At 27.2% G+C, this 57671-nt stretch carries 46 protein-coding genes (2 of these 46 cut by a window edge); 42 read left to right on the top strand and 4 right to left on the bottom strand.

Features of this window, described 5'->3' with window-relative positions; translation table 11 throughout:
• The 16 genes from ACTHUW_RS00535 to ACTHUW_RS00460 form a co-directional block, all read left to right on the top strand.
• A protein-coding gene (locus ACTHUW_RS00535) for a hypothetical protein (RefSeq protein ID WP_442212274.1) crosses the window boundary here: on the top strand, positions 1-335 show its 3' portion. 157 nt of this gene lie to the left of the window's left edge; 335 of the gene's 492 nt are visible here — the last part of the coding sequence; its start codon lies off the left edge, out of view; it ends in the stop codon at positions 333-335.
• Between the two features lie 11 nt (positions 336-346).
• Complete coding sequence (locus ACTHUW_RS00530) at positions 347-1060, top strand: ABC transporter ATP-binding protein (protein ID WP_442212271.1); 714 nt, start codon at positions 347-349, stop codon at positions 1058-1060.
• 487 nt (positions 1061-1547) lie between these two features.
• A complete protein-coding gene (locus tag ACTHUW_RS00525; protein WP_442212269.1) occupies positions 1548-2522 on the top strand; it encodes a hypothetical protein in 975 nt (324 codons plus the stop codon).
• Positions 2523-3064: 542 nt separating this feature from the next.
• Positions 3065-3742: a Yip1 family protein gene (locus tag ACTHUW_RS00520; RefSeq protein WP_442212267.1), complete on the top strand. Its 678-nt coding sequence runs from the start codon at positions 3065-3067 to the stop codon at positions 3740-3742.
• A gap of 19 nt (positions 3743-3761) precedes the next feature.
• Positions 3762-4439 carry an ABC transporter ATP-binding protein gene (locus tag ACTHUW_RS00515; protein ID WP_442212301.1) on the top strand — a complete coding sequence of 226 codons (678 nt, stop codon included), beginning with the start codon at positions 3762-3764 and terminating at the stop codon, positions 4437-4439.
• A 4-nt stretch (positions 4440-4443) separates the two neighbouring features.
• Positions 4444-5325, top strand: a complete 882-nt coding sequence (locus tag ACTHUW_RS00510) for a COG1361 S-layer family protein (RefSeq protein WP_442212265.1) — start codon at positions 4444-4446, stop codon at positions 5323-5325.
• A 2-nt stretch (positions 5326-5327) separates the two neighbouring features.
• Positions 5328-6569, top strand: a complete 1242-nt coding sequence (locus tag ACTHUW_RS00505) for an ABC transporter permease (RefSeq protein WP_442212263.1) — start codon at positions 5328-5330, stop codon at positions 6567-6569.
• Between the two features lie 205 nt (positions 6570-6774).
• Entirely contained in the window at positions 6775-7893 is a 1119-nt protein-coding gene (locus tag ACTHUW_RS00500) for an RNA-guided endonuclease InsQ/TnpB family protein (protein ID WP_442212261.1), read from the top strand.
• 312 nt (positions 7894-8205) lie between these two features.
• Positions 8206-9027 carry an aminotransferase class IV gene (locus ACTHUW_RS00495; RefSeq protein ID WP_442212259.1) on the top strand — a complete coding sequence of 274 codons (822 nt, stop codon included), beginning with the start codon at positions 8206-8208 and terminating at the stop codon, positions 9025-9027.
• A gap of 11 nt (positions 9028-9038) precedes the next feature.
• Positions 9039-9776, top strand: a complete 738-nt coding sequence (locus ACTHUW_RS00490) for a TrmH family RNA methyltransferase (RefSeq protein WP_442212257.1) — start codon at positions 9039-9041, stop codon at positions 9774-9776.
• A gap of 149 nt (positions 9777-9925) precedes the next feature.
• Positions 9926-10093 carry a hypothetical protein gene (locus tag ACTHUW_RS00485; protein WP_442197131.1) on the top strand — a complete coding sequence of 56 codons (168 nt, stop codon included), beginning with the start codon at positions 9926-9928 and terminating at the stop codon, positions 10091-10093.
• A 149-nt stretch (positions 10094-10242) separates the two neighbouring features.
• On the top strand, positions 10243-11760 hold the full coding sequence (locus tag ACTHUW_RS00480) for a hypothetical protein (RefSeq protein ID WP_442212255.1): 1518 nt from the start codon (positions 10243-10245) through the stop codon (positions 11758-11760).
• A 109-nt stretch (positions 11761-11869) separates the two neighbouring features.
• On the top strand, positions 11870-13687 hold the full coding sequence (locus tag ACTHUW_RS00475) for a peptidoglycan D,D-transpeptidase FtsI family protein (RefSeq protein WP_442212253.1): 1818 nt from the start codon (positions 11870-11872) through the stop codon (positions 13685-13687).
• Between the two features lie 98 nt (positions 13688-13785).
• Positions 13786-18033 carry an acyl-CoA dehydratase activase-related protein gene (locus tag ACTHUW_RS00470; RefSeq protein ID WP_442212251.1) on the top strand — a complete coding sequence of 1416 codons (4248 nt, stop codon included), beginning with the start codon at positions 13786-13788 and terminating at the stop codon, positions 18031-18033.
• Between the two features lie 250 nt (positions 18034-18283).
• The gene (locus tag ACTHUW_RS00465) at positions 18284-18730 is read left to right on the top strand and encodes a GNAT family N-acetyltransferase (protein ID WP_442197135.1); all 447 of its coding nucleotides are present in this window, start codon (positions 18284-18286) and stop codon (positions 18728-18730) included.
• 18 nt (positions 18731-18748) lie between these two features.
• The gene (locus tag ACTHUW_RS00460; RefSeq protein WP_442197136.1) at positions 18749-19606 is read left to right on the top strand and encodes a DegV family protein; all 858 of its coding nucleotides are present in this window, start codon (positions 18749-18751) and stop codon (positions 19604-19606) included.
• Positions 19607-19634: 28 nt separating this feature from the next.
• Here the strand turns inward: ACTHUW_RS00460 and ACTHUW_RS00455 are convergent, their stop codons facing one another.
• Complete coding sequence (locus ACTHUW_RS00455; RefSeq protein WP_442197137.1) at positions 19635-20159, bottom strand: peptidylprolyl isomerase; 525 nt, start codon at positions 20157-20159, stop codon at positions 19635-19637.
• A gap of 154 nt (positions 20160-20313) precedes the next feature.
• Here ACTHUW_RS00455 and ACTHUW_RS00450 point away from each other — a divergent pair, with 154 nt between their 5' ends.
• The 3 genes from ACTHUW_RS00450 to ACTHUW_RS00440 all read left to right on the top strand — a co-directional run bounded on the left by ACTHUW_RS00450 (position 20314) and on the right by ACTHUW_RS00440 (position 22595).
• Positions 20314-20934: a histidine phosphatase family protein gene (locus ACTHUW_RS00450; RefSeq protein ID WP_442197138.1), complete on the top strand. Its 621-nt coding sequence runs from the start codon at positions 20314-20316 to the stop codon at positions 20932-20934.
• 322 nt (positions 20935-21256) lie between these two features.
• Complete coding sequence (locus ACTHUW_RS00445; RefSeq protein WP_442197139.1) at positions 21257-21826, top strand: LemA family protein; 570 nt, start codon at positions 21257-21259, stop codon at positions 21824-21826.
• Positions 21827-21836: 10 nt separating this feature from the next.
• Positions 21837-22595 carry a TPM domain-containing protein gene (locus tag ACTHUW_RS00440; protein WP_442197140.1) on the top strand — a complete coding sequence of 253 codons (759 nt, stop codon included), beginning with the start codon at positions 21837-21839 and terminating at the stop codon, positions 22593-22595.
• 36 nt (positions 22596-22631) lie between these two features.
• Here the strand turns inward: ACTHUW_RS00440 and ACTHUW_RS00435 are convergent, their stop codons facing one another.
• Positions 22632-24701 (bottom strand): ATP-dependent helicase, encoded by a 2070-nt coding sequence (locus ACTHUW_RS00435; protein WP_442198957.1) that lies wholly within the window; start codon positions 24699-24701, stop codon positions 22632-22634.
• Between the two features lie 167 nt (positions 24702-24868).
• Between ACTHUW_RS00435 and ACTHUW_RS00430 the strand changes: the two genes are divergently transcribed.
• The 9 genes from ACTHUW_RS00430 to ACTHUW_RS00390 all read left to right on the top strand — a co-directional run bounded on the left by ACTHUW_RS00430 (position 24869) and on the right by ACTHUW_RS00390 (position 38887).
• Positions 24869-25384, top strand: coding sequence for a hypothetical protein (locus tag ACTHUW_RS00430; RefSeq protein WP_442197142.1), 516 nt, complete (start codon positions 24869-24871; stop codon positions 25382-25384).
• 107 nt (positions 25385-25491) lie between these two features.
• Positions 25492-25848 (top strand): hypothetical protein, encoded by a 357-nt coding sequence (locus tag ACTHUW_RS00425; protein WP_442197143.1) that lies wholly within the window; start codon positions 25492-25494, stop codon positions 25846-25848.
• Positions 25849-25908: 60 nt separating this feature from the next.
• Positions 25909-28782, top strand: coding sequence for a PD-(D/E)XK nuclease family protein (locus tag ACTHUW_RS00420; RefSeq protein ID WP_442212249.1), 2874 nt, complete (start codon positions 25909-25911; stop codon positions 28780-28782).
• On the top strand, positions 28739-32020 hold the full coding sequence (locus tag ACTHUW_RS00415) for a UvrD-helicase domain-containing protein (protein WP_442212247.1): 3282 nt from the start codon (positions 28739-28741) through the stop codon (positions 32018-32020). The genes ACTHUW_RS00420 and ACTHUW_RS00415 overlap by 44 nt, the downstream gene beginning before the upstream one ends.
• A gap of 93 nt (positions 32021-32113) precedes the next feature.
• Positions 32114-33694, top strand: coding sequence for a Na+/H+ antiporter NhaC family protein (locus tag ACTHUW_RS00410; protein ID WP_442197146.1), 1581 nt, complete (start codon positions 32114-32116; stop codon positions 33692-33694).
• A 130-nt stretch (positions 33695-33824) separates the two neighbouring features.
• Complete coding sequence (locus ACTHUW_RS00405; RefSeq protein ID WP_442212245.1) at positions 33825-35489, top strand: ABC transporter ATP-binding protein; 1665 nt, start codon at positions 33825-33827, stop codon at positions 35487-35489.
• Between the two features lie 60 nt (positions 35490-35549).
• The gene (locus ACTHUW_RS00400; RefSeq protein WP_442197148.1) at positions 35550-36197 is read left to right on the top strand and encodes a hypothetical protein; all 648 of its coding nucleotides are present in this window, start codon (positions 35550-35552) and stop codon (positions 36195-36197) included.
• Between the two features lie 10 nt (positions 36198-36207).
• Positions 36208-38433: a glycoside hydrolase family 31 protein gene (locus ACTHUW_RS00395; protein ID WP_442212243.1), complete on the top strand. Its 2226-nt coding sequence runs from the start codon at positions 36208-36210 to the stop codon at positions 38431-38433.
• A 70-nt stretch (positions 38434-38503) separates the two neighbouring features.
• The gene (locus ACTHUW_RS00390; protein WP_442197150.1) at positions 38504-38887 is read left to right on the top strand and encodes a hypothetical protein; all 384 of its coding nucleotides are present in this window, start codon (positions 38504-38506) and stop codon (positions 38885-38887) included.
• A gap of 22 nt (positions 38888-38909) precedes the next feature.
• Here the strand turns inward: ACTHUW_RS00390 and ACTHUW_RS00385 are convergent, their stop codons facing one another.
• The gene (locus tag ACTHUW_RS00385) at positions 38910-39467 is read right to left on the bottom strand and encodes a hemerythrin domain-containing protein (protein ID WP_442197151.1); all 558 of its coding nucleotides are present in this window, start codon (positions 39465-39467) and stop codon (positions 38910-38912) included.
• A 386-nt stretch (positions 39468-39853) separates the two neighbouring features.
• On the opposite strand from ACTHUW_RS00385, the gene ACTHUW_RS00380 reads away from it, so the two are divergent.
• The 3 genes from ACTHUW_RS00380 to ACTHUW_RS00370 are packed head-to-tail and all read left to right on the top strand — an operon-like array spanning position 39854 to position 41710.
• Positions 39854-40216, top strand: coding sequence for a GntR family transcriptional regulator (locus ACTHUW_RS00380; protein ID WP_442197152.1), 363 nt, complete (start codon positions 39854-39856; stop codon positions 40214-40216).
• A gap of 1 nt (position 40217) precedes the next feature.
• Positions 40218-40913: an ABC transporter ATP-binding protein gene (locus ACTHUW_RS00375; RefSeq protein ID WP_442197153.1), complete on the top strand. Its 696-nt coding sequence runs from the start codon at positions 40218-40220 to the stop codon at positions 40911-40913.
• The gene (locus tag ACTHUW_RS00370; RefSeq protein ID WP_442212241.1) at positions 40913-41710 is read left to right on the top strand and encodes a hypothetical protein; all 798 of its coding nucleotides are present in this window, start codon (positions 40913-40915) and stop codon (positions 41708-41710) included. The genes ACTHUW_RS00375 and ACTHUW_RS00370 overlap by 1 nt, the downstream gene beginning before the upstream one ends.
• Positions 41711-41744: 34 nt before the next feature.
• Here ACTHUW_RS00370 and ACTHUW_RS00365 read toward each other — a convergent pair whose 3' ends face one another.
• Positions 41745-42827: an NAD(P)H-dependent flavin oxidoreductase gene (locus ACTHUW_RS00365; protein ID WP_442197155.1), complete on the bottom strand. Its 1083-nt coding sequence runs from the start codon at positions 42825-42827 to the stop codon at positions 41745-41747.
• 400 nt (positions 42828-43227) lie between these two features.
• Here ACTHUW_RS00365 and ebgA point away from each other — a divergent pair, with 400 nt between their 5' ends.
• The 11 genes from ebgA to ACTHUW_RS00310 form a co-directional block, all read left to right on the top strand.
• Complete coding sequence (gene ebgA / locus ACTHUW_RS00360) at positions 43228-46314, top strand: beta-galactosidase subunit alpha (RefSeq protein ID WP_442212239.1); 3087 nt, start codon at positions 43228-43230, stop codon at positions 46312-46314.
• A gap of 168 nt (positions 46315-46482) precedes the next feature.
• On the top strand, positions 46483-47553 hold the full coding sequence (mglB, locus tag ACTHUW_RS00355) for a galactose/glucose ABC transporter substrate-binding protein MglB (protein WP_442197157.1): 1071 nt from the start codon (positions 46483-46485) through the stop codon (positions 47551-47553).
• Positions 47554-47646: 93 nt separating this feature from the next.
• The gene (gene mglA / locus ACTHUW_RS00350) at positions 47647-49161 is read left to right on the top strand and encodes a galactose/methyl galactoside ABC transporter ATP-binding protein MglA (protein WP_442212237.1); all 1515 of its coding nucleotides are present in this window, start codon (positions 47647-47649) and stop codon (positions 49159-49161) included.
• 14 nt (positions 49162-49175) lie between these two features.
• Positions 49176-50219, top strand: coding sequence for a galactose/methyl galactoside ABC transporter permease MglC (gene mglC / locus ACTHUW_RS00345; protein WP_442197160.1), 1044 nt, complete (start codon positions 49176-49178; stop codon positions 50217-50219).
• A 13-nt stretch (positions 50220-50232) separates the two neighbouring features.
• A complete protein-coding gene (locus tag ACTHUW_RS00340; protein WP_442212235.1) occupies positions 50233-51396 on the top strand; it encodes a galactokinase in 1164 nt (387 codons plus the stop codon).
• A 61-nt stretch (positions 51397-51457) separates the two neighbouring features.
• Positions 51458-52486: an aldose epimerase family protein gene (locus tag ACTHUW_RS00335; protein WP_442212233.1), complete on the top strand. Its 1029-nt coding sequence runs from the start codon at positions 51458-51460 to the stop codon at positions 52484-52486.
• Between the two features lie 5 nt (positions 52487-52491).
• Positions 52492-54435, top strand: a complete 1944-nt coding sequence (locus ACTHUW_RS00330; RefSeq protein ID WP_442212231.1) for a beta-galactosidase — start codon at positions 52492-52494, stop codon at positions 54433-54435.
• 22 nt (positions 54436-54457) lie between these two features.
• Positions 54458-55459 carry a LacI family DNA-binding transcriptional regulator gene (locus ACTHUW_RS00325; protein ID WP_442198390.1) on the top strand — a complete coding sequence of 334 codons (1002 nt, stop codon included), beginning with the start codon at positions 54458-54460 and terminating at the stop codon, positions 55457-55459.
• A 98-nt stretch (positions 55460-55557) separates the two neighbouring features.
• The gene (locus ACTHUW_RS00320; protein WP_442198389.1) at positions 55558-56568 is read left to right on the top strand and encodes a nucleoid-associated protein; all 1011 of its coding nucleotides are present in this window, start codon (positions 55558-55560) and stop codon (positions 56566-56568) included.
• Positions 56569-56734: 166 nt separating this feature from the next.
• Entirely contained in the window at positions 56735-57421 is a 687-nt protein-coding gene (locus ACTHUW_RS00315) for a response regulator transcription factor (protein ID WP_442210612.1), read from the top strand.
• Positions 57396-57671 carry the beginning of a histidine kinase dimerization/phospho-acceptor domain-containing protein gene (locus tag ACTHUW_RS00310; protein WP_442210614.1) on the top strand. The gene runs 1806 nt beyond the window's last position, so 276 of the gene's 2082 nt are visible here — the first part of the coding sequence; the start codon lies at positions 57396-57398; its stop codon lies off the right edge, out of view. The genes ACTHUW_RS00315 and ACTHUW_RS00310 overlap by 26 nt, the downstream gene beginning before the upstream one ends.

Genomic DNA, 57671 nt, shown 5'->3' with positions numbered 1-57671 from the left:
TATATTTTATTTTAGTTTTTCTTTTCAGTCTATTTGTTTATTTTGCAAATGCGGTATTAAAAGATGTAACACCATTCTCTATATTTATATCAAAAACAATCAAAATATTATCTTGGCTTCCTTTATTTTCAATCACGAATTTTGTTGTAGAAATATTGTCATTACCAAATACCATGATAGGGACTTTGATTACTATTATCATCAAGCTTCCTGCGTATTTGATACTTTTAAATAGTATTAAAAAAAATATTTGTATTGAAAAAAAATACTCAGTAAACTCTTCTATTATATTATTATTATTATCTTTAGGGTTTATGATAATTTTTAAATTATGAGAGGTTAAGTTATGATAAAAATTGTAAATTTGAAAAAAAAATATAATAATAAAATTTTTATAAAAAATCTCAACACTAAGATATTATCGGGTGAAATTACGCTATTATGTGGAAGAAATGGTGCTGGGAAATCCACCTTAATGAAAAGTATATCTGGATTAATTAATTATTCGGGGAGGATTCATATAGATAGACATAATAACAGATCTATTATTGCAAAAAAAAAATTAGGTTATATTCCAGAGACGCCTGAAATATATGAAGATCTTACATTGTGGGATCATATTGAATTTACTGCACGTATTTATAAAGTAGATGATTGGAAATACAAAGCTAAAAAATTGTGTGAAGAGTTTAATTTATTAGAACACAAGGATAAGTTGGGTGATGAATTGTCAAAGGGTATGCTTCAAAAAACAAGCATAATTATGACTTTAATATATAATCCTGATGTTTTACTGATTGATGAACCTTTTGTAGGATTGGATCCCCAGTCCATAGACCAATTAAAGAAATACATGTTGAAGTATAAAAAACATCATAAAACATTAATGGTTTCAACACACATATTAGATTCAATGAATTTAATATGGGACAGAGCTATTATATTAGATAAAGGTCAAATTTTAGATGATATACATTACAAAGAGTTAAATGGTAAACAATTGTCTAAATATTTCTTGGAGCTTACCAGTGGCAATAAAGGAATTGATAAAGATGAATGATTTAAAGTTTCTATTATTTCGCTCATTACGTAGAAAAGTGTCTAAAATAAGTTCGATGATATTTCTTGTTATGTTGGTGGCAAGTTATATATTTATTTACAATAAAATATTAAGCTTAAATATTTATGCTATTAATATATACAGGGTATATATCATTGGTCCTGTTATATTTTTTGTATATTGGATTCAGTTTTGCTGGCACTCCCCTGTTTTATATAGTAAACAAGATAAATTTTATATAAAGCTTTTGCCCATAACAAGTAATGAAGTGATTCAATATGGATATTTTAATAAGTTTATTAAAGTCAGTCTACCTTCTCTTGTTATAATTATATATATATTTATAATTGTTATAAGGCTTTCGACTAACCCTTTATTTGAGATCATGGTTCTAATTCAATATATTGTCATAATTATTTTCACAGCCATGTTATTATCATCTTTGCTTTGGCATCTTAATATTAAACAAATAAATAGAAGGATTATAATGTCCTTTTTGGCGATAATATTTATTTCATTGATGTTTTGGTCATTTTTGAAAACAGGTATAATAGAACCGTTCGCATTATTGTATAAATACCTTAATAATCTAAAGAAATTTATGATACCCTTAATAGCGTTAATTTCCTTTGTGTATGGATATGCAGTATATCGGTTAATAATCTATAAAGCTTTACAATGTAATGATATATTAGAGTATAATACTTCGTCAATTAAGAAAAGAAGTTGGTATGTTAAAAAAGATATTTCAAATTCTATACTAGCTGACAGCTTAAGTGGGGGAGTTGTTTTACTACTGAGACAATGGAAGGCAGAAAAAATTCAAAAAAAATTTATTCTATTAGATTTCCCATTAATTTTCGGTGTGTTACTCACGGTGATTTTTGGTGTTGGATTATCACAAACTATAAACAACATTGGTGAACCTCTACCAACAAAATATATCATTTTAATTACTTCTTCCATTAGCTCTTTTGTTATTACTACAATGAGCACATCAAGAATATGGTTAAAGCAAATACAATATAATAGTTTTAGTTTATATCCATTTACTACTTATACTAAATATTTTTGGATTAGTTTGTTGCCTTTTGTTAAGTTTAGTTTATATAATGTAGTTTCACTAATCATAGTAAGTAATATAGTAAAACCTTCAATTGTTGAGTTACTTAGCTCAATTACATATTCTGAGTCAATAATAATTTTTTCTCTGCATATATTTTGTTTTGGAAGTTTTATAATAAGAAAAACCAAGAAAATTAGACAATCTATGTTAATGAGTGCAATCCTAACATTTGCAAATATAGCATTAGTAATAGCCTCATTTTTTATCATACTTATTTTAAGCAAGAAAATGGCTATTGAATTTGCTGCAATTTTTACTGCATTGATTATTTTAATAATATCATTATTGATATTAACTTTATTAAAATTAAATGATTATCGTATTAATGCAAGATGATTAGTGACTTATCATAGACTTGAGGTTAATATAATCTACCAAAAAATTCAAAAAAAGAACGCATAAATAATTTAAAAAGGATATAGTAATATCCATACTCTTAACATTTCATCTTATAAAAAATTGAAAATTAATTTTTGTATAATTTAAAATAAAATTAAATATTTTTATAAAAGGTGCTCATAAACAAAAAAATGGGTATTTTTTATATCTAAAATGTCATTCATACCGATAAAACTACCATTCATCCATTTGCTATTGTAAATTGTGTATCAATATAATATCATAGAGGCATATAGGAAAAATAAGGATGTGCTAAATTTGAATTTGAAAAATGATGATATTATGAGTATTCTAATAAAAGTATTAGGTATATTTGCAGTTTTTCTTTTTGGTATATTTATATTCTATTTATAAAAGTCAAAAATATATTAGATTACAATTATATCAAATTATAGTAGATTAAAGGAGTAATGTAATAATTGTAGAACTAATATATTTAGTAATAAATTAATTTTAATAATAAAAGGGAGTGTGTTGGCATGAATGAAGAAAATGAAAGAGATTTAATTATGGAGGATGAGAAAGTTAGTTTAGGACAAAAAATTAAATGGTACATAACAAAACCTAGTAGATTTTTTGAGGAATTTAAGAAAAATCCTAAAATTTTAATTCATTTTATAATAATTACTATTTTATCAGCAGTTACTGCTGTAATTGCAGGTACAAAAACAGATGAAATAACAAATCAAGCTTTAGAAGGATTAAGTGGGGAACAGTTGGAAGCGACTCAGAATATTGTTGGAATTTTTTCTTCACCTGCTTTTCTTATACTTGGTACAATTTTAATGCTTACACTTACATATTTAATTTCGGCTTTTTTTAGATATATATTTACAAAATTATTTAAGGGGCAAGGCAAATTCAAAGAAATGTTTGCTATAGTTATAGTATCATCTTATCCAGTAGTAATAGCAGGTGTAATCCAAAGTTTGTTTTCAAATCCATCTGCAGATGCTACTACTATGGATAGTATATTATCTGTAGTTAACATCTGGTCTATTTGGCAATTAGTACTTTTAATCGTAGGTATAAAAGTATTATTTAACATTTCTATGAAAAAAAGTGCATTAATAAATATAGGTATATTCCTTGTTACTACATTATTTGTAGTAGGCTCTGCAATTATAAACAATAATTTAAGTAATATGGTTCAGTAAAGGTGATTTGGTGGAAAATATAATAGAACTTAAAAATGTATCTCAGCATTATAAGATGGGAAAAAGCATAGTAAAGGCACTTGATGATGTAGATTTAGATATAATTTCAGGAGAGCTTACGGCTTTAATCGGTCCTTCTGGATCTGGTAAATCTACTTTGCTAAATGTTACAGGAGGACTTGTAAAACCTACAAAAGGTGATGTTAGAATTAAAGATAGTGATATTACAAATTACACTGAAAATGATATGTGCTTATTTCGTAGAGATAATGTTGGCTTTATATTTCAATCATTTAATTTAAATCCTACATTATCAGCTCTTGAAAATGTCATGATGCCTCTTATATATGCTAGAGTAGCACAAAATAAAAGAAAAGATATGGCGACTAATGCTTTAAAATTAGTAGGATTAGATGATAGAAAAGATCATAGACCTGGTGAGTTATCAGGAGGGCAACAGCAAAGGGTGAGTATTGCAAGGGCCCTTGTAAATAATCCTGAAATAGTCCTTTGTGATGAACCTACAGGAAACTTAGATTCAGAAACAGGTAGAGAAATATTATCCCTTATAACTAAGATGAATAAAGAGAGTAAAGTGACCTTTATAATAGTAACTCATGATATTAATGTAGCAAATATTTGTGACAGGATAATAACACTTAAAGATGGTAAGATATTGAAAGATGAGAGGAAGTGATTTAATGAAAAGGAAAGTAGTATTTATAGGACTTATTTTTATAATTATGTTTTTAGTATCAACTAATACATATGCAGTTCCTAAAAGTCCTGAACTAGTAATTTCAGAATACAAAATAGAACCTGAAATGATTAGTCCAGGAGGAAATTTCAAAATAAAATTAACATTAAATAATTATGGAGAATACCATGCAAGAAAAATAAAGTTGACATTAAAAGATAAAATATCAGAAGAAAAAATACCAACAGGAGAATTACAGGCAGAAGAAGCAGAAGTGAAATTAGATGATTTTTCACCTTTAAATCAAAGTAATATAAAATATGTTTCATTAATAAAGGCTGATAAAAAAGAAGAAGTAGTATATGACTTGTATGCTTCACCTAATATGAAAGCAGGTAATTATAATTTAGTGGTTTCCTTAGATTATACTGATTATAATGGAAATACTTATTCAGAAGATCAAATAATAGGTATATTGTTATCTGAAAAAGAAAATATAAAATTATTAGGTAAAGATAATTATGGAGATTTAGCTATAGGAGAACCTGTAGAGTCAACTATAAATATAGTGAATAATTCAAAAGCTGAAGTTAAAGGAGTAACTGTGTCTGTAGAAGGAGAAGGAGAAAACAACTATACAGAATATCTAGGCAATTTTAATAGTGGTGATTTTGATAGCTATACTTTTGATGCTATATTTGATGAAGATGGAGAAAAAGATATAAATGTAAAAGTAAGCTATATTGATAGTATGAATAAAAATACTGAGATAGAAAAGAAGCTAAAATATAATGTGAAATCAGGGGAAAATGTTGATAGTTCTAATGATAAAAAACAAGAAGGTAATGTATTTATTAGATTTATCAAAGGATTATTTGGATTTTAGTTATGAATAATATGATAGATAAAGATATAATAAAATTTGCTTGGATGAGTTTATGGAGAAGAAAACTTAGAACTATATTAACCCTTATAGGTATTATGATAGGTACAGCAGGCATAATAACCATGGTTTCATTAGGAGTAGGACTTGAAGAAAGCGTTACAGGTGAATTTGAAGGTGGAAATATGACAAGTATTGAAGTTTATCCTGGAGCGAGTATGGGTCCTACTGAGGGGGATAGTATAAAGATATTAAAAAAAGAAAATGTAAATGAATTAAAGCAGTTAGATGGAGTAAAAGCAGTTACTCCTATATATCAAACCTATGGTGAATTAAATATAGGTAGAGAAAGTATAGGAGCTACTTTTACAGGTATTGATACAAAAGAAATTGATGAATTAGGATATGAATTAAAAGAAGGGCGTTTCCCAAGGAATAGCTCTATTATATTGGGATCAAGCCTTGCAGAACAGATTTCTAAAGAAAGTGAAAAAGATTTATTAAGAAGTTCTTCTTCTATCAGTTTTTCAGATGGATTTTCAGAATCAGAAGAAGATAATACTTTAAAAAAATATCGTACTAGAATTACAGGAATATTAAAATCTACTGGAGGAGCAGAAGATTATTCAGCAGTAATGGATATAGATGAATTAGTAGCTATGGTAGAAGAAAAGCAAAAAACTAGAGACATAATTGAAAAAGAGGGATATTCTAACATCAGAGTAGTAGCTCAAGATATGGACGAGATAGATAGACTATCAAAGGAGATTACTGATAAAGGATACATGGCTTATTCAACAAAGGATATGATAGAACAAGTAGGTAGTGTATTTAAATTTTTACAACTATTTCTAGGGGGAATTGGAAGTATAGCACTCATTGTAGCAGCTGTAGGTATAACTAATACAATGATAATGAGTACTTACGAGAGAACAAAAGAAATAGGTGTAAACAAAGTAATAGGAGCATCCATAAAAGATATACGAAAACAATTTTTATATGAAGCTACATTTATAGGATTATTAGGAGGAACTGCAGGGCTGATTTTAAGCTATATATTATCATTTATAATCAATAATGTAGCTAAGATGTTTATGAACGGACTAGAAGCTAATATAACATCAATCCCAATATGGCTAGCATTATTTGCTATTGTATTTTCTACAATAGTAGGAGTACTATCAGGATTATACCCAGCAAACAAGGCAGCTAAGATAAGTGTATTAGAGGCACTTAGGCAAGAATAGAAGCATACAAAAAAGAAGTGGTTTAAACCACTTCTTTAATATATAATATTTACATTTTCATTTAATGGCTATGAATTAGACTTGGATACTTGTGACTTTAGTTATGAGATGAAAAGTCTACATTTTTTAATTAATTAGTACGTATGTTCCCTAAGGTATGATATAATATAGATAATGAAATATAGATGAAAAATGAGGTAAAGATATGCAAGTAACTGTAACTGCTAAAATTAAGATAAGTCCTGATTCTAATCAGATTAATTTAATAATGGATACTGTTTTTGCATATAGTAGAGCTTGTAATTTTGTGTCTGAAATAGTTTTTGAAACTAAAAATTTAGTTCAAACAAGCTTACATAAAATAGTATATAAAACTTTAAAAGAAAAGTATTCTATGAGATCTCAAATGGCTCAATATGTTATGAAAACAGCAATAGCTAAATATAAAAGTACAAGGAGTAATAAGCATAAATACAATCTAATTAATTTTAAAAAACCGGAGTATGATCTTGTTTGGAATAGGGATTATTCCCTAGTTAAAGGTGTGTTTTCTGTAAATACTTTAGAAGGAAGAATTAAAGTTCCTTTTGAAATCAATCAAATGGAGAAATATTTTGATGGTACATGGAAATTTGGTACTGCAAAACTTGTAAATAAATATGGTAAATTCTTTTTACACATTCCTATGACTAAAGAATTTGATGATGTTAAAGAAGAAAACATTGATGAAATAGTAGGTATTGATTTTGGTATTAACTTTATAGCTACTTCTTATGACTTAAAGGGTAAAACCACATTTTTTAAAGGTAGACATATAAAAGATAAAAGAGCTCATTATAAAAGAGTAAGAAAATCTTTACAACAAAAAGGTACTCCTTCAGCAAGGAGAAGACTTAAGGCTATAGGTAATCGAGAAAACCGTTGGATAACTGATGTAAATCATCAAGTATCAAAGGCACTCGTTACTGAATACAGCAAAAACACCCTTTTTGTTATAGAAGATTTAACTGGCATAAGAAATGCTACAGAAAAGGTAAATAAAAAGAATAAATATGTATATGTATCATGGTCATTCTATCAGCTTAGAAAAATGATTGAATATAAATCAGAGCTTAATAAATCTATGACTATAGCCGTAAGTCCAAAATACACATCACAAGAATGCCCTAAGTGTAATCACATAAATAAAAGTAATAGAGATAAGAAAAACCATAAATTCTTATGTAAAAAATGTGGTTATAAATCTAATGATGATAGAATAGGAGCAATGAATCTTCAGAGAAAAGGAATAGAGTACATCTTTGAAGTGACAAAATCAGTATAACTGATATTGTCTGGGTAGCAGTCAATCTGCCCTAATGTAACCTCACGCTTTTAAAGTGAAAAAAGATGGGAGCCTAAAGGCATTAAAACCACTGGAGAGTTACAAGCTTGTGACTTTAGTCATAAGTAGTTGACTTAGTAAAACCTCTTATAAAATATACTTATTTTTTAGATACTGGATATTGTATACAATATCTTTTGATTTAATTATAACATATAAACTATAATTGTAAATATAAAAATTAAATTTATTTTATAATGGTTCTATATTTGGTATACTAAGCTTATAAGCTAAAAGAAGGGTGGTTTTTAAATGAATATAAATACATTTAGTGAGTTTTTTGTTTATAATAATGAAATATGTAGTGATAAAGATTTAAAGTTAAGCTCAGGTGAAAAAGTCTATGAAGTTATAAGAGTTATAGATGGAGCCCCATTGTTTTTAGAAGAACATATACAAAGACTTGAAAAATCTATTGAATTATTAGGTTATAAATCTCAAATAACTGATGAAGAAATAAATAAAAATATTTATAAACTTATAGAAAAAAATAAAGTAGAAAATATGAATATAAAAATAATATTTAATTATTATAAGGATGGTTTTGAATCTGTATTTTATTTTATAAGAAGTTCTTATCCTAAAGAATATGTATATGATCAAGGGGTAAAGGTCATAACACTTAAAGCTGAGCGTGATAATCCTAATATTAAAAAGGTAAATAATGATTTTAAAAATATGGTGAAATATAAATTAGAAGAAAAAAATGCATTTGAAGCTTTACTTATAGATGAAGATGAATATATTACAGAGGGAAGTCGCTCAAATATGTTTTTTGTTAAAGGAAGAGAAATCTATACTGCTCCAAAAGGAGATGTACTTTTAGGTGTTACAAGGGCAAATATATTAAAGGCATGTGAAGACTTGAATGTAATTGTAATTGAAAAGAACTTAAAAAAGGAAGAGTTAAAAGAAATAGATGGGCTTTTTATGAGTGGAACTTCAATAGGAGTACTGCCTATAGGAATAGTGGATGAAGAAGAATATAATTCAGCTAAAAATACTATTATAAAAGATATTAGAAGAGAATATGAAAAAAGAGTATTAGAAGATATTAATAACAATAAAGGATAAGAGGTGATTATATGAATAAAGAATATATATTAGAAGGAAAATTATCAATAGAAGCAGCTATTAAGGCTAAAAGTAGAAGAATTAGCAAGATATATATAGATAAAGATAAAGATAGTAGAAGGGTTAGAGAGTTTGAAAAATGGTTAGGTAGAAAAGGTATAAAGACAAAAAAAGTAGATGAAAGTCTTATAGATGATATGACAAAGGGAAAGACTCATGGTGGAATTATTGCTATAGCAGGAGAAAAAAACTTTGTCTCTCTTGAGAAACTTATAAAAGGAAAAGAAAATCCATTTATTGTTATGTTAGATGGCATAGAAGATCCATATAATTTTGGATATGCAGTAAGAAGTCTTTATTTAGCAGGGGTAGATGGAGTAGTAGTAAATCCAAGAAATTGGATGGAAGCTACTAGTATTGTAGCTAAAGCATCAGCTGGGACTACAGAGCTTATGGATATGGCTGTAGCAGAGGATATATCCTCTGCAGCAGAGTTTTTCAAAGGTAAGGGCCTTGAGATAGCAGCTACATCAAATAAAAACTCTGTATCTTTATATGATGTAGATTTTAAGAAAGCTATATTTTTACTTATTGGAGGAGAAAAAAGAGGAATTACTCGTTCTTTTTTAGATAAAGTTGATACAATAATTAGTATACCATATGGAAGAAGTGAAAAAATTTCACTGGCAGCAACTTCTGCCACCTCTGTATTAGCATTTGAGATGATGAGACAAAGAAAATATCTGTAATAGATAGCTTTTTTTATATATTTATATTATAATAAGAACAAGTAAACTCCGATGGCAAAACTCTTAAATATAAATGAGTTTATGTTCCCGGATAGCAAAAATAGATATGACCGGAATATCTATTTTCAGTGTAAAATGGAGGAAAGAATATGGGTATATTAAAGAAATTTATTCAAAGTGAACCTAAATGCTATATTTGTGGGAAAAATCCATCGGATAAAGAAATGATTTATGACATAAAGATTAAACAATGTTATCATCTAGAATGTCTTAAAGCTCAGTCAAGTAAAAAAATAGAAGATGCTATCCATAATTAAAAGTTATAAATAAAAAACCAATTTCATTGTTGAAATGAAATTGGTTTTTTATTTAATTTAAATGTAATCTATATAAAAAAGTAGTATGGGTATAAATAAATATGTATTAAAAAAGAATAAATTAAATATTATAAATAGGGGGTGAATAGATGAAAGACAAAAAAATGCTTCTTATATTTTCTTTTATAACCATAGTTCTCATATTCTCACTTACTTTAGATATTAAAGATATAGAAAAACTAAGTGGTCTTTTTAGTTCAGAAAAAGAAATGAATGAAGTTGAAAGTCAAAGTAAAAAAGAAGAAAAGCAAAGTGTTCAAGGGGATGAAAATATACATATAAAAAAGAATGGAAATAGTATATATTTAAAAGCAAATTTGGATACCATAAATCCCATTACTTCTTTATCTTGGCTTGATAAGAACACTCTAAGGTTTAATTATACTTTTGAAGATGAGAATATAGAAAATATAATCTATGACTATAGTACAAAGGAAGAAAAAATAGAAGCTAAATTCAATATCAAGGGTATTATATGGGAATGGGCTAAAGCAAATAAAGATGGTATAATATATTCTAATGACGGTTTTAATGGACTTTTCTATATGGATAATAAAGAAAAAGAAACAAAGATTTCTAAAAAGCAAGAATGGTATAGTATTTCTCCAGATGGTAAAAAAGTAATAGTAAATGGAGTACCAAATGACAAAGGAGATAGGAACGAAAGATTTATTTATGATTTAGAAAAAAACAAATATGAACTTGCAAATTATATTCCTGATATTGATTATGTATATTCATATATCGCAGCTACTTGGAGTCCAGATTCTACTCATATTGTATCTCAAGAACCAGGTAATAATAGTAGAATTAATATCATAGATGCAAATAAAGGAATAGAGAAAAAAATAAATATAGATAATAGTATTTTGACTTTACCTACTTGGTCAGAAGATGGTAAAAAGCTTACTTTTTTAATTCAATCAAATGAATATAAAGATTATGTAATAAATGATTTAGAAATCCAATATTTTTTATCTGATAAAATAGGCATATATGATGTAAAAACAAAAAAAATCAAAATAATAGATTTAAAAGATAAATTAACTACATCAAGAGTGCATTGGTCTAGAGATAATGAGAAAATTATAGTAGAAACTACAAAGGCTGAAAATGCTCAAAAATTATTAGAGGATGATTGGACACAGATTAAAGCAAAAATAGAATATATTAATATTAAAACTAAAAAAAGAAAGGAAGTTTTAGACTCAGGAATAGATATGACTGATGACTATCCTGTACATCAAATCACACCTATCAAATTATTTTCTAATAATATATTATTGTTTATGGATTCAAATAAGGATATAAGAAGTATAAATATCACAGAAATAGATAAAAAAGATATAATAACCAAAGAGATAGGTTATTTATATAGTTATAGTGAATATAAAGATAATATTTATATGATATCAGATGAAGGAATATATATATCAGATGATAATTTAAAGATAAAAGAACTAATTAACTTTCAAGAAGAATATGGAGAGAACACATTAAATGTAGATGCTAAGATTTCCCCTGATTATAAAAAAATAGTACTATATGTTCAATATGATATTGATTCAAATGATAAGACCTTTATAGAAATAAAAAAAATAAAATAAATAGTCAAAACTTATATAAAATGACCAGTTTAACTGGTCTATTATTTATTGTAAAAGATGAAAAAATTATAATGCTGTGGTAAAATATATATAAGGATGGGGGAAAATCATGAACAAAAAAAAGTATAATAAAATTGTTAAAAATAGAATTATGAAATCTTCATTGTTATTATCAATTTTAATATTTGGATTTATTGTAAGAGTTGGATATTTGCAAATTGTTAGAGGTGAAAGCCTTAGCACAAAGGCTGTTCATCAATGGACTAGGGATGTAGTTTTAAAACCAGATAGGGGAGATATATACGATAGAAATGGAAAAAAACTCTCTACAGATCTTTCTTTATATACTGTATCTGTTTTGCCAGGAAAAATATCAGAAAAAAATCATGAAAAATATATAAAAAAGATATCAAACATATTAGATATAGAAAAAGAAAAAATAGAAAAAGCACTTAAATCAGATAATGATTGGAGTGAGATAGAGAGATATGTAGATATAAAAAAGGCAGAAAAATTAAAAGATGAAGCCTTGATAGGTGTAAGTATTGATGAAGTAAGTAAAAGATACTATCCTTTTGACAACTTTTTATCTCAAGTAATAGGTAATACAAATAGAGATGGAATTGGACAATATGGTATTGAAAGTCATTTTAATGAAACTTTGATGGGTAATCCTGGTAGATGGATTAAAACTGTAGATGGGAATATGATGGAATTACCTTATAATTATCAAAAAAAACATGAAGCTGAAAATGGAGAAAATATTGTACTTACTATAGATGAAAGAATTCAATATTTTGCAGAAACTGGAGCAGAGCAGGCTCTAAAAGAAAATATGGCAAAAAGAGTTTCTGTATTAGTTATGGATCCAAAAACAGGAGAAATGCTTGCTATGGCTTCCAAACCTGATTATAATCCTAATAGCAGAATGAGTATAAACCATGATCTAAATTCTCCTTGGATAGATATAGGCAAAGATATAAAAGAAGCATTTAATGAAAAATCATGGGAAGAAAAGCAAGATACATTATATGATATGTGGAAAAATCCACTTGTATCTGAAATATATGAACCAGGCTCTACATTCAAATTACTTATTGCAGCAGCAAGTTTAGAAGAAGGACTTGCAAATACCACTGAAAAGTTTTTTTGTGATGGTAAGGTTACACAAGTTCCAGGCAATATAACTTGTATGAAGGCTCATGGAGAACAAACTTTAGCAGAAGGCCTCAAAAATTCATGCAATGAGGTAGCGGTAGAATTAGGACTTAGACTTGGAAAAGAAAAAATAGTAGAATATGCTAGAGCTTTTGGTATGGGTGACTTAACAGGCATAGAACTACCGTCTGAAATAGGGGGAATTGTCAAATCTAAAAAAACAATGAAGGATGTAGATGTAGCTACAATGTCATTTGGACAAGGAGTAGCAGTTACTCCTATTCAACTTATAACTTCCATATCTGCTATAGCAAATGAAGGGAAGATGATGAGTCCTAATATTGTTAAATCTATAGTTGATGATAAAGGGGATATTATAAAAGAAACAAAAAAAACTTATAAAAGACAAATAATATCTAAAAAAACAGCAGATACAATGCTTGAAATTATGGAGAAGGTAGTATCAGAAGGTTCTGGCAAAAATGCATATATAGAAGGATATAGAGTAGGAGGAAAAACTGGTACAAGCCAAAAGGCTATAGATGGTAAATATGTAAATGGAAAATATGTTGCTTCTTTTGTAGGTGTTGCGCCCATAAATAATCCAAGATTAGTTGTTTTAACTGTAATAGATGAACCTAATAAAGCTAGTCATTTTGGAGGAGTAATAGCAGCACCAGTATCTAAGAATATAATAGAAGAAACACTTACTTATTTAGCTATACCAAAAGTCCAAGTAGATGAAGAAGAAATAGAAGTTAAAAATTAAATATATTTTTGGTATATGCAAATAAGCATTAATGACAAACTTTAATAATATTATTAAAGTAGAATAAAATATGTTATTTGTGTATGGAGGGAAAGATTATGTACGATATATTAAATGTTGGATTAGATATAGGCTCTACTACTATAAAAATAATAGTATTAGATTTTAAATTTAATATACTATATAAAAATTATATAAGACATTTTTCAGATATAAAAAAATCAGTAATATCAATATTTGCCGATGCAAAGGAAGTACTAAATAAAAAACAAATAACTGTCCTAGTAACTGGCTCTGGTGGACTTTCTATATCCAAAAACTTAAATACAGAGTTTATACAAGAAGTAGTAGCATGTACTAGTTCCATAGAAAAGTATATTCCAACAACTGATGTAGCTATAGAACTAGGAGGTGAAGATGCAAAAATAACCTATCTAGGAGGAGGATTAGAACAAAGGATGAATGGTACTTGTGCAGGAGGCACAGGTTCATTTATAGACCAGATGGCTTCACTCCTAGAAACAGATGCAGCAGGACTTAATGAACTTGCAAAGAATTATCAGACAATTTACCCTATTGCATCACGATGTGGGGTTTTTGCAAAAACCGATATACAACCTTTGCTAAATGAAGGTGCGAGAAAAGAAGATATAGCAGCTTCAGTTCTCCAAGCAATAGTAAATCAAACTATAAGTGGACTTTCCCAAGGAAAGGCCATAAGGGGAAGTGTAGCATTTTTAGGAGGACCACTTTATTTTATGTCTGAGCTTAGAAAGAGATTTATAGAAACATTAAAACTTCGTGAAGAAGAAGTTATATTTCCTCCTGATTCACAATACTTTGTAGCCATGGGAGCAGCACTTTCTTCAAGAGAGCAAGAACCAGTACCTTTTGAATGTTTATATGAAAAAGTACCTGGCATATACAAAATGAACAAAGGTGAAGTACAAAATATAAAGCCATTATTTAAAGATGAAGATGATTATAATAAATTTAAGTTACGTCATGAAAAAAACAAGGTAGAAAGAGGAGATTTAGAAAAGTATAAAGGGAATGCATATCTTGGAATAGATGCAGGCTCTACAACTACAAAAGTAGCATTAATAGATGATGAAGGTAGGCTTTTATATTCTTATTATGGTGGTAATACAGGTAATCCCCTTAATTCGAGTATAAAAGCTCTAAAAGATTTATATGTAAAATTAAATGAAGAAACTAAGATTGTAAATTCAACAGTTACAGGGTATGGAGAACATCTTATAAAATCAGCACTTAATATAGATATAGGAGAAATAGAAACAGTAGCCCATTATAAAGCGGCAGAATTTTTTCTTCCTGGTGTAGATTTTATATTAGATATTGGTGGCCAAGACATGAAAAGTTTGAAGATAAAAAATGGAGTTATTGATTCTATTATGTTAAATGAAGCTTGTTCTTCGGGTTGTGGCTCATTTATAGAAACTTTTGCTAAATCATTAAATATGGATATAAAAGATTTTGCAAAAGAAGCATTGTCTTCTAAAAAACCTGTAGATTTAGGCAGTAGATGTACCGTCTTCATGAATTCAAGAGTAAAACAATCTCAAAAAGAAGGTGCAGAAATAGCTGATATATCAGCTGGAATTTCAATATCTGTTATAAAAAATGCCTTATATAAGGTTATAAGGCTTAGATCTCCAGAAGATTTAGGAGAAAAAATAGTTGTTCAGGGTGGAACTTTCTACAATGAATCTGTACTACGTGCATTAGAAATCATATCTGAAAGAGAAGTAGTAAGACCCGACATTGCTGGTATAATGGGAGCATTTGGAGGAGCACTTATTGCAAAAGAAAGGTATAAAAAAGAATATAAATCTACTTTAATAGATAGAGAAAAAATAGCTAACTTTACCATAGAAACTTCCATAGATAGATGTGAACTTTGTGGAAATAATTGTTTGCTTACCATAAATCATTTTTCTGATAATGGAAAATATATTTCTGGAAATAGATGTGAAAGAGGAGCTGGGCTTGAAGAGATAAATAATCATATACCAAATTTATATGAATATAAATATAAAAGATTATTTGATTATAAACCACTTTCAAAGGATAAAGCTATAAGAGGTGAAATAGGCTTGCTTAGAGCCCTTAATATGTATGAAGATTATCCTTTTTGGTTTACATTTTTTACTAAATTAGGTTATAGGGTTAGATTATCTAGAAAATCTTCTAAAAAAATCTATGAAATGGGAATGGATAGTATCCCATCTGAATCTGTATGTTATCCTGCTAAATTAGCTCATGGTCACATAATAGATTTAATAGAAAAAGGCATAGAAAAGATCTTTTATCCTTGTATTCCTTTTAATATAAAGGAAGATAAAAACTCAGATAATCACTATAATTGCCCGATTGTAATTTCTTATCCAGAAACATTAAAAGCAAATATAGAAGAAATAGATAGTAAAAACATTAAATTTTATAATCCTTTCCTACCCTTAGATAATAAAGAAAAGTTAATTAAAAGATTAATAGTAGAATTAAAGGATGAAAATTTATCTAAGAATGAAATTAAAAAGGCTGTAGAAGATTCATACAATGAATTAAATAATTTTAAAGAAGATATAAAAACACAAGGTAAAAAGACTTTAGAATATATTGATAAAAACAATTTAAAGGGAATAGTTTTAACAGGTAGACCTTATCATATAGATCCAGAAATACATCATGGAGTACCTGATATGATAAATACCTTTGGTTTTGCAGTAATTCCAGAGGATGCAATAGATGATCTTTTGCAAACTGAAAGACCAATTAGAGTAGTAGATCAATGGGTTTATCATTCCAGAATGTATAGGGCAGCTTCATTTGTAGCTAGAAGTAAGAATTTAGAGCTTGTACAATTAAATTCATTTGGTTGTGGATTAGATGCAGTAACTACTGATCAAGTAAATGAAATATTAGAGCAATATGGAAAAGTTTATACATCTTTAAAAATTGATGAAATAAATAATTTAGGAGCTGTAAAAATTAGAATCAGATCACTCATAGCAGCCATAGAAGAAAGAGATAAAAGAAACTTTCTTCCAAAAAGATTATATGAGCATGAAGATAAGAAATTATTTACAAAAGAAATGAAAAAAACTCATACCATATTAGCCCCACAAATGTCTCCAATTCATTTTGAGCTATTACAAGAAGCAGTTAGAAGTGTGGGTTATAATTTAGAAATATTACCATCTGTAGATTATAAAGCTATAGATGAGGGGCTTAGATATGTAAATAATGATGCATGTTATCCTTCAATTATTACTGTAGGTCAAATTATGAATGCTTTAAAATCTGGCAAATATGATTTAGATAAAACTTCAGTTATAATATCTCAAACTGGTGGGGGATGTAGGGCTACTAATTATATAGCCTTTATAAGAAAAGCTTTAAAAGATGCTAAATTAAGTCATATACCTGTTATTTCACTTAATGCATCTGGTTTGGAAGAGCAACCTGGTTTCGATGTAAGTTTAAAGATGGGAATTAAAATGGTAAAATCTTTTGTATATGGAGATTTACTCATGAGAGTATTATATAAAGTAAGGCCATATGAAAAGAAAAAAGGTTCAGCTGATCGATTATATGATTATTGGATGGATAAATGTAAAAAAAGCTTAAAAAATGAAGATAAAAAAGATTTCAAAGAAAATATTTATAATATAGTAAATGACTTTGATAATTTTGAAATTGATGAGGATATTATAAAGCCAAAAGTAGGAGTAGTAGGAGAAATATTAGTTAAATTCCATCCAACTGCAAACAATAATATAGTTGAATTATTGGAAGAAGAAGGAGCAGAAGCTGTAGTACCAGATTTATTAGATTTCTTTTTATATTCTTCTTATAACAATAACTTTAAGTATGAAAATTTATCTGGTAGTCTTAAAAGTAAATTTTTAGGAAATATGTCTATAAAAGCTATAGAATTTTTACGAAAAGATATGAAAAAGGCTCTAAATGAAAGCAAGAGATTTACATCCCCTAAAAAAATATCTGAACTTGCAGAATCTGCTAAGAAGCATCTATCACTTGGCAATCAAACAGGAGAAGGATGGTTTTTAACGGCTGAAATGGTAGAACTTATAGAAGAGGGTGTAGAAAATATAGTTTGCTTACAACCCTTTGCATGCCTTCCTAATCATATAACAGGAAAGGGTATGATAAAGAAATTAAGAAAGTCTTATCCAAAATCTAATATAGCAGCAATAGATTATGATCCTGGTGCATCTGAAGTAAATCAATTAAATCGTATAAAGTTAATGCTTTCAGTAGCTTTTAAAAATTTACCAGTACTTGTAACAAATGAACAATAAAAAATAAGGCCCATATGGGCCTTATTAATTAGTACTAAATAAATACTGAAGCTATTAATATAGCTAATAGAATAATACCAGCACCTATTAATAAATATAATGTTTTTTTTCTGATGAAGAAAATTTTACTCATTAAATCACCTCTTATTTATCTATATGATGGAAAGAATTATAAGCTTATAGTATAATTTATTTAATAGTATACATATATATTACTAATAATAAATATTATTTTTCTAGGAGTGATTAAATGGAATGGTTTATAAAATCTTTTGATGAATTATCAAAAGATGAATTATATGATATATTAAAAAAACGTATAGATGTATTTGTGGTGGAACAAGATTGTCCATATGAAGAAATTGATGATAGAGACAAGCAGTCTTATCATATATTTTTAAAAGAAGATGAAAAAATATTAGCATATTCAAGAATATTAGAAGCTGGCATATCTTTTGAAGAGGCTTCAATAGGAAGAGTCTTAGTTGATAAAAATGTAAGGGGCAATGGTCTTGCTTGTGATATGATGAACAGAGCTATTAATTTTATAACTAATAATTTAAGATATAATATAATTAGAATTTCAGCACAAGAATATTTAATTGGCTTTTATGAAAATTTAGGATTTAAAAAGGTATCAAATGTTTATTTAGAAGATGATATACCGCATGTTGAAATGGTTTATCAAGAAGTATAAAATTTGGGAGATGATTGTATGAATATAAAGATAATAGCTGATAGTGGATGTGACTTGCCACAAGAAGTAATAGAGGAGCTAGATATTGATGTATTGCCTTTATCTGTAATAATCAATGATGAAGAATATGCTGATGGAATTGATATCAAACCTAAAAAATTATATGAGCTTATGAAAAATGGCAAGGCTCCTAAGACAGCCCAAGTTTCGCCTGGGATATTTAAAGAAATATTCACAAAATATGTAAAAGAAGAAAGAGAAATAATATATATAGGATTTTCATCAGAATTATCAGGAACTTTTAATACAGGATATCTGATGAAGGAAGAAGTAAGGGAAGAATATCCTGATTGTAAGATAGAAGCATATGATACATTAGCAGCATCCTTAGGATGTGGACTAATAGTTCATAGGGCTGGAGTTCTTGCTAAGAATGGTGCGTCAATGGAAGAAATTTTAGAAGAAGTTGACTTTTTTTCTAAAAATATGGAACATATATTTACTGTAGATGATTTAGAATACCTACATAGAGGAGGAAGAGTAAGTAAAACTCAAGCTTTTGTAGGAGGACTTTTAAGTATCAAACCAATTCTTGATGTAGAAGAAGGTAAATTAATTCCTATAGAAAAAATAAGGGGTGCTAATAAAGTTATAAAGAGAATGATTGATATAATGGATAAAAGAGGAAGTGACTTAAAGAATCAAACAGTTGCAATAAGTCATGGGGATGACTTAGAAAGAGCTATGCAATTAAAAGAAATGATGGAAGAAAATTTTGGAATTAAAAAATTCATAATAAATATGGTAGGTTGTTCAATAGGATCTCATTCAGGGCCAGGTACACTTGCAATATTTTTCTTAAATAAAACAAAATAAATGAGATGCGAAAATTTTCGCATCTCATTTATTTTATCTTTTGAGCTTCCTCAAATTCATATCCATTTAAATCTACAGTCATTTTTTTGATAGTGGGTTCATCTTTAGGTCTATCATTAGATCCTGTTGGTAATTCGGCTATCTTATCTATAACATCTATTCCATCTATAACCTTACCAAATGATGCATATTGACCATCTAAATGTGGAGAATCTTTATGCATTAAGAAAAATTGACTACCAGCTGAATCAGGATGAGCTGATCTTGCCATAGAAATAACTCCTCTGTCGTGTTTAAAATCATTTTTTATTCCATTTCCACTAAACTCTCCCTTTATGCTGTATCCAGGTCCACCTGTACCACTTCCTTGTGGGCATCCTCCTTGAATCATAAAGCCTTTTATAACTCTATGAAAAATAAGACCATCATAAAAGTTTTGTTTTACCAATGAAATAAAATTATCTACAGTGTTTTTAGCTATATCAGGGTATAGCTCTAGTTTTATTTCATCGCCATTTTTCATTTCAATATTTACTATTGGGTTTTTAGACATATTTTCATCTCCTAAAATTTATATTAATTATATTATACACTAATGTATCATATATATCCTATTACATATGAATTAATCAGAATAAAATATTAGTTTTTTAATATATAATAGGGTAATATAGTTATATGAATAAAAACATAGAGGTGGTAATTAAATGACAATCTTATATTTAACAAGGCATGGACAAACTGAGTGGAATCTTCAGGCACGTTTTCAAGGCCACATGGGCTCTCCTTTAACTGAAAGGGGAATAAATAATGCTAAAAATTTAAGTGATAAATTAAAGGAAGTAGAATTTTCTAAGATATACTCTAGTCCACAAAAAAGAGCATATGATACAGCAGAAATTATAAAGCGTGATAGAGACATAGAGATAATAACAGATGATAGGCTAAAAGAGATGAATTTTGGAGAATGGGAAGGTGTTAAAGCAGAAAAAATAAAGAAGAATCATTCCCAAATGTTTGATAATTTGTGGAATAATCCTCTTGACTATTCTATGGAAAGTGGAGAATCATATCAAGACGTATATGATAGGGTAATTCCTATAATAGAGGAAATTAAAAATAAATATGATGATAATGACAAGGTACTTCTAGTAGCTCATGGAATAGTTTTAGCCATCATAATGATGTATATACAAGGAAGAAGTATAGATAATCTTTGGAAAGAAAAAGTGTTAGCTAATACTAGTCTCACTATAGTTGAGGCAAAAAATGATGAATTTGATATAAAATTATATGGAGATACAAGTCATTTTGAAGTAGAAAAATAAAATAAAAAAGTTTTAAAAAGTACTTGATAATCATTATCAAGTGTGGTATTATATTTATAGAGATGATAATGACTCTCAATTAAAAGTAATTTTATACAGTATTGAATAAGACATTACCCCCATTATCAATACTATATGCAAAAATAAATTCATAATTTACACAATTCCATAGTAATAACTAAAAGTATATCTTGCCGATTATACTTAAACCCCTAGATACGGAATCTAGGGGACTTTTTTTATAAAAATTTGTGTAAAACAGCTTATTTAGAGTATAATATATATATTACAAGAATATATATTAGTGAAGGGAGATATTTTAATGAAAAGAACGACTATAATAATTTTAATTGTAGTACTTGCTATAATATTATTACCTATTATGTTTTTAGCAGGCAGCTATAATGATTTAGCATCATTAGATGAAGAGGTAAATGGTTCATGGGCTCAAGTAGAAAATCAATTGAAACGTAGAGCAGATCTTATACCTAATTTAGTGAGCACAGTACAAGGATTTGCAGATCAAGAAAAAGATGTATTAATTGGTGTTACAGAGGCAAGAAGTAAGGTAATGAAAGCAGATTCTCCACAAGAGGCTGCAAGTGCAAATAGTGAACTTACAACAGCACTTCAAGGACTTAATGTAGTAGTAGAAAGATATCCTGAACTTAAATCAAATGAAAATTTCATTCAACTTCAAGATGAATTAGCAGGAACTGAAAATAGAATAGCAGTTTCTAGAAAAGATTACAATGACTCAGCAAAAGTATTAAATACAAAAATCAGAAGGTTTCCAACAAATATAGTAGCTGGTATATTTGGCATAGATAAAAGAGAATATTTTGAGGTATCAGAGGCAGATCAAGAATTACCTGATGTTGAATTTGAATAGGTGTTAAAATATGATTAAAAAAAAGATATTTAGTTTATTACTTGTAATATTTATATTATTTAGCTTTAATATATCCTTAGCATCAAATTTTGATCTTCCAGAAGCAAGCTATGAATTTTATGTATATGATGAAGCCAATATAATAAATGCTAATGTAGAGGAACATATAATAAATACAAATAAAGATTTATATGCAAATTATGGTGCTCAAGTAGTTGTAGCAACTATAAACTCGCTTGAGGAGCGTTCAATAGAAGAATTTGCAGTTGAACTCTATAGAGAATGGGGCATTGGAAGTTCAGAAGGAGATAATGGTGTACTTTTACTTGTAGCTCCAAATGAAAAGAGACTTAGGATAGAAGTAGGGTATGGTTTAGAAGGAGCTTTACCTGATGGAAAAGTAGGACGAATTCGTGATGATTATCTGGAACCAAATTTCAAAGATGAAAACTATAGCGAAGGTTTACTTTTAGCATTTAATAATATAATTACTGAAATAGAAAATGAGTATAATGGAATAGAATCTAAAGATGAATTTCAAGAAGAAGCAAGTGACGAAAGAGAAGGGTTTACTAGCATTCAGAAAATATTTATTGGATTACTTATAGTAATATTGTTATTCATAGACTTTAGATTTTTTGGTGGCTTCTTAACCTATATGCTAATAAGAAGTATAGGCAGAGGTAGAGGAGGATCAGGCCGAGGAGGTGGCGGTTCATCTGGAGGAGGAGGTTCTTCCGGTGGAGGAGGCGCATCTGGAGGCTGGTAAATATAAAGACGGACTAAAGTAACTTTAGTCCGTCTTTTATACTACCTCTAATAAATTATTTTCCATACTAAGGCTTAATGATACTTTCTTTTTACCAAAAGATTCAAACTTAATTGTGAGTATATCCCTATCTACATCTAATATTGTGCCTCTACCAAAAGATTTATGGATTATTTTATCACCACTATTTATTCCCATTGAGTCATTGGAAAGTATTTTTTCTAGTTCTTCTATAAATCTAGATTTATAAACTTCTTCTCCATCACGTGATTTATAAGTTATTAGTTTAAGATCTTTTTTTGCACGAGTCATACCTACATAGAACAATCTTCTTTCTTCTTCTAGTGGGTTTTTATTACCCATTTCATATTCATCTATGCTAGTGCTTGTTGGGAATTCATTATCTATTAAATCTACCATAAATACCTTTTCAAACTCTAAACCTTTTGCAGAATGAAAGGTTGATAATCTTAATTTTTCTTCACTATATTCTCTATTATCATACAATGATTTTTTTATATAATCTAATCTATCTAGTAAAAGAGCAGGGTTTATTAGACCTTCAGATATAAGTTTTAATGTGGATATTATTATCTTTATACTTTCATAGGACTGTCCATATCTTTTAGAATTTTTTCTTAAAAATTCATCATATTCTAGATCATATAATATTATATCAAGAGCTATATTTGATTTTAGTTTTTTTAGAGATTGAAATTTATCCCTTATTCTTTTGATATTGCTTTTTTGATAAGATTTTAAATCATCAAACTCAAGCAATCTATTAAATACTGATTTATTACTATCTTTACCCTTGATAAAGTTTATTTGTTTTTTAGATATATATCCATTTATTTTATAATAGATTTTTTCAAAATTATTTATATCAGTATCATCATAAGATAACTTTATAAAGGAAGATATGTCTCTAACTATCCAATGATTGAAAAAATTTAATTTTGTATCCCTTATAAAAAATCCTATATTATTTTTTAAGAGTCCATCAACTATAGCAATGGTAGATATATTATTTCTAAAAAGAATGGCAGAATTACTATAATTATTCTTTAATTTTTCAAATAAATATTCATATTGTTTTTTTTCATCTTTGAATTTTACAATAGTAACAGGTAAATCATCAGGATTTTCTGTATATAGATTTTTAGTATATCTAATAGTATTATTTGTAATAAATTTATTTGAAGTATCTACAATATTATTACTAGACCTATAATTTTGCTCCATAAAGAATTTTTTTGCATTAGTATATATTTTTTCAAAATCCAACAAATATTCAGGATAGGCTCCTCTAAAGCCATATATACTTTGATCATCATCAGCTACAATAAAAATATTATTGCGAGGTTCTGATAAAAGTCTTATTATTTTATGTTGAGCTCTTGAAGTATCTTGACCTTCATCTATTTGAATATATTGGTACCTATCTTTTAAATTACTAAGTATGAGAGGATTGTTTTCAAGTATATATATAGTTAAAGATAACATATCATCAAAATCTATATAATTATTTTGTTTTTTGAAACTTTCATATTTAGCATATATCTTTTTGAAATTATTTATATTTAATTTTTTATATTTGCAAAATTCTTCTTCCTTTAATAGCATATTTTTCACAAAACCTACAGCGTTTAAAAGCTCGTCTAATTTTTCTTCGGAAGGAAGAGAATTATTTAACTCCATATATAATTTTTTTAGCAGTACAATTTTATTTACTGGAGAATTTTTTCCTTCAATTAGAATATATTTTTTATTGTTTATTTTAGAATAATATTTTATAACACTATAAGAAAAACTATGAATAGTAGAAAAACGCACATTTCTAGCTAGTTCATTGCCAAATACCTTTGAAAATCTAATTTTCATATCTAAGGCAGAAGCCTTACTAAAAGTTACAGATAAAATACTTTGTGGATTTATATTATAATTTAATATTAAATTGGCAGTTCTAGATATTAATACAGTAGTCTTTCCTGCACCTGGAACAGCAAGCACTAGGGCAGGGCCATTTTTATGTTCTACTGCTTGTTTTTGTCTGGAATTAAGCTTTATACCAAAGTTATTTGATAATTTATCAAAGAAACTCAAATAATTACACTCCTTTAGTCTATAATATAAAATTATATCATAAAACAATTCACTCTAACACTTTAATATAAGTAACTCGACATAGATCACATAAATGTGTTATAATATCATATACTATTAGTACCAGGTACTAAGAACTAGCATTAATAATTTTTAGGAGTGATATTATGTATGATAATAATGTAGTTTTTTTTAATGAAGATTTTAGTAAAGCTAAAAAAGAGGCTAAAAAATATATTTTAGAATTATCAAAAAGAGGTAAAAAAATAGTATTGTTAGATTCATTTTGGAGCAAAGAAAAATATTCTAGATTTATAGCTTCTCCATATCGAGAAAACATAGAAAAGAGATATCATATAAAATTATCAGTGGAAGATTTTTTAAGTGAAGATAATTTAATAGAATATATGAATGAAAGAAAAGTAAATATAATAAAAGTAAAATCTATAATAGGTTTTATGAGTGCATCAGAACTATTTCCTGTTATAGTCTCAAAACTTGATACCATTAATACAAAAGAGAGTATACATGTTTTGTTAAATGACTATATATTAGAAAATATAGAATTAAAAGAGATAATAAATGTGCTAAATTCATTAGATAAATCTAAGATAAAATTTATCATATTATCATCAAAGCAAGAAATGATCAAAGAACTAGATGCTAATGTCTCAATAATTTAAATTAATTCTTAAAATTTTGTAAATACTGATATTTCGATAAAATAAGCCTTCTTTTCATGTTATAATCTTCTTGAGATTTATTTTGGGGATTTAAAGGAGGTATTTAAATGAAATATATAAAAGAAAAAATAGCAAGAGAATACTATGAAGGACTGTTGTCTTTGAAGGATTCTAATAATGATATAAATAAAAAATTATATGAAAAAACATGTAATATAGATAAAAATAAATTTATTAAAGATTATCCTATTTCTACATTAAATATAGTAAGTTATAGAACATTTTGGGAGTTGTTATTACAATTAAATATAGTTACAAGTCCTTTCAATTCAGAATCAAATAACTCTAATGAATTTGAATATCAATTAAAAAAAGTAATAGAATCTTTAACATATGACAAATTTACAAATTATAATGTAAATGATGTATTGTATATATTTGAAAAATATAAAATTTCAGCTTAATCCTCTATATGAGGATTTTTTTGTTATATAATAAAAGTATAAAATTATTGAGGTGATAAAATGAATGATAAAATTGTTTATTTTGGTGATATAAATAATAAATATAAAGATGAATTAATAAAAATATCAAAAACATATATAGAAGACAATGAATGCGAAAAACTATATTATATACTTCCATCAAGGAATTTACTAATTAAATATAGAAAAGAGTTGTTAAAAGATTCTAAAGGAGCCTTTAATTTAAATGTAATAACTTTTGATGATATAGTAGATAAATTAATCAATAAATCCAATTATATTGAAATTGGAGATATAGAAAAACAAATCATATTATCAAATCTACTTAAAAAACTAGATGATAAGGATATGATAAAATTCTATAAAAGTAATATAAAAAGTGATAATTTCATAGATAATCTGATTTATATAATAGGAGAAATGAAAAGAAACTTTGTTAATTATAAAGATATAAAAATAAAAAAAGATGATCATAAAAAATTTAAAGAAATATTTTACATATATAAAGAATATCAAATATTTTTAGAGGAAAATAATTTATTAGATAAAGAAGAGATTTTTTTAAAGGCATTAGTTAATTTCAATGAAAATAAAGATATATTTAAAGATTTACAAACAGTAATAATTGATGAATTTTTTGATTTTAGAGATCAAGAATTTGAACTAATAAAACAATTATCAAAGATGAATACAGACATCTATATAAATATTCCATATAAAACAGATAGTGAATATACTACTATAAGAAAAACATTAGAAGATTTAAAAAATATAGGTTTTACTATAAAAGACAAAGAAAATAAGGGAAAAACTTTTTATGATGAATTATCAAGCAAATTATTTTCTGAAAAAAAACCAAATATCTCTAATATGGGAACTTTAAATATAAATAAAGCAAATAGGATAGAAGATGAAATTGCAAAGATAACAGATCAAATAAATAAATCTATAAGGAATGGAATAAGCCCTAGTAAAATAGCAATTGTTTCAAATGATTTGGATATATATGAAGATTTAATCCTAAAGAAACTAGATGCTTATAATATATTATATAATTTAGAAAAAAAAGAAAAAATGATAGATATACCAATATCTAAAGATCTATTAAAATTAATTAACTTAATGATAAATCTTAGCAAAGATAATCTAATTAAAGTAATGGATTCGCCTTATTTAAATATTAAAGAAGAATTTGAGGATAAGGTTAATTTGTTAAAAGAAGAAAGATTTGATATAGATTATATTAAAAAAATACTTGTAGATATTGATTTACAAGGTAATATTTACAAACTATATTTAGAGCATAAAAGCAAAGAAATATATTATAGGGATATAAGATTTATAAATAAACTATATGAAATCTTAGAAAATATAGAAAGAAGTTTTCATGTATTTTTCAAAGATGAATTTGATATAAATTCATTCTATAGGATATTAAAAAAAGTATTTGAAAAAGAAGATATAGTTATAAGGGAGAAAAGAAAAGATGGTATAAATATAATAAACCCTTCTTTAACTAGGGGTCTAAGTTTTGAAGAAATATATATAGTGGGTTTAAGTGAAGGTAAATATCCTAAAACATATAAAAATGATTGGTTTTTCAATAAAAGAAATGAAGAACTTTTAAAAGACAAGGGGATTATATATCCAACTAAAAAAGAAATATATGACAAAGAAAAACTATTATTTGCTATTTCAATATCTAGAGCAAATTCAAAGTTAAGCTTATCTTATAGTAATCAAAATATATCAGATCTTTCCTTTAAATCAATTTTTATAGACGAATTAATGAATAAGTTAGATTTAAATGAAAATAATATGAAAAATATAGCTAATAATTATGATTTAACAAAAGATATACTGGATATATTTGATAAAAAAGAAATTTTTCAAAATTTACTATTTAAGCATTCTAAAAAAGAAAATATTATAGAAGCTATAAATATGTATAATTTTATAGATGAAAATAGTATATATGATATAAAAAGAAAAGTAGATGTAGAAAGTAAAAGAAACTCATCTAAATTTACTGAATTTGATGGCAATATCAATAGTGATATCAATTTCATTGATAAAAAATTTAGTATAAGTAGCTTAGAAACTTATGCAGAATGTCCTATTAAATATTTTTTCAAATATGTATTAAATATAAAGGAGGAAGAATCAGAAGGTGATTTTGATAATAGAGATAAAGGAAATATATATCATATAGTACTCTCAGAATTTTATAGTAGATTTAAGGGTAAGGAGCCTCAAAACATTCCTGAGATTATAGAAAAATCACTTATAAGGATATTTAAAAATGAATTTAAATTACAAGATATAAAGGGCATATGGGCTTTAAGAATTGAATCCATACAAAAAAATATAATAGAATTTTTATATAAAGATTTAGAAAGATTGAAAGAAGAAAAAATCAATCCTAAGTTTTTCGAATACAAATTTGGATATGATGAAGATTTTATTTTAACTACTGAAGATTTTGATATTAAATTATGTGGGAAAATTGATAGGATTGATATGAAAAATCAAGGATTAATAATATATGACTATAAAACTTCATCTGCTAAAAACATAAAAGATATTGAAAAGGGTACAAGCCTTCAATTACCTATATATGCAATGGTGATGAAAGAAAAGAAATATGAAATTTTAGAGACGGCTTATATAACTTTAAATGATAAAAAATATTCTTATCTATTAGAAAAAATAGACCTAGATAATATGATAGATATTGCAAAGACACATATCAATAATTATATTGATGGCATAAATTCAGGAAACTTTTTTGTTAAACCTAGTAAATGCAGTGCATATTGTCCTTATAAAACTATATGTAGATATAATAAAGAAAGAATAGAGAGAAAGGATGAAGAATATGATGCTTACACAAAATCAGAAGCAAGCTATTAATATAATAGATCAAAATTTACTTGTAAATGCAGGAGCAGGAAGTGGTAAAACCAAGGTACTAGTGGATAGATATATAAATATATTAGAAAATGGAAATTTAGAAAAATATAAAGAAATTGAAGGTATAGTTGCAATTACTTTTACTAAAAAAGCTCAAAGCGAAATGAAAGAAAGAATCAGAAAAAAGATAATTGAAAAATCTAAATTAAACTTAGAATGGAATCGAATATATGAAGATTTAGAAATGGCTAATATTTCAACAATACATGCTTTTTGTTCAAACATATTAAATGAAAATCCAATAGAAGCTAAAGTTATACCAGGCTTTGGTATATTAGAGGAATATGAAAAAAGCAAATTTATTGATGAAATATTAAAAGAAATATTAATTAAAAAAATTGAAAATGATGATAAGGTCTATAAGTTTTTAGAATACTTTACTCCCTTTTCTATGGAAGAGAGCACATATAAGGAAAATATAATAGATACAATTAAAAAAATATATTTTAATATCAGAACTACAGGTAAAGACATCTCTGATGTAGAAGATATAACAATTAATAATATTGATAATCTAAAATGTAACTTTAGCAATCTAGATTATATAAAAGAAAAGGTCACATATTTAATAGAAAACTGTACTAAAAAATCAAAAATAAATAAATTGAAAGATAGTGATATTTGGATAGACTTTTATAATGATGATGATAAAGAAATTAAAAAAGAAGATTTATTTAAATTATTATATATAAAGCAAAATCTAGGTAGAAATAAAAAGATTCAAGAAACTATTGATGAAGTTACTAAAGAGATTGATCACGCATTAAAATTATTAGAAAAGATGAATAAGGATACCTATATATCAATTTTTCATATATTAAGATTGTTGGATGAAAAATATATTGAGAAAAAAGAAAAAGCATGTAAATTAGATTATGAAGATTTACAAATATTAACTTTGAAACTATTTAACAATAATGAAATTTTAAATCATTATAGGGATAAATTCAAATATATAATGATAGATGAATTTCAAGATACAGATAATTTACAAAAAGAGATATTATATAAGCTATGTTCTAAAGAAAAGCCATTAGATAGAAATAATTTGTTTGTAGTGGGCGATCCCAAACAATCAATATATAGGTTTAGAGGGGCAGATATTTCAGTATTTGATGAAGTGAAAAAAGATATATTAAAAGAAAATGATAAGCTAGTACTTTCATTAGATGATAATTTTAGAACTAAAGATACAATAATGAAAGTAATAAATAATTTTTTCCTTAAATTAATGAAAGAAAAGTATCAAATACTTCATCCAAATAAAATTTCTAAAAGTAAAGTAGATGTTGAAATATTAAAGAATGATGATTTGAATATTCCCCAATCTCAAGACAAGGGTGAATATAGCAAAAAATATGAAGCAAGTTTAATAGCTAAAAGAATAAAATCATTAGTAAATGATAAGGAGTATAATTATAATGATTTTGCAATGATTTTTCGCTCCATGACAGATGTATCTTTATATGAGGAAGAATTAAAAAAATATAATATACCCTTTTCTACAATTTCAGGAAATGGATTATTATATTCACAAGAGATAATAGATATAATAAATGCATTAAAACTTATAAATAACAAAGAAGACCTATTAGCCCTGGTAGGATATTTGAGAAGTCCTATGCTAGGAGCTTCAGATCAAGAAATATACGATTACATTGAAAATGAAAAAGAAAGTGAAACAATAAAACTTGGATATGAAATAATTGATCAATTAAGTAACTTAAAAGGAATTATAAGATTAGATGAACTATTGATAGAATTAGTAAATCTTACTAACTTTGTAGAAATTTCCTTACTTTTATATGATAATATTCAAAAAAAATCCAATGTAGAAAGATTTATATCATATACAAAAGAAATTGTCATGGATGAACATATGGATCTAAATGAATTTTTAAATCATATAGAAGATTTAAAAAAATATGGACAAGATATTGAAAAAGAAAATGTAGGATTAGAAAAAGATTCAGTCAACATATTAACTATTCATAAATCTAAAGGTTTAGAGTTTAAAGTTGTAATAATACCACAAATTTCAAAGCCATTTCCAAGCAAAACTCATGATTTCTTATATGTAAAAGATAAGGGTATGGGAATAAAATATTTAGATCAAAATAATAAAGCTTGTAAAGAGTTATCTTTTATATATTCAAATTTAATGGATATAGAAAAAAAAGAAAATTTAGAGGAAAATAAAAGAATATTATATGTAGCTATGACAAGAGCAGAAGAAAAATTAATACTAGGATGTCAGGCTGCTGCAAGTAATTATAAAAATTCTTTTAAAACTATGCTAGAAGAAAATCTTGATAGTCCAAATATAAAATATATAGACAATATAGACTTATCATATGAAGAAGATGAAGGCATTAAAATATTAAATGAAAATCATCTTAATAAAAAAAATATTAATAATAATGTATTTCCTTTAATTGATAGCTATAATAATAGTATTAAAAAGAAATTTGAATCTTTAAGCATAAGTTCTTATATGAAATATAAAGATTGTAAAAGAAGTTTCTACTATGAATACTATGAAAAGACTCCTTTATTTAACAATAATAATGCTATAAGTAAAGGAAAAGTATTAGCTAGTGCACAAAAAGGAATTATAATTCATAGGATATGTGAATTGTATAATAGTCATATAGATAAAGAGAAAATAATAAAAAAGGTATTAAAGGAAAACAATATTAATAGTTCAAAAGAAATAATTGAAGAAATAACTCCTTATTTAGATAATTATATAAGGATGAAGGATTTTTACGATAAGAAAGAATATAATGAAATTCCTTTTTTATATAATATATCTGACATCAAGTTATCAGGGATTATTGATAAGATAATTATAGATGAAGATGGAGGAGAAATAATTGATTTAAAAACCAATGCAGTTAAAAACAAAGAGTATATTATAAATAAATATTCTACTCAAATGCAGCTTTATGCATCTATTGTTAAAGATTTATATGGGGTTCATATAAAAGGTGCTAAATTAATGATGCTTAAAACAGGAGAATATTTGCACATAGATATATCAAATGAAGCTTTAAAAGAAAACATGACAAATATAAAAGAATTCATTAATTTTGTAAACTTACATTCTGAAAAAATAGATTATAAAAAGGATATAAGTAAATGTAATTACTGTAATTATAAGAAGATTTGCAAATAAAAAAATATTCAAAAAATTAAAGGATATTTTGAATTTATGTCGAATATATATACTATGGGGATTTTAAATAAAAAATAAGAAGGAGTGATGTGTATGGAATATGGATGGCTTGCGATAATTCCCCCGTTAGTAGCTATAACTTTGGCATTTATAACAAAAAGAGTTCTTATATCTTTATTTTTGGGGATTTTTTCAGGAGGGTTGATAATATCAGGTTGGAATCCTTTTAGTGGGGTTGTATACACCTTAAATACTGTAATAGGATCTATCACTGATGAATGGAATGCTCAACTTTTATTATTTAATCTACTTATGGGCTCAGGGGTTGCATTTATTTGGAGGCTTGGAGGTAGTAAAGCACTTACAACTTGGGCAAGGAAAAGAATTAAGACTAGGAAAGCTGCCGGAGTAGGAGCTTGGGTACTTGGTATTGTTATTTTCTTCAACGATTATGTAAATGCTGCAATAGTAGGTAATGTTTTTAGGGATATTTCAGAAGAACATAAAATATCCTCAGAAAGATTATCATATATATTAGACTCTACTGCAGCTCCTGTAGCAACCTTTTTCATATCTGACTGGATAGCTTTTCAAATAGGTATGGTAAAGACTGGTATGGAAACAGCTGGAATAACTAGCATTGAACCCTTTACTGGGTATCTTTATAGTATACCTTTAAACTTATATTGTATATTGGCAGTACTTCTTGTAGGAATGCTTGTTATAACAGAAAGAGATTTTGGACCTATGCTTAAGGCAGAACACAGGGCAGTGACTGAAGGTAAAATTGTTCGTGATGGTGCAAAACCAATGCTTGATGTAAATTACGAATTAGGAGAGCCTAAAGATACTAAACCTATGCTTATAACTTTTTTCCTTCCTTTAATAGTACTTGTAGGAGTTACTCTTTTTGGTTTCTGGTTTACCGGAAGAGGAGCAGGAGGAATAACAGATATATTAGGTGCATCAGACCCAGCAAAGGCACTTTTATGGGGATCATTTGCAATGGCTTTAACCGGAATAGTGATGGCTCTTTCTACTAAAATAATGAATTTAGCAGAAACTATGGATACATTTGTAGATGGACTTAAACTTATGCTACTTGCATGTGTAATACTTGTAATGGCTTGGAGTTTGGGTGCAGTAACTGCTGAAATGGATTTAGCTGGATTTATTGTTAGAGCAATACCTGAAAATTTACCATTTGTAATGGTACCAATTATAATATTCTTACTTGGAATGTTAATTTCATTTGCAACTGGTACATCTTGGGGAACTATGACTATACTCACACCAATAGCTATACCACTAGCATATGTTTTAACAAATGATGCATATCTTTCAGTAGCAATGTCAGGAGTAGTATTTTCAGGGGCTATATTTGGTGACCATTGTTCACCAATATCAGACACTACAGTACTTGCATCAATATTTTCTGGAGCAGATCATATAGATCATGTTTCAACACAAGTGCCATATGCAATAACTACCGCAGTAGTTGCACTTTTAATGTATCTATTATGGGGACAATTCTTCATTAGCCCAGCTATACTCATACCTCTTGGTATAGTAATATTATTTGCTCTTATGTATGGATTATCAAAGCTCTCTAGAAAGAAATATGGTATTCATCCTATAACAAAGAAAACAATAAAAAAGAAAAAAGCTAATTAAACTAAATAATAAAAAATGATGCCTTTATAAAGGCATCATTTTTTATTATTTAGAGCCACTAAAGATATTGACTTTAATAAGTTTTAGAATTAAACTATATATAGGATAATTTAGATAAGGAGGAAGTAAAATGTTGAAAAAATTTGCATCTTATTATAAGCCCCATAAGAAATTATTTATATTAGATATGGTATCTGCTTTTTTAATAGCTGTAATAGATTTAATATTCCCTATGGTAACTAGAGAGTTTACAAGAGATATAATACCAAATGGAAAAATGAGAGAACTTTATATCATAACAGGGGCTTTGGTAGTATTATTTATAATTAGGGCTATTCTTAACTATATAGTGGACTATTGGGGTCATGTAGTGGGCGCTAGAATGGAAGCTAATATGAGAAAAGATTTATTCTCACATATTCAAACCTTGCCTTTTAGTTATTTTGATAAGGTGAAAACAGGTAATCTTATGTCTAGGATAGTAAATGATCTAAGAGAGATATCAGAACTTGCTCATCATGGGCCAGAAGATTTGTTTTTATCTATCATAATGCTTATAGGTTCTTTTATACTCATGTTTACTATAAATATACCACTCACATTAATAGTTTTTACCTTTATACCAGTGATGTTATTTTTTGCATTCAAAAAGAGAAATAAAATGAATCATGCATTTAGGACGGTAAAAAAGAAAATAGCAAATGTGAATTCTCAATTACAAGATAGTTTATCTGGAATAAGAGTAGCAAAATCTTTTGCTAATGAAGAATATGAAATGTATAAGTTTGAAATAGGAAATAGGGAATTTAAAGATTCAAGAGAATTTGCCTTTAAATCTATGGCAGAATTTTTTACAGGAATGAACTTTTTAATAAACATGCTTAATCTTGTAGTTATAAGTGTTGGAGGTATATTCATAACGAATGATACTATGAATTTTTCTGATTTATTAGCCTTTTTATTATTTATAAATTTCTTTATGCAACCAATTAGAAGACTCACTCAATTTACTCAACAATTTCAAGATGGAATGACTGGATTTGAAAGATTCTTACAGATATTAGAGGTTAAACCTGATATTGTTGATGAAGCTGAAACAGTATTAAAGGGCATAGATTTAGACATTGCACATGGAAAGACATTTGCACTAGTTGGGCCTTCTGGTGGAGGAAAATCCACTTTATGTAATTTAATACCTAGATTTTATGAAGTAGATGAAGGTAGTGTAACTATAGATGATATAGATATAAAGAAAATAAAGATCAAATCATTAAGAGAAAATATTGGTTTTGTTCAACAAGATGTGTTTTTATTTACTGGGACTATAGAAGAAAACATATTATATGGTAGGTCAGATGCTACACATGAAGAAGTAATAGATGCAGCAAAAAATTCAAATATTCATGATTTTATAATGACTTTACCTAATGGATATAAAACATATATTGGAGAAAAGGGCGTAAGATTATCAGGAGGACAAAAACAAAGAATTTCTATAGCTAGGGTTTTTCTTAAGAATCCACCTATTTTAATACTTGATGAAGCAACTAGTGCATTAGATAATGAAACAGAAATTAAGATTCAAAAAGCATTAGAAAAACTATCAAAAGGAAGAACTACTATAGTTATTGCCCATAGATTATCTACTATAAAAAATGCAGATAAGATTGTAGTATTAACAGATAAGGGTATAGAAGAAAAAGGAACGCATGAAGAATTATTAAAGAATGAAAAGCTATATTCTAAATTATATAAATCTCAATTTAAAGGTTATATGCCTGAGGAAGTAGCATAATATACTATAAGAATAGATTTTTTGGGTATAAAGAAGTAAAAGATGAGAGGAAGTGTTATAATGACACGAGTATCTAGTACTTCAAGAACTAAAAGAAGGATTCATAATAGTTTTGTAGAAAGAAATAGGCAGGTTTTAAATACTTCTAATATAGACAGAGTAGAACCTGCAAGTAGAACGGAAAATAATACTTCTTACTCAAATGCCAATCATTTATTAGCATCTGATCAATTTTATGATGATTTAGAAAGATTAAAAGAACATTATTATGGCTTTTATCATAGTGAAATAAGCCTTGAAAAAGAGATCAAATTATTTGAGTTAAATAAAAATTATAGTATTTATAATATGAAAAAATTATTAGATAAGTATAATTCAGCACTAGGTTCTTTAGAGATATTAGATAAGGAATTTAGGACTAGTTATAGCTTAGACATCAAAGAAACAGTAAAAAATCACAGCTATACCTTATCTGAAACTGGGATAAATATAATAAATGATGGCAAACTTAAATTAGATACAAATAAATTTATAGATAAAATTAAATCTATGGAAAATTTTGATGATTCTATAAATAATTTGAAAATATTAATGAAGGATATATATAATAAATTCAAATCAATAAAAGTACCTACAAATAACAATACAAATGGATATGATGATATTGAAATAAACTATTCAGGTGTATTAATAGATGAAAAATATTAGGAGAGATATAATGATAAAAAAGACTACATATGGATATACCATAGAAAATAATAATGTTTTTTTGGATATAGTATTTTATGGTGATGATATAGTTAGATTTTCTTATTCTAAGGAAAATAAACTGCCAAAAACATCTATAGCTGTAATAGCTAAACCTAAAAAAATAGATTGCGAAATTGAAAATAATAATATTTCTACAGATAAATTAAAAATAAATATAGATGAAGAAACTTTAAAAGTGTCTATTTATGATAAAAATGGAAATTTATTAAATAAGGATAAAAATTTAGATTTAAATAATATATCTTTAGAAAAATTCATGAATGATGAAAAAGGTTTTTATGGTATGGGAGAAAAATTTGGTTTTATAAATCAGATTGATACAGACACAGTTAATTGGAATAATGACGTGCTTGCAAATAGTGATATTCATACATCAATAATAAAAGAATACCATACTGCAGTACCTTTTTATATAGGATTAAAAGAAGACCTTGCTTATGGGATATACTTTGATAATACATTTAAAACTCATTTTGATTTTGGCAAAGAAAAAAAAGATAGGGTTAAATTTAAAGCTGATGGGGGTAGAATAGATTACTTCTTTATATACGGACCAGAAATTTCAAATGTAGTAAGAAATTATAGTTATATTACAGGAAGAATGCCTTTACCTAGGAAAGATTTTTTAGGCTATCACCAATGCCGTTGGAGCTATGAAAATAAAGAGGAATTGCTAGAAGTAGCTAGAAGAATGAAAAAGGAAAATATACCATGTGATGTATTATATCTTGATATAGATTATATGAAAGACTATAAGGTATTTACCATAGATGATGAAAAGTTTAGTGAATTTAAGGAAATGAATGATGAATTAAAACAAATGGGTTTTAAATTGGTAGTAATAATAGATCCAGGGGTAAAAAAGGAAGAAGGATATAAGGTATTTGATGAAGGAAAAGAAAAAGATTACTTTATAAAAGATAAAAATGATGATATATATATTGGTGAAGTTTGGCCAGGGGATTCTGCCTTTCCAGATTTTCTAAGAAATGATGTCAAGAAATGGTGGGGAGAACTTCATAAGGAATTAATAGATTTAGGTGTAGAAGGAATATGGAATGATATGAATGAACCAGCTGATTTTTCTACAGATAGCAAAACTTTACCGCTTGATACTATTCATATTGATAATGATGGAAATGAGAGGGCACATTCAGAAATTCACAATATATATGCAATGCTTGAAGCTGAAGCTAGCTATAAGGGACTTAAAGAAATAGATGCAAAGAAAAGACCCTTTATATTAACTCGTGCAGCTTTTGCAGGAACTCAAAGATATTCAGCACTGTGGACTGGTGATAATGAATCTGTATGGGAGCATTTAGAAGCGAGCATTCCTATGTATTTAAACTTATCTTTAAGTGGATTTTCATTTATAGGTGGAGATGTAGGAGGATTTAATGGTGATAGTAATGGAGAATTACTTACTAGATGGACTCAATTAGGAGCATTTACTCCATTTTTTAGAAATCATAGTGCTAAAGGTACAATAAATCAAGAACCATGGTGTTTTGGAAGAGACTATTTAAAAGTAATTAAAGACTATATATCACTTAGATATAAATTCATGACTTACTTATATAATTTAATGAGAGATAATTCTCTTACAGGAGAACCAGTTTTACGTCCTCTTTTTTATCATTATCAAGAAGATGAAAAAACATATGATATAAATGATCAATTTTTATATGGTGAAAATATAATGATTTGTCCTATAACAAAACCAAGAACATACAAGAGAATGGTTTATTTACCAGAAGGTAAATGGTATGATTATTTTACAAAAGAGATAATAGAAGGTGGAAAGTATATTATAGCAGATGCTCCTTTAGAGAAGTTACCAATATATATAAAAGCAGGAGCTATAATACCTATAGATAATAATGGATTAGAAATACATTATTATTATGGGCTAGAAGGAAAATATAAATTATATATAGATGATTCTTTATCCTTTGATTATGAAAAAGGTAAGTATTCAGAGGTAGAATTAAATATAAAACCTGATACAGACAATATAATCGTTAAAGGCCAGATTTTAAAAGATGGATATGAATTTCCTAATATAAAAATTGTAATACATGGCTTTGTAGATGCCAGTAAAGTTACAATAGATGGTGATGAACTCAATTTCAATAAAGAAAAAGAACTATATTTAAATATAAATAAATAAAAATCATTCACAAAAGAATACTCTCTACATAATATATATTGAATACGAAAAAGTAGAGGAGGATTTTTTTATGAATGAAAACATAGCTTATCCTGAAATGTATGAAAAACTTTATCCAAAAGTAGAAGATACTATAATGAAATATTATCCATATGATGATATGGATGAAATGCCAACAAATGAAGAATTAGAAAGAATGATTGATGAAATATATAACGATATGATAAACGATTATCCAGAAATTGAAGATGATATAAGAGAAAAGCGTGTAATGAGCAGGGGAGTAAATATGCAAAGACCTTATTATGGTAGAAGACGACTTTTTAGAGATTTTATATCTTTGATATTGCTTGGAAACCTATTTAATAGGCGTAGAAGAAGACCATACCCTGGTTATGGCAACTATCCAGGCTATAGAAATTATCCAGGCTATGGTAATAATCCATATTATTAAAATATAACTGCTAAGAATATTCTTAGCAGTTATATTTTTTACTTAAATTTTCTATTAAATCTAGATATTTTTTCTTCTTATTTATATTTTCTTGTGTTTCTTCTATTGCCTTAACTTCCTTGTTTATTTTATTTAAGGTATCATTAGATAAATGTGCTATAGCATATTTATATATGACATTATCTTCTTTAAAGATATGATTTGTAAGTAAATTTGCATATCCTATAGCATTTGCAATTATATCTACCTTAGATTCATTATCACCATCATTATATTTTTTTATAGCCATTTCTAAATTAATTACAAAGCTTCTTGCATAATCATGCTCTATAAACATTCCTCTTACTGGTCCTTCACCTATATCTAAGGATAATTCCTCTTGCATATATTTAAATAATATTTCTTCTTCTTTACCATGATGATGTTTATCAGCATAATTCCTAATAAAATCAATTATATGGGAAAAGTCATTTATATCAACATCCTTGCCCTCTACCATATCCACACAGATACATCTCACTATTTTTAAAATCTTCTTTATATTATCATGTTCATTAACTAAAATATCTATTGAATTCATGATTTATCTCCTTTCCAATTTCATAAATTTTATTCCTATTATAATTATACCAATAAATCATGATTTTAATTGTGATATCCATCATTTTTCACAAAAAAAGTTGATTATCTTAAGATAATCAACTTTTTAAAGAAATGTAAGATTAGTAATTACCGTATCCAGGCATGAATAAAACTACTAATAATAAGAAGAAAAACAATAACTCACTTGAAACGCCACATCCTTTACTTGACATATAAAGTCCTCCTTTTGAAGAAAAGTAATAGTATCTAATATTATTATATTTAAAATTAAGAATTAAGTGACAAATATTTTTAAAATATATTGACATAACTAGTGTCATGGTGTACTATATATATAGGTCATTAAAACAGTGGAGGGGAAACATGGATTTTAATAATAATATACCTATATATATTCAAATAATGAATCATATAAAAAGATTGCTTGTAAAAGGGGAACTTAAAAATGCTGACAAAATAATTTCAGTAAGGGATATGTCAGAAAAATTCAAGGTAAATCCAAATACAGTACAAAGAGCATATAGTGAACTTGAAAGAGAAGGCATTACTTTTACTAAAAGAGGAATGGGAACTTTTGTCACAGAGGATGAAAATATTATATTAAATCTAAAAAAGGAACTATCTGATGAAATAATAAATTCATTTTTATCAAATATGAAGGAAATAGGTTTTGATAAAGATGAAATATTAAATATAATAAAAGAAAAATTAAAAGGAGGTATTTAATATGGAGCAAATAGTAGAAATGAAAAATCTAACAAAAAATTATATGAAAAAAGCTGCTTTAAACAATGTGAATTTAAATATTGAAAAGGGGAAAATTGTAGGATTATTAGGTCCTAATGGTAGTGGTAAAACTACTATGATTAAAATACTTATGGGAATATTAACAGAGTCTAAAGGAGAGGTTTATATTTCTGGTAAGAAGCCAGGTATAGAGACAAAAGCGCTTGTTTCATATTTACCAGATAGAAATTTTCTATATAAATGGATGAAAATAAAAGATTCAATTGATTTATTTGAAGACTTTTATGACGATTTTGATAGAAAAAAGGCAATGGAACTTTTAAACTTTATGGAACTTAGTGAAGATATGAAAATAACTAAATTATCTAAAGGAATGCAGGAAAAATTAAACCTAACTCTTGTTTTATCACGTAAGGCAAAGCTATACATATTAGATGAACCTATAGCAGGAGTTGACCCTGTGGCACGTGAGAAGATATTAGATGCTATAATCGATAATTATAATGAAGATAGTTCAATGTTAATAACCACACATTTGGTACATGATTTAGAGAGAATATTTGAAGAGGTAGCATTTCTTAAGGATGGAGAAATAGTTTTAAATGGAAATGTTGAAAGTTTAAGGACAGAGAAAAATATGTCTATAGATGAACTATATAGGGAGGTATTTAAATAATGCTAAATTTGATTAAATATGAGATTAAAGGAAGTACGAAATTTATTGCTGTAGTAGTTATAACACTTACACTTTTAAGTTTATTTGCATTTTTAACAGCAGATGTAGATACGGTAGGTAGAACAATGTTTTTAATGGTTTTAGGAGCATTTGGTGGTAATGTTGCTATATTATATTACTTTGTAACGTCATTTAGCAAAGAAGTATATGAAGATAGGGGATACCTTACTCTTACCCTACCAGTATCAGGGAACTCCATAGTATTATCAAAACTTATAGTGACTACCTTTTGGTATACTCTATATTCTGTTATACAGCTTGGATTTATTTATTTGATATTTAGTAAATACTCTGGATTAATAGATCAACCAATACTTACAACCATATTAAAAGATATAAATAAAATTATCTTAACACCTGAATTTTTAGCAATATCAATACTTGGAATATTACAATCAATTGGATTTGTTATGACAGTTTATTTTTCTATAGCTATAAGTAAGGCTGCATTGGGAGTTAAAAAGATAGGGAAATTAATAGCATTTATAGTTTTTATAGCAATAACTTCTGCTACAACCTATATAGATTATTTAATTAATAGTTTTTTACCTTTTAATATAAATATAAATTCTCAAGCATTACAAGAAAACTTAACCTTTAATAATGTAAATATGCAAATAGAAAATACAGCTAATGCTTTTTCTGTAAATGTTCCTTCAGTAATATTCACAATTATTTTATTTTTTGTATTCCTATATTCTACAGGATATATATTAGAGAAAAAGATAGATTTATAAAAAATGCTCTCCAATTTAAATTGGAGAGCATTTTTTAATTATTACTTAAATATTTATTTGCTTCATCTACTAATTCATCCATTAATTCTTTAACTGAAGTGATTTTATCAACTCTATATGCATTTACACCTGCAAAAGCAAAGCCATCTTCAAAATTGCCCTTTTGTGCGTTTATAAGTGCATCTGCTATACAATATGGTGCAGTGCTAGGATTACATGGTTTAAGGCAATTTGCTATACATCCTTTAGGTTTTTTATTTTCTAAATTAACTTGATCTAGAAAATTATTAGAAACAGCTCTACCTGTCATACCTACAGGACTTTTTATTAAACTTATATCTTCTTTACTAGAATTTATTATTGTTTCTTTAAATTCCATTGATGCATCACATTCATTTGTAGCTATAAACCTTGTTCCTATTTGAACACCAGATGCTCCTGCTAGTATCAGGGTACTTATATCAGATCCATCATATATTCCACCACCTGCAATAACGGGTATAGATCTTTTATATTTTTCTTCAAAAGGTAAGATTGCTTCTATTACAGATTTAACTATGTTTATTAATTCGTTTTTTTCTAAATTTAAATCTTCTTCTTTAAATCCTAAATGACCTCCTGCTTTTGGACCTTCAACTACTATAGCATCAGGAATAACATTGTATTTCTTATCCCAACTTTTACAAATTACCTTAGCTGCTTTAGCAGAAGATACTATTGGAGCAATTTTTGTATCTGTATTTTTTGTAAATTTAGGAAGAGATAAAGGAAGACCTGCACCTGAAAAAATTATATCAACTTTTTCTTTTATAGATTCCTTTACAAGTTCTTCAAAATTATTTAATACTGCCATAAGATTTACTCCTATTATACCTCCATTAGAAAGTTCTTTAGCTTTTTTAATATGATTCTTTAAAGCTCTTATATTGGCTTCTTTTTTATTGGTAAAATAATCAGGTTCATTAAAACCTATTTCTACTCCTGATATCACTCCAATACCACCATTTTTAGCAACAGAACCAGCAAGACTTGAAAGTGATATACCAACTCCCATTCCACCTTGAACTATTGGAACCCTTGCAATTAAGTTTCCTATTTTAAGTTTTGGTAAATTCATATTATACCTCCAAAATATATTTATTTAGTACCAGATATTAATACTAAGTATTATTATATATTGTTTCCATTAAAAAAGAAAGTATAATTTGTTATTTATATATATTTGGCACAAATATATATAAATATACATATGATAATATTGAAAGGAGGAATTTAACAATGGGTGAAGCTCAAGGTGGTATACTCGGAGGATTATTTGATGGAGGTAGTGAATTACTATTCTTCTTTTTATTATTAGTAGTATTATTTATGCCTTATGGTTCTAGAGGGTATTAACATTATATAAAGAGGCTATATGAAAATATAGTCTCTTTTTTTGTGCAATGATTTTATTTCATGAAAAATAGTATATAATGATTAATTAAAGAACTAATTATAAAGATGTGGAGGAGAAGATTATGAATAGAGATTGGAATGATTTAGATATTTTAGAAAGAAACAGATTAGATAGTAGATCATATTTTTTTTCATATGATAATAAGGAAGATGCTTTAAGCTACCAAAGAGGAAGATCAGACAAATTTATGCTGCTAAATGGTATGTGGAAGTTTTATTATTCAAATACAGTGGAGGAATCACCAGAAGCTTTTTTTACTGATAGCTATAATGTAGATGATTGGGATGATATAAGGGTTCCAAGTAATTGGCAAATGGAAGGGTACGGTATACCTCATTATACTGATTTAATTTATCCATTTCCTATAGATCCACCTAATGTACCATCAAAAAATCCTACGGGATGCTATAAAAGAACATTTTTCATTCCGGATAACTGGAAGGACTCTAATATTATTTTGCGATTTGAAGGGGTAGATAGTGCTTTTCATATTTGGGTGAATGGAAAAGAAGTAGGATATAGTCAAGGAAGCAGAATGGCATCTGAATTTGACATTACAAAATTTATCGAAAAAGGAAAAGAGAATACAATATCTATAAGGGTTTATCAATGGAGTGATGGTACATATATTGAAGATCAAGATATGTGGTGGCTATCAGGAATATTTAGAGATGTATCTTTAATAGCAAAATCAAAAGTACATATAAGAGATTTTTTTATTAAGACAAATTTAGATGATAATTATAAGGATGCTAATTTAGAAATAGAAGTTGATATTAATAATACTAGAAAAGAAGATTTAGAAGGTTATAAGCTTGAATGTCTATTATTAAATGAAGAAGAAAAAGAAATAGCTAAACTGGAAGCTAATAATATAAAAATAAAAAATAAAAATAAAACTACTATAAATATAAATATAGATATCAATAATCCTAAAAAATGGACTGCAGAAAGTCCAAACTTATATGATTTGTTGATATATTTAAAGGATGATAAGGATAATATAATTGAAATAATTCCATCTAAAGTTGGATTTAGAAGAGTTGAAGTGAAAAATGGTAAATTTTTAGTAAATGGAGTTCCTATAATGTTAAGAGGGGTTAATAGGCATGAAGCCCATACTGATTTAGGTAGAGTGGTACCACTTGAACATATGATAGAAGATATTTTACTTATGAAAAAGAACAATATAAATGCTGTAAGAACTGCACATTATCCTAATGATCCCAGGTTTTATGAACTTTGTGATATCTATGGATTATATGTTATGGATGAAGCAGATTTAGAATGCCATGGATTTGAAATAATAGGTGAATACGATAAGATTACAAATGACCCTAGATGGGAAGATGCATATGTTGATAGGGCAATTAGAATGGTTGAAAGGGATAAAAATCATCCATCTATAATCATGTGGTCAATGGGCAATGAATCAAGCTTTGGGTGTAATTTTGTAGCTATGTCAAAATGGATTAAAAGTAGAGATAATACAAGACTAGTTCATTATGAAGAGGATAGAGAAGGTAAAGTAGTTGATATAATGAGCACTATGTATTCTAATCATCAAAAAATGATAGAATTTGGTGAAATGAAAGATATGGATAAGCCACATATACTTTGTGAATATGCTCATGCTATGGGAAATGGACCTGGTGGATTAAAGGAATATTGGGATATATTTTATAAATATAAAAGGCTACAAGGAGGATTTCTTTGGGAATTAACTGACCATGGATTAAGAAAATTTGATAAAAATGGGAAACAATATTTTGCATATGGTGGAGATTTTGGTGATTACCCTAATAATTCTAATTTTTGTTGCGATGGGTTATTAAAACCAGATAGAAGTCCAACTCCAGGATTATTAGAATTTAAAAAGGTAATCGAACCTATAAAAATAATAGAAGAAGACTTATCTAAAGGTAAAATAAAAATTAAAAATCTTTATGACTTTATAAACTTAGATTCTTTTAGTTTATCTTTTAGCATTGTTGGAGATAAAGAAGTATTTGATAGTGGTATATTAAATTTATATGCAATAAAATCAGGAGAAGAAGTTATTATAGACATTCCAATAAATCTTAAGAAAGAATATAGTTTATATACTGATTTATTGTTAAAGGTAGAAATAATAACTAATAAAGATAATAAGTGGTCTAAAAAAGGACATGTAATAACTTTTGAAAGTTTCAAATTACCTTTGGCGTCAAAAAAAGAGTGGACTACTAATATATCTGATATGAATAATCTAGATATAATTGAATCAAATACAGTTATAATTATAAAAGGGATAAACTTTGAAATAGTATTTGATAAGATAGAAGGTAGAATTTCTAAATATTTATATGAGGGAATTCAATTGATTAATGAAGGACCTAATTTTAATCTTTGGAGAGCTCCTATAGATAATGATATGTATCAAGTAAAAGAGTGGAGAGATAAAAGCATAAATAATATTCATACTAGAATAGATGATATTAAAACTAATATATATGATAAATATATTAAAATAACTATAAAAGCATATATGTCTCCACCTAATGGTGATTGGGCTATGAAAAAGGAAGAGGAATACATCATTTATGGAAATGGAGATATATTATTAAATATAAATGGCAAGGCTAAGGGAAAACTTCCTAAAACTTTTCCTAAAATAGGACTAGAAATGAAATTACAAAATGAATTGCAAAATATACAGTGGTACGGTAGAGGTCCTGGTGAATCATATATTGATAGTAAGGAAGCTAGTATGATTGGTATATATAATAGTCATGTATCAGATATGTTTACTGATTATGTCTACCCTCAAGAAAACGGAAATAGGACAGATACTAAATGGATGTCTATAAATGATGATAGAGGGATAGGTTTATTTATAACTTCTGATGAGAAATTTAATTTTAGTGCTCATAATTATACGAAAGAAGATATTGAAAGTGCTAAACATATGAGTGCTTTAAGAGTAAGAGATTTTGTAACATTAAATATTGATTATATGATTCATGGCATAGGTAGTAATAGCTGTGGACCAGCTCCTTTAAAAGAACATAGTTTAAAACCACATGATTTTAATTTTAAGATCAAAATTAAGCCGTATTCAAATGAATTAATTTCCCCCGTAATTTTAAGTGGTGAAAAAACATTATAGTTATAAAACATCCAAGGTTGGGATTTAGAGCTTTTGGATGTTTTATATTTTATTTACAATAAAACTCAAATAAAATATAAAAAAGTTCTTGACTCTTTAGTAAAATTTTAGTAAAATTAATCTAGAAAGCGAAACGTTTTCATAATATTATCTAAAGGGAGGATTTAAATGAAAAAGATTCTAGCAATATTATTAATGTTTGCATTAGTTTTTTCACTAGCAGCATGTGGTGGGGATGATGGAAATAATGATGGAAATGATGACGGAGAAGAAACAAGTGGAGAAGCATCAGAAGGTAATACAGCAGTAGGTGTTACAATTTATAAGTTTGATGATAGCTTTATGTCATTTGTTCGTAGATCAATAGAAGAAAGTGCTGATGGAAGAGCAGATTTAACTTTAGTTGATTCACAAAATGACCAAGCTAAACAAAATGAGCAAGTTGACACAATGATTTCTAAAGGGGTAAAAGCTTTAGCAATTAACTTAGTTACTCCTCAAGCTGCTTCAAGTATAATAGAAAAAGCAAAGTCAGAAGAATTACCAGTAGTGTTTTTTAACAAAGAACCAAGTGAGTCTGATATGCAAAGCTATGATAAAACTTGGTATGTAGGTACTGAATCTTCACAATCTGGAATTATTCAAGGAGAATTAGTTGCTGAATCTTGGGAAGCAAATCCTGATTGGGATAAAAATGGCGATGGAAAAATCCAATATGTATTATTAAAAGGTGAACCAGGACATCCAGATGCTGAAGCAAGAACTAAATATGTTATAGAAACTATAGAAGACAAAGGCATAGAAGTTGAAGAGTTAGAGCTTCAAACAGGTATGTGGGATTCTGTAAAGGGTAAAGAACTTATGGATGCATGGTTATCCAAGCATGGAGAAGATATAGAATATGTAATAGCAAACAATGATGGAATGGCACTTGGTGCAATTAACTCTCTTCAAGGAGAAGGATATTTTGAAGGAGACAAATTTATGCCAGTTGTAGGAGTAGATGCTATACCAGATGCTCTTACAAAAATAGAAGAAGGTATTATGGTAGGTAGTGTACTTAATGATGCTGGTAACCAAGGAAAAGCTACTATAGACTTAGCTTTAAATGCAGCAGCAGGTAAAGATGTTACAGAAGGAACTGATTGGGAATTAATCGATGATAAGTATGTTCGTGTTCCTTATGTAGCAATAACAATGGATAATTTAGATGTAGCTAAAGAAAGTTATGGAGAATAATTAATTTTTTGAAAAAAAGATGCATATGCATAAGAAAATGCATATGCATCTTTTTTTACTACTTAAATAATTATCAAAGGAAGGAGAATATTCATGGCTAATAAAAAAGACAATAATGAATATTTATTAGAAATGATAGATATTTCAAAAGAATTCCCAGGTGTTAAAGCATTAGATAATGTTAAATTAAATATTCGTCCTGGTAGCGTACATGCTTTGATGGGTGAAAATGGAGCTGGAAAATCAACACTTATGAAATGTCTTTTTGGAATATATCAAAAAGATAATGGTAAAATTCTGTTACAAGGAAAAGAAATAAAGTTCAAATCTTCAAGAGAAGCATTAGATAATGGAGTTTCTATGGTACATCAAGAATTAAATCAAGTTCAATCTACTACAGTTATGGATAATATTTGGCTTGGAAGATTCCCAAAAAAAGGACCCTTTATAGATGAAAGAAAAATGTATGATGATACTTTAAAAATATTTAAACAATTAGATATAAATGTAAATCCTAAGAGTAAGGTAGAAAAATTACCAGTATCACAAAGTCAAATGATAGAAATAGCAAAAGCAGTATCATATAATTCTAAAATTCTTGTAATGGATGAACCTACATCTTCTCTTACAGAGAGAGAAGTAAATCATTTGTTTAAGATTATAAGATCATTAAGAGACAATGGAGTTGGCATAATATATATATCTCATAAAATGGAAGAAATAAAACAAATAGCTGATGATGTTACAATAATGCGTGATGGACATTGGATTGCAACCAAAACAATTGATGAAATAACTACAGATGAAATTATAAATTTGATGGTAGGACGTGATCTTACCAATAGATTCCCACCAAAATCTAATAAACCAGGTGAAGTAATACTTGAAGTTAAAAATCTTACTGCATCAGTTAAACCTTCTATAAAGGATGTTTCCTTTAAATTAAGAAAAGGGGAAATACTTGGAATAGCAGGTCTTGTAGGTGCTAAAAGAACAGAGCTTATAGAAACTATTTTTGGTATAAGGCACACTCAAAGTGGAGAGATATTATTACATGGTAAAAATATAGATAATAAAAATTCCCACCATGCAATAAGCAATGGTTTTGCTCTTGTAACAGAAGAAAGAAGATCTACTGGAATATTTCCAGTATTAGATATACGTTTTAATTCTATAATTGCAAATATTGATAAATATACTAATAAAATAGGGATATTAAATGAAAGTGAAATGAATAAAGATACAGATTGGGTAGTTGATAGTATGAGTGTAAAAACACCTAACAATAAAACTAGGATATCATCATTATCTGGTGGAAATCAGCAAAAAGTTATAGTTGGAAGATGGTTACTTACACAACCAGAAATATTATTATTAGATGAACCTACTCGTGGTATAGATGTAGGTGCAAAATATGAAATTTATCAATTGATGATTGATTTAGCTAATAAAGAAAAAGGTGTTATAATGGTTTCTTCTGAAATGTCAGAATTACTTGGTGTTACAGATAGAATTCTTGTAATTAGTAATGGTCGGGTAGCTGGTATTGTAAATACCAATGAAACTACACAAGAAGAAATATTAAAATTATCATCTAAATATTTATAGAAGGAGAGATTTACATGGCAAAAGTGAGTGAGAAATTTAATTTTAGAAATATGACTAAAAAAGATGTATTAAATTGGATGTTAAATAATGCAATATATCTTGTGTTGATAGCTCTTTTTATAGTTATAGTTTCAGTATCACCAGATTTCATATCTTTAAGAAACTTTACAAATATTTTATCTCAAGCTTCAACCCGTATAATAATGGCACTAGGTGTTGGAGGTATAATTGTTGCAAAAGGTACAGACTTATCACTTGGTAGACAAGTAGGGTTTGCTGCTGTAGTTTCTGCATCACTTTTACAAGCACCAGATTATGCTTATAAGATGTATCCAGATTTACCACAACTTAATATATTCATTCCTATATTGATTGCTATGCTTGCTACTTGTGCATTTAGTCTTATAAATGGATATGTTGTAGCAAAGTTTAAGGTTGACCCATTTATTGCAACCTTAGGTATGATGATAATAGTATATGGTTTTACTTCAATATACTTTGATAGACCTCCATATGGAGCACAACCTATAGGTGGACTTGATCCTATATTCACCAATTTTGCTCAAGGCGATTTTTCACTAGGTATAATACGAATACCTTATTTAATAATTTATTCCATTATAGTCACAGTCATAGTGTGGATGCTATGGAATAAAACTAAATTTGGTAAAAACATATTTGCTATTGGTGGAAATCAAGAAGCGGCAATTGTTTCAGGTGTTAATGTATTTAAATATACTTTAATGGTATTTGGACTTGCAGGATTACTATATGGGCTTGGAGGATCTCTAGAAGCAGCACGTATAGGTACAGCAACTAATAACACAGGTAATATGTATGAACTTGATGCTATTGCTGCTTGTATAGTTGGTGGATTATCATTTAATGGTGGTATAGGTAAGATATCAGGAATTGTAACAGGGGTTCTTATATTTCAAGTTATAGCTTATGGACTTAACTTTATAGGGGTAACTCCATACATGCAAAATGTAATTAAAGGTTTAATAATTATAATAGCTGTAGCTATAGACTCTAGAAAGTATGCAATGAAAAAATAAGGCGGTGTGATAGATGAATCTAGAAAAGTTAAAAGATATCTTCTCTGAAAAATTTGCTAGCAAAGAAAACATTAGATCTTATTTTGCTCCAGGTAGAGTAAATCTAATAGGTGAACATACCGATTATAATGGTGGATATGTATTTCCTTGTGCCTTGAGCTTTGGAACATATGCCATAGGAAGGAAACGAAAAGATAAAAGAATTTTACTATATTCAGAAAATTTTTCTGAAATTGGAGTAATTGAAAGTAGTTTAGATGAATTGTCATATAACAAGGATGATGAGTGGGCAAATTATCCTAAAGGCATTACAAAGATATTTAAAGATAGGGGATATGAAATAGATAGTGGTTTTGAAATATTATATTTTGGAAACATACCAAATGGAGCAGGCCTATCTTCAAGTGCATCAATATCCATAGTCACAAGTATACTTTTAAAAGATTTATTTGATTTAGATATTGATAAAGTAGAAATGTCTAAATTAGCTCAAAAAACTGAAAATGAATATATTGGAGTTAATTGTGGAATAATGGATCAATTTATTGTAGCTATGGGAAAAAAAGATCATGCTATTTTACTTGATACCAACACCTTAGAATATGAATATGCTCCTATAAATTTAGAAAATATTTCTATAGTAATAGCAAATACAAATAAAAGAAGAGGTCTTGCTGATTCTAAATACAATGAAAGACGTAGTCAGTGTGAATCAGCATTAAAGGATTTACAAACTAAATTAGACATAAATTCTTTAGGTGATTTAACAGAAGAACAATTTGAAGAAAACAAATATTTGATTAAAAATCAAACGAATAGAAAAAGAGCAAAACATGCAGTATATGAAAATAGAAGGACTATAAGAGCTGCTAGTATACTGAAAAAAGGTGATATAAAAGGATTTGGAAAATTAATGAATGATTCTCACATTTCACTTCGTGATGATTATGAAGTTACAGGAGAAGAATTAGATACTTTAGTTTCTGCTGCTTGGAAAAATGATTCTATTGGTGCTAGAATGACTGGTGCAGGTTTTGGAGGATGCTCTGTCAATCTAGTCTATAATGATAAAATAGAAGACTTTAAAGAAAATGTAAGAAAAGAGTACAAAGAAAAAATAGGTTATGAACCAGAATTTTATATAGCAGAAATAGGCGATGGAGCAAAAAAAATATAAAGATTTTAAAGAGGTGGTTAATTTACTACCTCTTTAAATACATTTAAAGGGAGGATTAAAAATGTATTCCATTGAAAAAATAAATATAGATGATAAAAGTTTAAATTTTATAAGCATAAAAAACAAGGATATTGAACTGAAATTACTTGATTATGGGGCGAGTCTAGTAGAGCTTTTAGTAGCAGATAATAAAGGGAAAAGAGAAAATATAATATTAACACATGAAAATATATATGACTATATAGAAAATTCACCTTATTTTGGAGCTACAATTGGAAGAACATCAGGAAGAATAGCTAATGGTAAGTTTAGCCTTAATCAAGAAGAATATCAGTTGAATAATAACTATGATATGAACAGTGGTCACGGAGGATATCAAGGATTTAATAAAAAAATATGGAATTATAAGATATTAGAAGGAAAAGGTGAAACATCAATTATATTTAATTACTATAGCAAGGATATGGAAGAAAATTATCCAGGTAACTTACAAGTATATGTAAAATATACTTTAAGAAAAAATAAAGTGATAATAGAATACTATGCCAATACAGATAAGACTACACTTTGCAATTTGACTAATCATTCTTATTTCAATTTATCTGGTAATTATAAAAAAGATATAAAAGAGCAATATTTATCTATCAGATCAGATGAATTTTTAGAGTTAAATGAAAATATGATACCAACAGGCAAATTTATAAATGTAGAAAACACACCTATGGACTTTAGGAAAAGTAAAGCTATAAAAGAAAGCTTAGATTATGACTATCCCCAGATCAAACTTACAAATGGATTAGACCATGCATTTTTACTAAGGGAATTTGATAATGCTATAACTATGGTAGATAAACAAAGTAAAAGGAAAATGGAGATAAGTACAACGTATCCTTGTGTAGTGATATATAGCTATAATTTTCCTGGTAATGAAAAATTAAAGTATGAAAAAACAGGAAAGAAACATGATGGGATTTGTTTTGAAACTCAATATGAGCCAGATGGAATAAATCATGAAAATATGAATTCAGCTATTTTAAAAGCAGATGAAGATTATTATGAGAAAACCGAGTATAAGTTTTCTATTATTTAGGAGGTATGAAAATGTATTTAGGTGTTGACTATTATCCAGAGCATTGGGATAAAGATATGATAGATGAAGATCTTGATAGAATAAAAGAAATGGGAAGCAATATCATAAGAATTGGAGAATTTGCTTGGCATATGATGGAGATAAGGGAAGGAGAATTTGATTTTTCTTTTTTTGATATGGTAATAGAAAAAGCTAAATCTAAGAATATCAAGGTAATGTTTGGTACGCCTACAGCTACATTTCCAGCCTGGCTTGCAAAAAAAGAACCATCCATATTATCAGAAGATGAGCTAGGAAATAAAAGGGTTTTTGGTGGAAGAAGACAATATTGCTTTAACTCAGAAGTTTATAAGGATTATGCAAAAAAAATAGTAGAAAAATTAATAAATCATTACAAAGAAGAAGAGCAAATAATTTCTTGGCAAATAGACAATGAATTTGGACACGAAGGAAGTGATATGTGTTATTGTAATCAATGTCATAAAGAATTTCAAAAATTCCTTAAAAATAAATATGAGGAAATAGAAAATTTAAATAAAACTTATGGAACTATTTTTTGGGGCCAAACTTACAATCATTTTGATGAAATTCCAATCCCAAAACCTACAATAACAGTTCACAATCCTTCTTTTAAATTAGATTGGGCTAGATTTAGATCTCATTCTATAAATAGTTTTGCTAAGCTTCAAATAAATATAGTAAATGAATTAAAGGGAAAAAATCAAACAGTTACTCATAATTTACCTGGGGGATTTTTTGATAAAGCATATGATCAAAATGTATTAGCAGAAAAACTAGACTTTATATCATATGATAATTATCCAGTATGGGGTGGATTAAAAGAACCTATTGAAGCTGCTGAAATAGCCTTAAACCATGATTATGTACGTGGTTTAAAGAATAAAAACTACTGGATAGTAGAAGAATTAATGGGGGCTCAAGGTCATGACGTAATAGGGTATCTGCCACGTCCTAATCAAGCAAAGATGTGGGCATATCAAGCTATAGCTCATGGTTGTGAAAATATGTTATTTTTCAGATGGAGGGGAATGACAAGAGGTGCTGAACAATTTTGTTATGGTATAATAGATTCAGACAATAAAGAAAAGAGAAAATACGAAGAAGTAAAAGAATTTATGAAAGATATAAAAAATCATGAGAAGATAATAAATTCTAAAATAGAATCTGATATTGGTGTGCTATATGACTTTGATAATACTTGGTCTTGGAAAGGTCAGAATCAATCTATTAAGTTTAATTTTACAAATGAGATTTTAAGGCTCTATAGACCATTTTATAATTTAAATACAAATATAGATGTAATAGATATAAAAAATGATTTTGAAAAATATAAAGTATTAGCCCTACCAGTAATGCAAATCATTGATGAAAACTTACAAAAAAGACTTGAAGAATTTGCAGATAATGGTGGCACAATAATATTTTCATTTAGGGCAGGAATAAAAGATAAAAATAATAACTTGTATTTTGGATTAGAAAACCCTGGATTAATAAGTGAATTAGCTGGTATTAGAATAGATGAAAGTGAATCGCTAGTAGAAGATATAGAAATAGTAGCAAAAGATAATAAAGAAAAATATAAGGCTAATGTTTGGCGTGATATAATAAGCCCAAACACAGCAGAAGTATTATATAAATATAATGATAAATTCTATGATGATAAAGCAGCTATAACAAGAAATAAATATGGCAAAGGACAAGTATATTATATAGGTACTGGTGTAAGTGAAGATGTTTTAGATGAATTATATAGAGATATTATAAAAGACCAGGCTATAGAATATATAGACTCACCTAAAGGATTAGAGCTATATATGAGAAAATATAAAAATAAGAAATATTTATTCATAAACAATCATACTGATAAAGAAATTGAATTTGAAAATGACATGATAAAAGCTTATGAAAGTAAAATAAAAAGTATTTAATTTATTGAATGGAAGTGATCAATTGGCTACAATAAAAGACATAGCAGAGATAGCTAAAGTATCTCAATCTACAGTATCAAGAGTTCTTAATTATGATAAAAGTATATCTGTTGCAGATGAAACTAGGAAGAGAATATTTGAAACAGCAGAAAAATTAGATTATAAAACAGTAAAGCAAAGAAAAAATAATTCAAACAAGAAATTAAGAATAGGCATAGTTCATTGGTATTCACAAAAGGAAGAATTAGAAGATATATACTATCTTTCAATTCGAAAAGGCATAGAAGAAGAATGTGCATACAATAATATAGAGGTTATAACTGTTTTTAAAACTGAAAATGAATATAATTTAAATGAATATGAAAACTTAAATGGTATAATAGCAGTTGGTAAATTCAGTGTAGATGAAGTAAAAGAGATATCGGATTCTACTGAAAATATTGTATTTGTAGACTTTTCTCCAGATGATGAAAAGTTTGATTCTGTAATAGTAGATTTTAAAAAAGCAGTAATAAAAATACTGGAATTTCTAATAGATAAGGGCTTTAAAGAAATTGGCTTTATTAGTGGAAATGAATATATAGGTAAAAATTTAGAAAAACTAGAAGATGAAAGACAAAATACATTTATAAGTTTTATGAAAGAACATAATTTATATAATGAAGAAAATATTTATATTGGAAGATTTACCTTTGAAGATGGTTATATACTAATGAAAAAAGCCATTAAAAGAGGAAATCTACCTAAGGCATTTTTCATAGCTTCTGATACTATGGCAATTGGAGCTATGAGGGCGTTATTTGAAGCTAATATCAAGATACCTCAGGATGTTTGTATTATAGCAGTGGATGATATACCTACAGCTAAGTTTCTATCGCCTCCTTTAAGCACTATAAAAATCCACACAGAGCTTATGGGTACTACAGCGGTAGGATTATTACTTGAAAGAATTGAAGGCAATAGAAATATTGCTAAAAAGGTTATAATCCCAACAAAATTTATAAAAAGAAAATCTTGTAAGTAAATTAGAGAACCTTCTTAAGGTTCTTTTTCTTTGACATAAATATGAATATAAAATAAAATGTACTTTGTGATGTAAATAAAATTTGAGGGGTTGGCATTTTGGATATAAAAGATTTAGAAATAAATAAAATGATAGTTCATATATTAGATAATAATTTAGAAATACCAGTTTTGTCAGAAGTAGAACATCCTATAGATGAAGATATAGAAGAATTTTTAGAAAAACATATATTAAAGGTGTTTACAGATGGTTCACTTAGACCAGCTCGATTTAATGATGGGGAAAATGTAGTTAAAGATATAATAGTAAATTATAATTTACATAGCTTTGTAGATGACACAAAAAAATTAGCTGAAATTTTGTTTAATATTATAAAGGTAAATGTGGATATTCCACCAGCAGATGTAATATTTTCTGTATTCACATATGAAGATAGGAAATATTTTGCTATCTTTAAAATGAATTATAGAAATTCATATATTCACAATGTAGACAGACAAGATGATAAGACAATAAATTCTATAATAAAGCAAAGAACATCCCTACCTAATGAAAGTCAGAGAATAGATGAATGTGTATTAATTGATTTAACAACCTTAGATATAAAATTATTAGAAAAAGATTATGAAATAAATGGAGAGAAGATTTATTACTTATCAAGAATCTACCTTAAATGTAACAGTAAAAGATCAGAAAAAGAAAAGATTAAAGTCTTAAATAAAACCACTCAAAACTTCTTAGAAAATAATTATGAAGGAGATTTTGAAAAGGTAGGACAAGCAAAAAAAGCAGTAGCAAAATCTTTAGAAGAAAATGATAGGATTGATATAGAAAGTGTTGCAAGAGATGTCTTTAAATCTGATATAGATAACAAAAAAGAATATATGAGTATCATGGAAAAAGAAGGATTAAATGAAGGTAAATTTGAAGTAAGTGAAAAACTAAAAAGACAAAATTTTAAAAAGCAAAAAATAGTTACAGATACAGGAATAGAAATAAAAGTACCTATAGAATTTTTTGATGACAAGGGAAAAATAGAATTTGTAAATAATACAGATGGCACCATATCAATAGTATTAAAGCAAATTGGAAATGTAAAAAATAAATAAGCTTAAAGAAAAGATTCTTCGCAAGAGAGGAATCTTTTTTTAATCTTAAGAAAGTCTTAAGATTTTCATTGAGTATTTCTTAATATCTATTTGCTATTATTATATTAAATCAAAAATAAAGGTTGTGATATAATATGTCTAAAATTAAATCCAGGGGTGTTTTAGAATGAATATATTAATATGTGATGATGAAAAGGAAATAGTAGATGCGATAGGAATATATCTTAAAAATGAAGGACATGAAATTTACAAAGGTTACAATGGAATAGATGCACTTAGGATAATAGAAGAAGATGATATTCACCTTATAATAATGGATATAATGATGCCCAAAATGGATGGACTTATAGCTACTATGAAGATAAGAGAATTTAAGAACATACCAGTAATAATGCTATCAGCTAAATCAGAAGATACAGATAAAATAATGGGACTTAATATGGGAGCAGATGATTATATAACAAAGCCTTTTAACCCACTAGAACTAATAGCAAGAGTAGATTCTCAACTTAGAAGATATACCAAGCTTGGAAGCATAGAAGAAAAAGAAAATATGTTTCAAACAGGAGGACTAATAGTAGAAGATGATGATAAAAAAGTTACAGTTGATGGATGTGAAGTAAGACTTACTCCAGTTCAATATAAGATACTTAAACTTTTAATAGAAAATAAGGGTAATGTATTTTCAATAGATAAAATATATGAAAAGGTATGGAATGAAACTGCGTACAATCCTGAAAACACAGTTGCGGTACATATAAGAAAAATAAGAGAAAAGATAGAAATAAATCCGAAAGAACCAAAATATCTAAAGGTGGTGTGGGGAATTGGCTACAAAATTGAAAAAATATAGTTATTCATATGGGCTTAAAATAATAGCCTTTGTAATTGCTATTACTACACTTACATCTGGCTTATATTTAATGTTTGATACAATGATAAAAACAGATGGAGATCTCAACCTAAGAGTGTTGTTTGAAGATAATTATTATCAATCAAATGAGTTTCATTATGATGTTGAAAGCATAGCAAGTGATTTATCACAGTTAATAAATCATTATAAAAATGAAGAATATATAAAAGAAGGAAAAACACTTAATAAA

It is taken from the genome of Senegalia sp. (in: firmicutes), assembly GCF_052088025.1.
In the GTDB taxonomy this organism is placed as follows: Bacteria; Bacillota; Clostridia; order Tissierellales; family SIT17; genus Anaeromonas.
The sequence above is the reverse complement of the archived record's forward strand: the minus strand, read 5'-3'. Positions and strand labels throughout refer to the sequence as shown.

Coding starts and splice junctions, on each gene's coding strand:
- ACTHUW_RS00495 (WP_442212259.1), top strand. CDS start 8,206: ATGAATATAAATACATTTAGTGAGTTTTTTGTTTATAATAATGAAATA.
- ACTHUW_RS00480 (WP_442212255.1), top strand. CDS start 10,243: ATGAAAGACAAAAAAATGCTTCTTATATTTTCTTTTATAACCATAGTT.
- ACTHUW_RS00375 (WP_442197153.1), top strand. CDS start 40,218: ATGGAGCAAATAGTAGAAATGAAAAATCTAACAAAAAATTATATGAAA.
- ACTHUW_RS00530 (WP_442212271.1), top strand. CDS start 347: ATGATAAAAATTGTAAATTTGAAAAAAAAATATAATAATAAAATTTTT.
- ACTHUW_RS00430 (WP_442197142.1), top strand. CDS start 24,869: ATGTATGATAATAATGTAGTTTTTTTTAATGAAGATTTTAGTAAAGCT.
- ACTHUW_RS00315 (WP_442210612.1), top strand. CDS start 56,735: ATGAATATATTAATATGTGATGATGAAAAGGAAATAGTAGATGCGATA.
- ACTHUW_RS00460 (WP_442197136.1), top strand. CDS start 18,749: ATGAATATAAAGATAATAGCTGATAGTGGATGTGACTTGCCACAAGAA.
- ACTHUW_RS00365 (WP_442197155.1), bottom strand. CDS start 42,827: ATGAATTTACCAAAACTTAAAATAGGAAACTTAATTGCAAGGGTTCCA.
- ACTHUW_RS00500 (WP_442212261.1), top strand. CDS start 6,775: ATGCAAGTAACTGTAACTGCTAAAATTAAGATAAGTCCTGATTCTAAT.
- ACTHUW_RS00370 (WP_442212241.1), top strand. CDS start 40,913: ATGCTAAATTTGATTAAATATGAGATTAAAGGAAGTACGAAATTTATT.
- ACTHUW_RS00505 (WP_442212263.1), top strand. CDS start 5,328: ATGAATAATATGATAGATAAAGATATAATAAAATTTGCTTGGATGAGT.
- mglA (WP_442212237.1), top strand. CDS start 47,647: ATGGCTAATAAAAAAGACAATAATGAATATTTATTAGAAATGATAGAT.
- ACTHUW_RS00330 (WP_442212231.1), top strand. CDS start 52,492: ATGAAAATGTATTTAGGTGTTGACTATTATCCAGAGCATTGGGATAAA.
- ACTHUW_RS00425 (WP_442197143.1), top strand. CDS start 25,492: ATGAAATATATAAAAGAAAAAATAGCAAGAGAATACTATGAAGGACTG.
- ACTHUW_RS00395 (WP_442212243.1), top strand. CDS start 36,208: ATGATAAAAAAGACTACATATGGATATACCATAGAAAATAATAATGTT.
- ACTHUW_RS00385 (WP_442197151.1), bottom strand. CDS start 39,467: ATGAATTCAATAGATATTTTAGTTAATGAACATGATAATATAAAGAAG.
- ACTHUW_RS00405 (WP_442212245.1), top strand. CDS start 33,825: ATGTTGAAAAAATTTGCATCTTATTATAAGCCCCATAAGAAATTATTT.
- mglB (WP_442197157.1), top strand. CDS start 46,483: ATGAAAAAGATTCTAGCAATATTATTAATGTTTGCATTAGTTTTTTCA.
- ACTHUW_RS00415 (WP_442212247.1), top strand. CDS start 28,739: ATGAAGAATATGATGCTTACACAAAATCAGAAGCAAGCTATTAATATA.
- ACTHUW_RS00455 (WP_442197137.1), bottom strand. CDS start 20,159: ATGTCTAAAAACCCAATAGTAAATATTGAAATGAAAAATGGCGATGAA.
- ebgA (WP_442212239.1), top strand. CDS start 43,228: ATGAATAGAGATTGGAATGATTTAGATATTTTAGAAAGAAACAGATTA.
- ACTHUW_RS00335 (WP_442212233.1), top strand. CDS start 51,458: ATGTATTCCATTGAAAAAATAAATATAGATGATAAAAGTTTAAATTTT.
- ACTHUW_RS00440 (WP_442197140.1), top strand. CDS start 21,837: ATGATTAAAAAAAAGATATTTAGTTTATTACTTGTAATATTTATATTA.
- mglC (WP_442197160.1), top strand. CDS start 49,176: ATGGCAAAAGTGAGTGAGAAATTTAATTTTAGAAATATGACTAAAAAA.
- ACTHUW_RS00400 (WP_442197148.1), top strand. CDS start 35,550: ATGACACGAGTATCTAGTACTTCAAGAACTAAAAGAAGGATTCATAAT.
- ACTHUW_RS00490 (WP_442212257.1), top strand. CDS start 9,039: ATGAATAAAGAATATATATTAGAAGGAAAATTATCAATAGAAGCAGCT.
- ACTHUW_RS00520 (WP_442212267.1), top strand. CDS start 3,065: ATGAATGAAGAAAATGAAAGAGATTTAATTATGGAGGATGAGAAAGTT.
- ACTHUW_RS00475 (WP_442212253.1), top strand. CDS start 11,870: ATGAACAAAAAAAAGTATAATAAAATTGTTAAAAATAGAATTATGAAA.
- ACTHUW_RS00445 (WP_442197139.1), top strand. CDS start 21,257: ATGAAAAGAACGACTATAATAATTTTAATTGTAGTACTTGCTATAATA.
- ACTHUW_RS00510 (WP_442212265.1), top strand. CDS start 4,444: ATGAAAAGGAAAGTAGTATTTATAGGACTTATTTTTATAATTATGTTT.
- ACTHUW_RS00380 (WP_442197152.1), top strand. CDS start 39,854: ATGGATTTTAATAATAATATACCTATATATATTCAAATAATGAATCAT.
- ACTHUW_RS00470 (WP_442212251.1), top strand. CDS start 13,786: ATGTACGATATATTAAATGTTGGATTAGATATAGGCTCTACTACTATA.
- ACTHUW_RS00525 (WP_442212269.1), top strand. CDS start 1,548: ATGTCCTTTTTGGCGATAATATTTATTTCATTGATGTTTTGGTCATTT.
- ACTHUW_RS00390 (WP_442197150.1), top strand. CDS start 38,504: ATGAATGAAAACATAGCTTATCCTGAAATGTATGAAAAACTTTATCCA.
- ACTHUW_RS00450 (WP_442197138.1), top strand. CDS start 20,314: ATGACAATCTTATATTTAACAAGGCATGGACAAACTGAGTGGAATCTT.
- ACTHUW_RS00465 (WP_442197135.1), top strand. CDS start 18,284: ATGGAATGGTTTATAAAATCTTTTGATGAATTATCAAAAGATGAATTA.
- ACTHUW_RS00340 (WP_442212235.1), top strand. CDS start 50,233: ATGAATCTAGAAAAGTTAAAAGATATCTTCTCTGAAAAATTTGCTAGC.
- ACTHUW_RS00420 (WP_442212249.1), top strand. CDS start 25,909: ATGAATGATAAAATTGTTTATTTTGGTGATATAAATAATAAATATAAA.
- ACTHUW_RS00485 (WP_442197131.1), top strand. CDS start 9,926: ATGGGTATATTAAAGAAATTTATTCAAAGTGAACCTAAATGCTATATT.
- ACTHUW_RS00410 (WP_442197146.1), top strand. CDS start 32,114: ATGGAATATGGATGGCTTGCGATAATTCCCCCGTTAGTAGCTATAACT.